A 45,990-nucleotide genomic window follows, 5' to 3' on the forward strand; every position below is an offset into this window, starting at 1 on the left:
AGTCTGACTGTATTCAATTACTAGAAACATCCTATGCCGAGCGTCAAAATATAAAATATAAATTTGAACAATCTGCGCTAAATACCTATACCAAGCAATTAAGTCATCATGAAAAGCCGAATGAGAAGGATATCAAATCATGACTAATCAAGATATTGAAGAAACTATTTTAATTCTTACATCATGGTTTAAAAAAATAAAAAAATGTACCATTGCGACCAGTGGTGGTATAGATAGTATGTTACTTGCTTATATTGCTCACAATACATTGGGACAAAATGCACTTATTGCACATTCAACTTCGCTTTCGGTTCCAACATTAGATGCTAAACGAGTTAGAAATTATGCACAAAAATATCGTTGGCATATCGAATTTATAAAAGCAGGGGAGCTAGATAATGAATCTTACCAAAACAATCCGGTGAATCGGTGTTATTACTGTAAAAGTTGTTTGTTTGATCGTCTTAAAAAGTTACATCATGGAGTGCTAATCACTGGAACCAATCAAGATGATTTAGGCGATTATCGACCGGGTTTAATTGCTGCTAAAGAACAAAATGTAAGACAACCTTATGTTGAACTCAAGATTGATAAAATAATGATACGTAAGATGGTTGAGCATCTACAACTCAATGATTTAAAAGATATTCCAGCATCCCCTTGCCTATCAAGCCGAATTGAGACAGGGATTAAAATCTACCCGGATTATCTACAAGCGGTCGATCACGTTGAAAACTTTGTTCGTTCAGAACTAAAAACGGATCTTGTTCGTTTTAGAATACGTAATGATAAAGTTGAACTTGAGCTAGAACCCCTCCTTTTTAATCAGTTATCCGATCATCAAAAAGATTCACTGGTTAACAAAATAAAACTGATTATAGAACCTCTAGCTATCTCTCATAATGTTCAAATTTCAACCTATAAAAAAGGTAGTGCTTTTATCGGGGTAAAAAATATCTAATAATTATTAAAGGAAGCAATAAAAAATGAAAACACCGGATATTATCATGGACTTTGAGCGTCCTCAACGATGTGGCATCTCAGAAGCTGTATTTTGCCAGTATAAAACAGTTGAACAACTCGAAACGATATTATCACTTGCTAAGCAAAATCAACAATCATTACTGTTTACTCGTTTAACGAGTCAAAAATATCAGCGTTTAAAACCCAATTGGCAAGCAAAAATCAATTATCATGAAAATTGTCAATGTGCTGTATTTGGTTCACCAAAACCATTAATTGAAGAGGAATCAACCCATATTGCCATTGTTTCTGCCGGCTCATCTGATGCCCCAATTTGTGAAGAAACAAAACTGACGTTAAATTATCACGGAATAAAAGTCGATCTATTTCAAGATATTGGTGTTGCGGGATTATGGCGCCTGCAACAACAATTACCCCAATTACAAACCTACAATATAATTATTGCTATTGCAGGTATGGAGGCAGCTTTACCTACTGTTTTAGCTGGTTTAATTGATACCCCTATTATTGCCGTTCCTACCTCTATTGGTTATGGTGTTGCCGCAGGAGGTCATGTTGCTCTTAACGCTTGTTTATCAAGTTGTACCGGAGGAATTATGACAATGAATATCGATAATGGATATGGTGCTGCTTGTGCAGCAATCAAAATTTACAAAAAAATAATTAAAAACAATATATAGAAGCGAGAAAAGCGAGTGTTACAACCATATAACAATAGCGATGAGGACATTGTAAAAGATCTTATCATTTATTGGACCAATCGAGCCCTAGGATATAGTCAAACTAATCAAGAAGAACTGGCAACACAAAAAAGAACTATTTGGCAAAATTTAATTTTAACTCATGCCCCTAAAAAAGAAAAATTACGCATTTTAGATGTAGGAACCGGTCCTGGTTTTTTGGCTATCATACTAGCGTTAGCCGATCATAATGTAACGGCAGTTGATGTGACTGAAGCTATGTTAGTTCAAGCACAAAACAACGCCACACAATATGGCGTGGAGGTTAATTTTGTGTTATCTGATGTACAATGCTTGCCATTCGAGGATAATAGTTTTGATTTAATTGTATTACGGAATGTCACATGGAACTTAAATAACCCTACATTAGCTTATCAAGAGTGGTATCGGGTATTAAATTCAGGAGGTCGATTACTTAATTTTGATGCGAACTGGTATCTATTTTTGTTTGATAAATACCGCTATTTTCAATATAAACGAGACAGACGTAATACGGCTAATCAAGATATAGACGATCATTATGTACAAACAGATACCGAAGAGATGGAACGCATTGCAAGATTACTACCATTAAGCCAAGAGATTAGACCGCAATGGGATGTTAATACCTTATTGTCAATTGGTTATAAAAAAGTCTTTATTGATACTGATATATCAAAAAATGTTTGGGATAAAATTGAGCAGATCAATTATCATTCTACCCCAATGTTTATGATCAGAGCAGAAAAAGAGTAATAGGCATAATAACTATGAAAATTTTTATTAATTCATACTATATAAAATGCTTCATACTCTTTATAGCGAAAAAAACGGACAAAGACTACAAATTACACTTAATTTTATTATTAAAAATGCGATTAATAAAACCTTGTCTCAAGCAATACAAACTGATTTAAAAGCCATTGGTGCTGAGCTTATATTACAAGGTGAAGAAAAACAGATTTACTTAGATTTGCAACGCGCCAGTGGTTTTGATATTTAATATATTGTATCTTGAAGTAAACCTTGTGACCCTCAATCTTATGTTTCACCATTTTGAGTACCTACTCATGCTGATTATCATGTCCAACTTGGATTACCCCAAAAAAGTTGGATAAATGGATTTCAACTTTATTCATTACGCCAGATGATAATTTACACTAACAATCATATAAACAGGTATTAACCAGGCTAGCAAACGAAGTAGTTTATATACAATAATTAACGTATTATTTAATAAACAATTAAATGGTGTAGAATTTAACAGCTATCCATCATTAATTGTTCTTTATGAACCTATCCGCTCCCTTGATGTTGTTCATCAACTCAAGAGCTTAGATCTACTGAAATCACTACTACAAGAGTTTTGACTGAGTTATTTCTCTCGCATGATCTACACGCTGTAACTTATCTTAGTCAATCTATTGCTTTTTATATCAAGACGAGCTGATTAAACAAATCCCTACAACGCAACTATCACAAGTACCAGTGATTATACTAAAAGCCTACTCAATGAATTTTAACACACTATTTTAGTAGGCTTGTAACGGTTAACATAATTTCAATATAAAAGATAAATTTGGTACTCAAACTCAATTTGGAGATTTACTAAGTCAATTATCCCATCATTTAATCATCAATTGTCAAATTGCGAGTTGTTAAATCAAATGGTGTTAATTGATAAACATAATAATTGAGCCAGTTACTAAATAATAAATAAGCATGGCTTCGCCATGTGGCTTTTGGCGTTAATTTTGGGTTATTTTCAGGAAAATAGTTGTAAGGAATTTCCGGATTTATTCCAGCTTTCAAATCTCGATTATATTCATTAGCTAAGGTGAAGGAGTCATATTCTGGATGCCCTGTTACAAAAGCCATACGTTTATCCGCAGTTGCCATCAAATATGGACCGGTTAAATCTGATTCAGCTAAAATCGTCAAATCAGTATAACTTTTAATTTTATCTATTGGAAAATCAGCATTACGTGAATGTGGCGCTAAAAAAGTATCGTCAAAACCTCGAGTTAAAAGCGCATTAGGTTGTATGATTTGATGTTGATAGACGCCTGACAATTTTTGTGAGCGAGTAAATTTTGGCATATCATAGAGTACATTTAATGCAGCTTGTACAGCCCAGCAAACAAACATTGTTGAAGTAACATGATCTTTTGCCCAAGTAATTATTTCAGCTAATTTTGGCCAATACACTACATCTGAAAATGCGACTTTACCTAATGGTGCGCCAGTTATGATAAGACCATCAAAATTCTGCTCACGAATATCTTCAAAATCACAATAAAAGCTATTTAAATGCTCTACAGGGGTATTTTTGGATTCACGTTGATCAATACGCAAGAGTTGAATATTGACTTGTAAAGATGAATTGGAAAGCAAACGTAAAAACTGATTTTCAGTTTCGATCTTTTTAGGCATTAAATTTAAGAAGAGAAGCTTTAGTGGACGAATTTCTTGAGTATTAGCACGAGTTGAAGTCATCACAAATACATTTTCATTACGTAACACATCTACTGCCGGTAATGAATCTGGAATACATATAGGCATATTAAAAGCTCCTATTAATTACTTTTTATAACATTTCAAATAGACGTCTAGAAATCCATATAGCTAAATATAGTGTTTTTTAGAAAGATTGTCGAGCGTTTTGTTAGAAAAAATAGATATAATATTTTAAACAAAATCAGAACAATAGCAGATTATATGAATTAACAAATAAGTGTGATGATAGTTATATAAATAGTAAAAATAGAATTTAAATGATTCGAGTATCGGTCCGCCAAGTATCTGCGGTTAAAGCCTCACCAAAATAGCTATTAATCAGTTTTTGTGTGATTTCGCTTAATGGCGAAGCTAAGACTTCAGCAGTATTACCATATTCAACTAAATCACCATTATGCATAACTAAAATTTGGTCACTGATATGTTTCATCATACCAATATCTTGTGTTACATAGACATAAGAAATATTCTGTTCTTCTTGTAAAGACAACATCAAATTAACAATCTGTGAACGCATTGAAATATCTAACGCAGCTAAAGCTTCATCGAGAATAATAACTTTGGGTTTCAGAATTAAGGCCCTAGCCAATGCGACGCGTTGCTTTTGCCCCGCTGCCATCACTGATGGATAATAAGAAGCATGTTCAGGCAGTAAGCCTACTTGTTTTAAAACATCACTAATCAATTTTTCACGTTCAAGAGCGCTATAATTGCTATTGCGTTTAAGTGGAATTTCAAGTAATTGACCAATACGAAGTCTTGGGTCAAAAGAGCTTTCAACATGTTGAAATATCATTCTAATAAGTTGTGACCGATGGACAAAATCACCATATTCAACTTTATTACCGTCAATCCAAATATCCCCACTATCTGGTTTTATCATACCCACCAGCATTTTGGCTAGTGTCGATTTTCCTGAACCATTTTGTCCTATAATGGCGAGTGTTTTACCTTCGTTGAGCGAGAACGACAATGGTTTAACGGCATCAATTTGTAAATGACCAAAGAGTCCTTTAGGAATTTTAAATCGTTTTGATAAATTTCGGACTTTTAATATTGGGTTCATTAACTATTCCTGTATTTACTCATCAGTATTTAATGGGAAATGGCAAGCCACAGAATGATCTTTTATAAGAATAAGTTCAGGTGCTTGAATACATTTTTTTTGAGCATAAGGACATCGTGGCCCTAATCGACAACCAATAGGTAAATGCTCCAATGAAGGGATAACCCCTGGTAACGTGTTCAATGGGCTTTTATGTGGCATGGCTTTACCAAAATCAGGTATAGCATAAATCAATGCCTGAGTATAAGGATGATAAGGCGATTTTATTAAATCTTCACTATCCGCAACCTCAACGGTTTGTCCACAATAAAGGACATTGATACGATCTGTCCAGCGAGTAACCATTTGTAAATCATGACTAATAAGTAAAATAGTCGTCCCCATATTCTGATTCATACTCGCTAATAACCTGAAGATTTGCGCTTCAGTTGTTGCTTCCATAGCATTAGTTGGTTCATCTGCAATAAGTAACTTAGGTTGGTTTGCTAATGCAATTGCAATCATCACTTTTTGACATTCACCTTCCGTTAATTCAAAAGGATATGATTTAAGGATTTCTTTATGATCTTTAATTCCAACGCGATGTAATAATTCAACAGCTCGATGTTTACGCCAAAATAGACGCTGCCACCAATGTCCTTTAAAGGTTCTTCGTGGGATAGCCTCGATTAACTGTTGCCCTATTTTCATTGAGGGATCCAAGCAAGACTGCGGTTCTTGGAAAATCATCGAAATATGGTCACTGATGACTTTTCGACGTTGCTTTGGTGTCAATTTAAGTAAATCGATATCATTAAAATGAAAACGATCAGCAGATATTTTCCAATTATGATTTGTCACACCCAATATAGCTTTAGCAATAAGGCTTTTACCAGAACCAGACTCGCCAACTAGACCTCGAATTTCGCCTTCAGACAGCTTCAAATTCACGCGATCAATTGCGCGTAAAAGGCCATCTGGAGTAATAAACTCAATAGTTAAATTACGAATGTCTAATAATGCCATAATTAATGTCCTACTCGCTGGCCAAATAATCCAAAATTGAATAAATAAACCAAAGTAATTGTAGTAGACACAGCAATACCCGGAGCTAAAAAAGCAAGCAAATTAACATCCATCATATCTTTCATCTTAAACATCATCATGCCTAAATCTGGCCGAGAAAAATCATTAGCAAAACCCAAAAAGGTAATTGTTGTTATCGCTAAAATAACTGAACCAAATAATGAAACAATTTCAGCCAAATAAACGGGTAAAATATTAGGGATAATATAATGATTTAAGATAGAAAATGAGGATAATCCATCGAGTCGATACGCAGTAATATAGGTTTTATTCCATTCCTTAATAACACGTTGATGGATATTATAAATGAAGCGCGGTGAATAGGATAAACCAATCACAATTAAAATATTGGTAATATCATCTTCCAATAACAAGCTAATAACAATTACACCAAGTAATGGCGGAACGACCATAAAAAATCTAAAAATAAATAAAATAAAAGGCCTAATAAATGAAACAAAAAACATTAAATAGTTAATCACTCCACCGATTATGATGACATAAAAAACCGCTTTTAAAGTCATTGAAATGGTTGACCGATAACCAATTAATAAGTAATCAAAAATATCTTGCCCTTGATCAGTTGTTCCTAATATATGATTAATATCTCCATTAGGCCACCAAGCAGGAGGCAATGAAGTTGCATAGATAGGGTTCAAGTGAGCATGAAAAAGCCATTTGGTTGATAATGCAATAAAAGCAATTGCTAAAACCCCATAAAAACTTATGATCAGGTATAAATTGCTATGAAGTCTTTGGAAACATGAATTTATTCGCTTACCTAACAAAATTATCCTAGACATAATGTTCCTTATGACGTAATGGATAAATAGCGATAGCTGTTATCTCACCTAATAAAGTCAATAAACTAATTACTGTTCCACACGCAAGAATTGCTATCGCAATAATAAAATAATTATGGTTACGATAAGCCATCATCACCCATTGGCCTAAACCAACTCGATTGAATAAAATTTCAATAACCATAGTTAAAAATAATAAAGTCGTGGTGTTATATGTCAATTGTGGAATTGTTGCCGGAATTGAATTTGGTAATAAATGTCGACGTAACACTTTAAACGGTGAACGTTCACGGATAATTGCCATTTTAATATAATTTTGTCTTGAAGTATTTTTGACATTTTCACTGACTAGTTGAATGGTCATAATACTTGGTTGAATAGCTAAAATAATTGTTGGCAAAAATAAATAGTGAAGCTGATCTAACAATGCAGTGAATTTATCTGGCCTTGATGAAATTAAAATATCTAGCAAAGAACTACCGGTTACTGATGGTGCGATATCAAAGTTCATTGAAATCGGCATTGTCGAGGAAAGATAAAACATTACAATTGTTGCGAGCATAACAATCGGGCAAGAATAAAAGATTAAACAGCCTAAACGAATGGTAGTATTCAACCAATTTATATTACTTAAACCTAGAAAAATACCCAAAGGTAATCCAATAAGTAAAGCTACAAGCAATGCTAAAATACAAAGTTCAAACGTTGTTAATAAGGTATCTAAAAATGGTAAAGTTTCACCTGATACTAACCTAAATTGACCTTGTAGTAATTGTTTAAAAAAAGCATTATAGGCATCAACAAAAGTTAAATCACTAAAAATAGATTGAGGATCAAAATAGACCAGACAAAAGCTGATCTGAGCAAGTACGCAGATAATAAATGAAAACGTCACTATTTTTTTTAAAATATAGATAATCATTGTTTATCTTTATTATGAGTAAAAACAACAGTGATATCCATCACTGTTGTTTTAGTTATCTGCTATTCAGGTATGACCGGTTTACTTGCTGCGGCATAAGCATGATCTTGAGCACTTAATCCACCAGCATTACCTTTACCGTCATAACGATAATCCAACTCTTCTCGTGTTTTTATTCCACTATCAGATTCCACATAGTCCGGAGCTGGAGCCTTAGTCATTATTGATGATGAATAACCCGCTGCAGGATCTGCTGTAGATTCTGTTGTTACCTGAGTTGTAGGTGATTTCTCAATATTTGCTTGAGTTGTGATATTTGATTGAGATTCACTAGCAACTACGTTTTTAGCGATGTCTACATCATCTTTAATTACGATTGGTAATAAAAGTGAAGGGATCACTGGACCAGCATTAAGCGATTCATCATGGCTAACTTGACTATAATCAACCGATACACGGCCTAATGCAAGCTCTAATGACGCAGCAGCAAATTGCAATGGCATTGCAGACTGTTTTAATTCGCTATTTTTACCGCGTCGTTTAGTCCGTGGTGTATTCATACGCAAATGACGAGATGTTCTTCGTTGACGCTTCGGTTGTGAATCGTTAGTTACAGCATTATCGCCTGTTTCAGGAACAATAACCGGCAATAATAAAGTAGGGATACACACTTTTTCAGCTTGAGCAGGTACATCACTATTTTTAACACGAACACTCTTCGTTAATGCACGCTGTTGACGTCTTGGTTTCGCTTCTTTTTGCTTAGGTGGTTGTGCCGCCTCATTAACGACTTTATCAGCTTTTATATTATTCGCAGCATTAGATGAATTATTATTTTGTTTTGTACGACGATTAGAGCGTGTAGTCTCTTTAACTTCATCAGTTGCAACATTATTATTTGCAGCTGAATTGTTACGATTATTACGCTGACGTCTATTATTTGAGCGTTGATTATCTCGTTTTTTATTTGATTGAGGCTTAACTTCTGGTTTAGGTTCTACCTTTTCGGAAACAAATAACTGACGAATTTTCTTAAATAAACCACCAAATAAGCCACTAGATTTTTCAACTTTTTTCGGTTCACTTTTCGCTTTAGATGCTTTACTCGCTTCTACTTTAGGACCTGATAATACAGCTTGCTCTACCACTAATTCAGCGACTTGATCTTCTTCTTCCTCTTCAAGCTCACGGATTAGTTTAGGTAAATTGTAGCTTAATACATCTGTCTCTTCACCACTACGTTTACGAATCACTTTATAAAGTGGTGTTTCCATTTCTTCATCGCCAGCAATGACGATTTTAACATCCGGATGCATTCTTTCGATATTATTAATCGCACGACGCTTTTCGTTAAGCAAATAGCTAGCAATTGGTACTGGCACAATCACATCAATTTGAACCGTATTATCTTTCATCGCCTCTTCTTGAATTAAGCGAAGAATTGAAAGTGATAATGAATTATTATCACGAACTGTACCCGTTCCTTGACAACGAGGACATATATGATGAGTTGCTTCACGTAGAGATGGGCTTAAACGTTGACGGGACATTTCAAGCAAACCAAAACGGGAAATACGAGTGGTTTGGATTCTTGCTCGATCGGTTTTCATCGCTTCTTTTAAGCGATTTTCCACTTCACGTTGATTACGAATTGGCGTCATATCAATAAAGTCGATGACAATCAAGCCACCTAAATCACGTAACCGCAATTGGCGAGCAATCTCTTCTGCCGCTTCAAGATTAGTATTAAATGCAGTCTCTTCAATATCGCTACCACGAATAGATTTAGCTGAGTTAATATCGATCGCAGTTAATGCTTCAGTTGCATCAATAACAATCGAACCACCAGATGGTAAGCGAACTTCCCGTTGGAATGCCGATTCAATCTGACCTTCGATTTGAAAATGATTAAATAATGGTACATCACCTTCATAAAGTTTAAGACGACTAACATACTCAACACGACCTAAATCAGCTAATCGTTTTTTTGCAATTTCCAGTACTTTAGGATTATCAATAAGAATATCACCCACATCATCACGTAAATAATCACGAAATGCTCGAGTAATAATGTCACTTTCTTTATGAATTAAGCTTGGTGCTGGATGATTTTTTGACTCATTTTGAATCGCTGTCCAATAATTAACTAACGCATTTAAATCCTGTTGTAACTCTTCTTGGCTTTTACCCACACCCGCTGTTCTAGCTATTACACCCATGCCCTTTGGTTTTTCTAGCGCATCGATAACTCTTTTTAGATCTGCACGCTCTTCTCCCTCAATACGGCGCGAAACCCCACCTGCTCTTGGGTCATTTGGCATTAATACTAAATAGCTACCGGCTAAACTGATATAAGTCGTTAAAGCAGCACCTTTTTTACCACGAATCTCTTTTTCAATTTGGATAAGAACTTCTTGGCCTTCTTGCAGATGTTTAATACTACGCCGACCAGAAATATTTGAAGGGAAATAGCTTTCTGCGATCTCTTTTAATGGTAAAAAACCATCTCGCTCACCACCATATGAAACAAAAGCGGCTTCTAAACTAGGGTTGATTTTAGTGATTTTGCCTTTATAAATATTGGCTTTTTTTTGTTCGTGACCAAGGCTTTCGATATCTAAATCATACAAGCGTTGGCCATCAACAAGGGCAACTCGCAGCTCTTCTTGCTGGGTTGCATTGATTAGCATTCTTTTCATTATTCTACACTCTTCATTAATCTAAATTAACTGTAGGTAGAATCTTATTATTAATAAATGCTTATTTTAACAATGATAAACAATAGTACTTAACTTAATATTTTGTATACAGTATTTCATTATTTTATTTATGTTATTTTTGTTATTATTTTATGTGAAATCCGTATATACAACATCAATACATTTTTAGAGGTAATATTACATTCAAAACACTTATATACTTTTTGAACACCACTAAACATACAATTATTGATATTATTTCAATGATGAGTTTGCAAATTTCTACAATTTAACAAACCACTAAATCTTTATATGATTGTTTAAAATAAACATATTAATTAATTATAATAATTCTACTTACGCTATTTTATTTTGACAAACTGTAATGTCTAACGCCATTGCTGCATTACAAGGATAAATTATCCTTGTCTATTATTCACGTTTCAGCAGAGGATAGCAAGTAAATTAAAGTGATTATTTTATAAACAATTAAGTATTAATTTTAAACGCTCAATAAAATAGGCTAAAAGTATAATAAAATGCAGCATTAGTCGCTAGTTTTCTAAATTTGATTTTGTCTAAATTTTCTACATCATTACTGATAGTTTTATGACCTATTTTAGTAATTTACAAACCTAACATTAACACAGGTGCATATCCTAATTTTATCCGTATAATATAATTTAGATTTGCTTACAAAATGAACGAATATTTATCTATGGAATTACCTGAAAAAATTGCCTTAACTGATTTTACCCATCGTTGGATTGCTCAATTTGATGGTGCACCCAAAAGTGAAGAGTTACATTCATTACCTTCTCCTTGTATTATAAAAACCGAAAATCTTACTGTTTATTGGCAGCCTTATTTACTTATTCCACCAAGAAATTTAACCATCGTTGAACAAATAATTAATATAAAAATACATCAAAGCGCTCATATTTATTATGGCACACAATATGCGGCTAATATGGCTGCAAAGTTTGCCGATATTGATGTAATTTTACTTCAACCATGGAGTGATGACGACTTCTCTAATTTAGAGCAGAATTTAATTGCGCATTTATCACAGCAAAAAAAATTAAAACGCCATCCGACTCTTTTTATTGGCTCAACTAATAAGGACACTGAAATTATTGCAATAAATAATTTAACTGCTGAAATTGTTAAAGAAGATTTAATAACAGGACAATTAATCACATTGGCACCTGATTTAAAATCATTTCTTGAAAAACTTGAAATTGAAAGTTAACAATTTGTATTTGAAAACACCAATAGTGGTAAAATTATTGCTTCGAAGCCTGATTGTTAACGAAATTGTAACTTGCCAAACAATGTGTATATAATGCATTGAAGCTCAAAAAAAGAAATAGGTATATTATGTTTGAATATTTATTAGCAGCGCCTGCAGATCCCATTTTAGGTTTAGCGGATCTTTATAACAAGGACGAACGCACTAACAAAATCAATTTAAGTGTTGGTGTTTATAAAGACGAGACGACCAAAACACCTATTTTAGAAAGTGTAAAAAAAGCTGAGCATCTGATTTTAAATGATGAAATCACAAAAAGTTATTTACCAATTGATGGTCTTAACTCATTTAATAATGCTACCCAAATTCTACTATTTGGTACTGAAAATCAACTAGCTAGAACAGCTCAAGCACCTGGAGGCACTGGTGCATTACGAATTATGGCTGATTTTTTATCTCGACGTACCAAAGTAAAACGAGTATGGATAAGTAATCCATCTTGGCCCAATCATCGTAGCGTATTTCAAACCGCAGGTTTAGAAGTTCGTGAATATCGTTACTACAATCCATTAACGCGAGACCTAGATTTTGATGGTTTAATGACTGATTTAAGTCAAGTTGTCGCTGGTGATGCGGTACTATTTCATGGCTGCTGCCACAACCCAACTGGTATCGATCCAACGCCTGAACAATGGCAAGCTATTTCGGAATTAGCGTTAAAAAACGGTTGGTTACCACTATTCGACTTAGCTTATCAAGGATTTGGACAAGGAATAGAAGAAGATGTATATGGACTTAGACTATTTGCCAATAACCAACCAGAACTCCTAATTGCTAGTTCTTACTCAAAAAACTTTGGACTTTATAATGAACGTGTTGGGGCGTTTACTTTAATTGCTGCTGATAGCGAAATTGCCGATCGAGCATTTAGTCAAGTAAAAACTATTATTAGAGCCAATTACTCTAATCCACCAGCACATGGCGCCAAAATTGTCTCTTATATTTTAAATAATGATGAGCTAAAAGAAGAGTGGATTGACGAATTAACCAGTATGCGCCAACGCATTCATCGTATGCGACAGTTATTTGTAAAAACACTACAAGATAAAAGTGCTAACCAAGACTTCAGCTTTATTGCTAAACAAAATGGTATGTTCTCATTTAGTGGTTTAAGTGAAGAACAGGTAATAAAATTGCGTGATGAGTATGGCATCTATATGGTCAATTCAGGTCGTATCAATGTTGCGGGAATGACTATTGATAATATGTCTAGACTTTGTGAATCAATAGTTGAAGTGTTATAAAAATATTATTAGCAAAATTTTGGACGATTTAATTTGTAGTTGTAAGGGCTGTATCATGATATATAGGCATTTTTTATTTAAAGCATCAAGGATTGTAAAATGATTAGTAAAGATTTACGCTCAGTTTTAAATGCGGGTTCGATAATTATTGGTTTAATTAACGCAAAATTTTTTTATTTTTTTATCTCTCTAATTATATTATTCGTTAATCTCTTTGTTAGTTCAAATATACTAAGGAATATCGGTTATCTTTTCTTTGTGATTTTTGTCGTGACTTTCATACTTAGTATTTATATAAATCTAAAAAACTCAAATAAAATAAAACTTTTAGCAAAAATTTTAAATATGAGTTGGACGCCTGATCTTACTATAGGAATAATAAATGCAACTTCTGTTATATATTATCCCAATAGTAAGACTTTTTATTTTGTGAATCCAGTTGCAAATATATATGCTAGCGTTCCTCATGATTTTTTCAGAAATGTTGAACTGGAAGTAACGACAAAAACGGTAGCTAAAACAGAGGGTAATAGAAATTCAGCAAAAACGCATTATAAAGAAAAAGAATATTATAGTTTAATACTTTTTACCAATGATTTTAATATGCCAAGAATTTCAATTCCGATAAAAAATGGCAATGATGCCAGAAACTGGAAAGCAAAATTAGAATTGCATATTGCACCATAGAACTAAGTATGACAGCAATATCGTCTATTCTATTGCTGTCAAGAATCATCATCAAAAACAGTGAATCATACTATTTACCGATTCATCAAGCAGTAGCCTGAATATTATCCGTGCTAAATTATTTTAATGCAAAGATAAATAAGTGTAACAAAATGAATTTAAACATACTGAGCTAACACAAATAATTATCGATTATCTTTTAATTATATAAAGTCTAATTCTTATTTTTATTCACTTTTATAAATCCCCACTTAAGTAGTCGTCTGATAGCAAATATATAAATTGATATGGAGTATCAACCCAAAATCCAATCAGTTCATCAATAATTGGCAATAATGGTTCGGTTGAAACCAAAATGAGCTAAAACTCAACGTTTTTATTCCATTTTGTTATATCAATAGACAAACTGATTATTAGACGATGATTGAATTATTATGAATAATTATTAAACAGAGTAGAGAATAATTATTGAGGGTGATTTAGTGGCATCACACGTTATAGATTTTTTGATTTTAGGTAATAATTTTGGCACGAGTGAAATGCGCGCCATTTGGTCAGAACAACATCGTTTAGAAAAACAAATACAAGTTGAGGTTGCCCTAGCGCAAGCACAAGGTGAACTAGGTGTGATTCCACGCGAGGTTGCCGATGCAATTATTGAAAAAGCCGATGCCTCTCAACTATCTATTGAACAAATAGCCGATGAAGCAGCTAAAGCCAAACACTCCTTAATGTCAACCATTAATGCACTGCAAAAACAAGTGGGTGAAGCGGGTCAATTTATTCATTATGGTGCAACGACCCAAGATATTGTTGATACGGCGACAGTCTTACAACTAAAACAATCATTTGCAATAATTGAACGTGATACCAAACTGATCGCAAATGAACTCAAACGGTTAGCAAAAAAATATCAATTTTTACCGATGGTAGGTCGCACCCATGGTATGCAAGCATTACCGACGACATTTGGTTTTAAATTAGCGGTTTGGTTAGACGAGTTTGTTCGTCATTTACAACGTTTATCTGAAATAAAACAAAGAGTTTTAGTCGGCAATATTAGCGGAGCTATTTGCACTTATGCATCAATGGGTGAATTGGGTCCACAAGTGGAAAATCGTGCATTAACTTCACTTGGACTAAATACACCCAATATTGGTTGGCAATCTGCACGAGATCGTTTTTCTGAATACGCATCAGTTATTGCTCTTATTAGCGGTTCGCTTGGCAAAATTGGTAACGAATTTTACAACCTTATGCGAACGGAAATTAATGAAGTGGAAGAACCCTTTTCAGATGGTAAAATTGGCTCAACTACCATGCCACATAAGCGTAATCCAGCCGCCTTAGAAGGTTTAGCTAGTCTTACCGCACCTCTATTAAAAAGTGTAGCACTTATTCATGAATCAATGAAAGTTGAACATGAACGAGATGCCATGAGCTGGCGGGCAGAATGGATTGCCCTGCCAGAAATTAATCTTTATATTTCAGCACAACTTCAAACCGCTTTAGCTGTTTTAAAAGGACTAAAAGTCAATGCTGATCAAATGTTAGCTAATTTAAAAAAACAAAATGGCTTACTGTTATCAGAAAAAATAATGTTCGAAATTGGCAAGCGATTAGGAAAACAAACTGCTCACCATTTAATTTATGAAAATGCTATGCAAGCATTTGAACAAAACCGGCCATTTAAATCACTCCTATTGGATGATCCACGTTTAAGTGAACAATTTACCGAGTCTGAACTTGATAATTGGTTAAATCCAATTAATTATCTGGGGTCTGCACCACAAAAAGTCGACCAAGTAATCAAATATGCGGAGCAAAGCGGAGTATTATTATGAATTTTCGCTTAATCAGCTGTTCCGATATTCCAGCATATCAACAATTATTGCACCGAGCATATCAAGCTACGTCACAGTTAGGCATTCATTTTGCAGCAGCTACTGTCGAACCTGAAGAAATAATTCATCATATTGATTCGAATGCAGTTTATATAATAGAAAAGGACAATAAATTAATATCAACCTTAAGCATACGTTTTCCATGGGGAAATAACCCAGGACCTTATGGATTACCACATTTAGGCTGGTTTGCAACAGATCCAATTTATAAAGGAAAAGGCTATGGTAATGCTTTATGGGATTGGGTTGAAAAAGAAGTTTTAATTAACCAACTTAAGCTTCCCGCCGTAACTTTAGGTACAGCAGCCAATCATCCATGGCTAGCCAATATATATCGCAAAAAAGGATATCAACAAATAGGGCAAGTAAATTTAACCAGTGATCATACTACCCTTTATTTTGAAAAAATATTAAATCACAAAAACTATTCCGAATGGAAAAAGAGGAGTCATCAATAATGAAAAAAATAATAACATGGTTTTCTGCTATTTTATTAATTACCCTGAGTGGTTGTGATAATCAATCAAACAATCAGGCGGCGGAACAAAACATTATAAAAGTAGGCTCAACCGGTCAAAGTTACCCGAATGGTTATAAACAAGATGGAAAGTTAGTTGGATTTGATGTCGAAGTCACAGAAGCAATTGCCAATGAGTTAGGTTTTAAAGTTGAATGGGTAATTGCTGAATTTGGTGGATTAATGGGCCAATTTGACTCAGGTCGTTTAGATACGGTAGCAAATGCAGTGGCAGTTACACCAACTCGTCAAGCTAAATATGATTTTTCTCAGCCGTATAGTTTTTATGGTAGTCAAATTGTTACACACAAAGATAATAACAATATTAATCAGTTAACTGATTTTAATGGTAAAACTATTGCAGGGGTACTTGGTTCAAACCATATTAATAATCTTAAAAAAGCATTTCCTAATAACGAAATTACGATCAAAACCTATGAAACTCGAGATGGAGCAATGCATGATACAGAATTTCAAAGAGTCGATGGTTATGTCAATTCAAAACCAATTTTATTGGCAGAAATTAAACGAAAAAATCTACCATTCAAATTAGTGGGCGAACCAATTACTATTGAACAAGTTGCCTTCCCATTTAGTAAGGATGAAAAAGGTAAAGCTTTACGAGAAAAATTTAACCAAGCCATCGAAAAATTACGTGTTAATGGAACATTGAAAAATCTTTCAATTAAATATTTTGGTGAAGATATTACCTCATGAATTTTAATATAAACTATTTCTTTAGTGTATTCCCGCAGATATTACCTTATCTGCCAGTTACACTTTTTATTGCCATTATATCATTTGTGTTTGCCACTATATTAGGGCTTGCTATTGCTTTGATTAGAAACAATAAAATTATTGTAATTGATTCTTTTTTGGCGCTGTTTATTTCTTTATTTCGTGGAATTCCATCTGTCGTTTTACTGTTTATTATTTACTATGGCCTACCACAAATATTTCCAATTATGAAACAGGTAGGCGCAACCACGGCGGCTATTATCTGTTTTAGTTTAAAATATTCAGCTTATTTAGCCGAGATATTTCGTGCTGGCTTAACTTCGGTTGATCTTGGACAAAAAGAAGCAGGATTAACCTCAGGATTAAGTACAATTCAGGTTTATCGAGGAATTATATTACCTCAAGCGATGATTAATGCTTTACCGAATGCGGGGAATATGTTTATTTCACTACTCAAAGACTCTTCTGTAGCATTTTTTGTCGGGGTACAAGAATTATTAGCAGCAGGAAAAATGTTAACTGCTAATTCTTTTCTCTATTTTGAAACTTACTTAGCCGTCGGTATTGTTTACTGGCTAACTGTTGTCGCCTATTCATGGTTACAAAAGCAGTTAGAACGTAAACTAACTAAACCATATCATCGTTAAGGAGAGTATGATGATTAGTGTATCTCATTTATCAAAACGATTTGGAAATAATGAAGTTTTAAAAGAAATAAATCTTAATATCAAAGAAGGTGAAGTAGTTGCCATTATTGGACCTTCCGGATCGGGAAAATCAACCTTATTGCGTTGTCTTAATTTACTTGAAAAACCTAATACAGGAACGATTCGTATTGATAAAGTAATACTCAATAGTGAACATTACAACCATAAGCAAGAGACCAATTTACGCAAACAATCAGCAATGGTTTTTCAACACTACAATTTATTTAGAAATAAAACAGCTTTAGAAAACATTACTTATCCATTAATTGTTGCACAGAAAATGAAGAAAAGTGAGGCACAACAGTACGGAATATCATTGTTAGAGCGAGTTGGAATGTTAGCTTATGCTGATCAATATCCTGTAACATTATCGGGAGGGCAACAACAACGTGTTGCAATTGCTAGGGCATTAGCTGTAAGACCAAAAGTATTATTATTTGATGAACCAACTTCTGCGTTAGATCCTGAGAGAGTTCATGAAGTTTTACAAGTGATGCTGAAACTAGCCAAAGAAAAGATAACTATGCTAATCGTAACCCATGAAATGGAGTTTGCAAAGTATGTGGCCGACCGCATCATCTTTATGGCTAATGGTATTATTGTTGAGGAAGGGCCAGCAAAATCATTAATTGATAACCCACAACACGAGTTAACTCAACGCTTTTTACGGCAACTCAATGATGATATTGATTTTGAAATTTAAGCTTATATTTATAAAATAATTAACTGTTTATAGTAGATATCAAAGCATTTTCCAATGCGATATGAGTAATTGTTTAATATCCATACCATTGGCTAGAGCATAGATATCAGACAATAATTGTTGTGCTTTAATTTCATTTTGCAATGCTCCAAATAACTTAGCGGCCAATTCTTGTTGGCTATAAGGATTTTTAGGTGATCCTTTAGGAATATCCAGTCGTTGGCTAATTTTTTGTCCATCATTTAATACTATTTCAATAACGACATAGCGCTTATTATATGCATCAGGATGAGGGGTTAATTGTATATCATAACTACGCTGCATTTTTTGGATTAATTGTAGGATATTGTCAGCTATTGGCTTTGAAGCAAATTGTTCAAAATCGATAGGTATACCGAGTAAAATCAATGCCAAAATATATTCTGCTGAAAAACGTCCTTGCTCAGCTAATAATGGCTTTTTATAGATCAGTGCTGCATCACTATTAATTGGAGCAAAGAAAAGAGTAATATAATCAATATTATCTACATTAAACTTAGGATGCTTATAAATTAACTTACCCGCATCAGCAATATATGAAGCGGCAGAACAATATGAATAAGTCTTAAACCATAACCCTGGTTCAACAATCTTCCATGGCTTAGCCCAGACAGTTAAATCTAAATTATCATTGCCTTGTCCATATATTGATAAAAAACCGAGGTTATCATCAAGAAAATCCTTATCTGCTGAAATCCCAGCTCTTAACCATTCAACCGATTGTATAGCATGTTGTGCAGCCAATCCCGCATGCAAAAATTTTATTGGTGTCCCCATCATTAATCGCAGACCTGACGCTTGCGTCGCAGCTAAAGTTAATGCTTGAACAAGAAATGGTTCATCATATAAATAACAAATAGCAGCCGTTGCGGCAATACCACCTAAAGTGATTGTTGTATGCCAACCTTTTTCATAATGTTCAGGATTGACACATCGTCCCAATAAGGCCATAACTTCAATACCTATTACATAGGCAGTTAAAAAACGACGACCATCTAAACGCGTTAATGAATCATCTAAGCGGATACTAGAAAATAAGGCTGATAAGATAACCGCTGATGGATGACCACGTACATCAATATGTACATCATCATAATCTAAACAATGTGCTTGAAAACCATTAAATAATGCTGCTTGCCGACTGGTTGCTAACTTTTTTTGACCAATAAGCCAAGCTCGATTGTTGCCACCTTCATCATTTATCCAAGCCAGTAATTGCTGAACATTAGTTTCATTAGATGCCTGTAAGCTACTCGCAAAATAATCAATAACACCATTAATTGCACATTCAAGGACTGATTGTTGCTCAATAATTGGCGTATTTTTTATTAACAAACTCAATTGTTGACCTAGATGCATTCTAAACTCTCATACAAATCTCAATAAATATTGAGCAAATAGTGGATGCTACATATGCGTTCAAAAGATTATATCGCTATATCTTAATAACTAGAAATAATCATTATTTAGCAATCTAGCTTGATAACACTTTATATGTGCTAAAATATCTCTACGCTTAAACATCACGAAAAAATACATCCAATTATGTCAATATGTTATATTGCCTTAGGCAGTAATCTTAACGATCCACTAGCTCAAGCTAATCAAGCTATTGCAGCCCTAAAACAATTACCCTATACCGTAGTTACTGACATTTCACCATTTTATCGCAGTAAACCGCTCGGTCCACAAGATCAAAATGATTACCTCAATGCAGTTATAAAGTTAACCACCTCACTTAAACCTATAGCTTTATTAGATGGACTACAAGCAATAGAAAAATCACAAGGTCGGGTACGCAAAGATAATCGATGGGGAGCAAGGACATTAGACTTAGATATATTATTATACGATGACTTAATAATAGACAACGATAGACTAACAATTCCTCATTATCATATGAAAAATAGAGAATTTGTACTCTATCCTTTATTTGATATTTCACCAGAACTCATCTTACCTGATAACGATAAGCTGTTTGATTTAATTAAAAAATGTCCTTTGAATAATTTAAAAAAATGGGATGAATAATTAATCTTATTAATAACATATAGTTGTAATATTCTGCACTTTTAGCACAAAAAAAATAGTAAAAAAAATTTGCCAAAGGCTAATTTATTGCTATAGTTTAGCGCTTGAAAATAATGTGTATTTAAGGGGATTGCTGTGAAAAAGGAACAAAAAGTAAATACATCTTCTCTTAGTCTGCTATCAATTGCTGGGCTTGAGCCTTATAAAGAGGCGAAAGGTGAGGAGTATATGAATCCTAAGCAATTGAAACATTTTAAACTAATCTTAGAAGCGTGGCTTTCACAATTACAAGGTGAAATGGGTAAAACTGTCTCTCATATGCAAGATGAGGCTGCTAATTTCCCAGATCCAGCCGACCGCGCAACTCAAGAAGAAGAGTTCAGTTTAGAACTAAGAGCGCGTGATAGAGAACGCAAACTTATCAAAAAAATTGAAAAAACATTAAAGAAAATTGAAACCGATGATTTTGGCTATTGTGAATCATGTGGTGTTGAAATTGGTATCCGTCGTTTAGAAGCAAGACCTACCGCTGATTTATGTATCGATTGTAAAACATTAGCTGAACTTCGTGAAAAACAAATGGGTATGTGATTCTCATTTAATTATTCTTTCTATCCTATACGCCCATGCAATATATTGGTCGTTTTGCTCCGTCACCTTCTGGACCATTACATTTTGGTTCGTTGGTGACAGCTCTCGGTAGCTACTTACAAGCCAAGGCCAGCAATGGTAAATGGCTTGTTCGTATTGAAGATATTGATCCTCCAAGGGAAGTCAAAGGCGCATCATCTTTAATATTAAAAACATTAGAAGCTTTTAATCTCTATTGGGATGATCAAGTTTTATATCAGTCTAACTGTAGTGAACGTTATCGATCAGTGTTAGCATCATTAATTTCTGAGCAAAAAGCTTACTATTGTGATTGTACCAGACAACGGATCCATAGCCTTAAAAACAATATTTATGATGGATTTTGTCGTGAGCGACATTTAACATTAAATAACGTTGCTATTCGTTTAAAGCAGAATCATCCGATTTTCTCTTTTGATGATAAAATTCGAGGTCAACAAAGCATTGATCATATCAATGCACTAGAAGATTTTATTATTCATCGAAAAGATGGATTATTTGCTTATAATCTAGTTGTTGTATTAGATGATAATTATCAAGGAATAACCGAAATTGTTCGTGGTGCAGATCTATTACCTGTGACCGCTAAACAGATTTCACTTTATCAATTATTTAATTTTACAATCCCAAATTACTGCCACTTACCATTAGCTTTAGATAGTCATGGTCATAAACTCTCGAAGCAAAATCATGCCTCTCCAATTGATATAAAAAAAACCAAATTATTAACGGTGCAAGCATTACAATTTTTAGGTCAACAAATACCCGAAAATTGGCAAGATGCCACACAGAAAGCGTTATTAGATTGGGCGATATCACACTGGGACATTAATCATATTCCCAAACAAGACTGTATGTTAACCACCAATATAAGATAAATTAGGTGTGATACCTAAATGGTGGGTATGTAATAAATGTTTTTCAGGTTTTATTAATAGTGAAGATAAAATTCTAGCTTTAAGTTGCGCTTTTTGCTCAGAGCTTTGTAGTAAATCCCGTAAATCAACCGCTGCATCACCAAACAAGCAATAATGTAATTTACCGATCGACGAGACACGTAATCGATTGCAACTTTTACAAAAATCCTTTGAATACGGCATAATCAGACCAATCTTACCTCGATAATCACTATGCGCATAAACTTTAGCAGGTCCAGAGAACGCCTCTTTTGACTGTAATTGCCAACCTTGTTCAATAAGTTGTGATTCCATCACATGACCAGCTAAATGATAACGATTAAATAATTCACGGCTTTCTGTTGTTTCCATCAATTCTATAAAACGTAACTCAACTGAACGATCTTTAATCCAAGTTAAATAATCAGCCAGATGGTCGTTCATATTTTTCATCAAAACGGTATTAATTTTAACTTTCCTAATACCTACTTCTAATGATTTTTCAACGCCTTGAATCAGCTCACGTAATTTATCTTGGCCTGTTATTTGTTTAAAAATGTAAGGAGAAAAACTGTCAATACTAATATTAATAGCATTAAGTCCTGCTTGTTGCCAATAATGCACATTTTTTAATAACCGTGAACCATTGGTTGTGATAGCGAGTTGTTTGATGCTGGGATAAGCAGAAATTATTGACAAAATATCTATAAAGTCTCGACGCAAAGTCGGTTCACCGCCCGTTAGCCGAATTTTATGTACACCAAGTTCAGTAAACGTTGACACAACATTGTCAATTTCATTTAACGATAAAAAACGATGATCTTTATTAGGTCGATAACCATTAGGTAAACAGTATTGGCACTGAAAATTACACTGCTCGGTAATCGACAAGCGTAGATATTGAAATCGACGCTGAAAATTATCCATTAATTGCATATCACAAACACCTTATCCAAATCGGGAAGCATAGCCATTTCTGTGCTATACCGCGGCTAGTCCACCATATGAAACTCACTTAGGTGAAAAAGCTTCAGAGTTTGTTTAAGTCTAGCATAGACACTATTTATTGACTACGGACAATTATCACTATTCGATGATTGATTAGATGATTCAATTTCATCATTATTCCTTTCAGTATGAATAACGGTGATGTAATTAGGTATCGTCGGCGCACAGCGATAAAGATAGACCCACTGCATACCATTTTGTTCAATTTTTATGTAATGCTTAATTAATTTGTCACTTTCAGTATCGCTAGACGATTGTTGATTTTTATATTGATCAAGAAATTCTTTTATTATTTCCTCACCATCGGTTAATGGACCTTTATAATTTGCTATATAATTTGCACTTAACTGCTCTAATTTCTTTAAGAATAATGCTTGCTCTTTTTCAATATTAAACTGCTTAGGATTATGATAGCCTAAAGTGGTATAAATCCTGTCTGCGATCGGTGAACCTGTGTAGACTTGTTTTTTTTTGCGAGAAAATATATTTAAAGGGGGCAACAATATTATCCCAAAAATAAAGAGATACAATGTCGGCACCAATGAGATTTGCAAATAGAGCTGTATCAAGCCCCAAATACAACTTGAAATGCCGATCATCTCCAAGGCCTTTACAATCAGTGATTTGCGAGTTTTAGGATTTTCAACGCTCGCTTCTGTACCCTCTATAACATAAGGATGCATCCATATTATATGATCAGCAGGTCGACGTAGCGCATAGGCAAAATAGCTGCCGCCGTCAATTGGGTCAACCACAACCTCAACATAATCACCATCAGCAAAAGCGACACGACTACAAACCCCTTCAATTAGATTATCACCTAATTTAAATCGGTAATATTGTTCAATATTTGGCGTATCGCCCTTGCCGGATGAATCCTGTGCAGCAATCATTTGATTGATTTTATACACCACAGCGAGATTACCGATTGAGTTTAAATTAATATCAGCGCACCCAGCTAATTGACGGGCTTGAATAAAAGTCTCTCGTGATGGATAGACTGCTAAATCGGTGATATAACCAATGATAATTTGATAATGTTCAATGGAGGTTGTCGGGCAAGATTTCATAAAATTCCTTCTCTATTGCTCGTTGATGCTATCTAATCAATAGTTGGTAGTCAGTTAGGCAATGTTGGCTTTTTACAATAATACGCCTTTATATTGTGTTAACGGTTTAAATTCGGCGTCTGCGGATCATAAAATATGTCACTCGTACCTGCAAGATATAATTTTTAATAAGTAAATAAAAATCCTTTCTCATTGATAACTCACTAACCATAAAATTCGGGCTATTTAACATTTTAATTTTTTAATATTTTTTATTATAGAGTAATTATTATTCTGTCTCTAGAGATAATTTTTTATTCACCTAATTGGTTTATATTTAAGCTTATTTTCAGCTTTGCTTAGTATTCATTTTATTTCGGTATATAATGATTTCCTTGTCGATAAAACCGTCAAATGGAGGTTGTGATGATTACCCATATAAGCCCGTTAGGATCAATGGATTTACTTGCGCAGGCTGAAGTTGATATTTTAAAAAAATCAGCAAATAGCGAACTTTATCAATTATTTAGAAATTGCTCATTAGCTACCCTTAATGCTGGTAGTAAAACGGATAACACTAAAGAATTACTAGATAGATTTAAATCGTTCGAAATTAACGTTATCAGTAAAGAGCGTGGAGTTAAATTAGAGCTTATTGATGCACCTGAAAGTGCTTTTGTCGACAAATGCATTATTCGCTCCATACAAGCCAATCTGTTTGCGGTTTTACGTGATATTCTTTTTTTAAATGGCCAAATTACGGCAATTAAACACTTGGTACCTAACGAGAAGCTTGAAAAAGAGCACTCCTATTACATCACCAATCTTGTTTTTTCTATTCTGCGTAATGCCAATGCCCTACACGTTGGCGAAGAGCCTAATCTAATTGTTTGTTGGGGTGGACATTCAATTAACGAAAGTGAATATTATTATGCTCGTCAAGTTGGTATGCAACTTGGATTACGAGAACTTAATATCTGTACAGGCTGCGGTCCTGGAATAATGGAAGCACCAATGAAAGGCGCCGCTGTTGGTCATGCACAACAACGTATAAAAGATAGTCGCTTTATTGGTATGACTGAGCCATCGATAATTGCAGCCGAACCACCAAATGCATTAGTTAATGAACTTATCATTATGCCAGATATCGAAAAACGACTTGAAGCGTTTGTTCGAATGGCGCATGGTATAGTTATCTTTCCTGGCGGACCTGGTACTGCTGAAGAATTGCTTTATATTTTGGGGATAATGCTCAATCCTGCTAATAAAAATCAGACTTTACCAATTATTTTAACAGGTCCAAAAGAGTGTGAAGATTATTTTGACGCGATTGATCAATTTATTCGTAATACTTTAGGCGAAGAAGCGACTAAATTGTATGAAATTATCATTGATTCACCTGAACAAGTTGCTCGCATAATGAAACATGGGGTAAAACAGGTTAAATCATCACGGTTAGCAACTGGTGATGCTTATGGTTTTAACTGGTTACTCAAAATTGATGAAGCATTACAGCACCCATTTGAACCAACTCATGAAAACATGGCATCACTTAATCTACATAAAGATCAGCCAGTTGAATTATTAGCTGCTGATTTACGCCGTGCTTTTTCTGGAATTGTTGCTGGTAATGTTAAAGAGTTTGGTATGAAGCAAATTGCTGAACATGGTCGCTATAAATTGCAAGGTGATCCTGAAATCATGAAGCAATTAGATAATTTACTGCTTAGCTATGTAAAACAAGATCGCATGAAGCTTCCTGGCGGTAGTGCCTATCAACCTTGTTATGAAATTTGTTATTAATTAACTTTAATATTAGCCAGTTATACTTCGCCGATACAAAAATCGGCGGAGTATTTAGCAATATTTGAACACTCTAAAGATCACTTAAAATATCTAACGCTTCCGACACTTTCTTAACAGCAAAGATCTGCATATTTTCTGGCTTTTTCTTTGGCATATTGGCTATAGGCACTATTGCCTTTTTGAAACCATGTTTAGCGGCTTCAGAAATACGCTCTTGACCACTTGGTACTGGTCGTATTTCTCCTCCTAGACCTATTTCTCCAAAAATAACCACATCTTGTGGTAAAGGGCGATTTCGAAAACTGGATACCAATGCCGCAATCAATGCTAAATCGACACTAGTTTCAGTCACTTTTACCCCGCCAACAACGTTAACAAAAATATCCTGATCAGCCATTTGTAAACCACCATGGCGATGCAAAACCGCAAGTAAAAGTGCCAGCCGATTTTGATCAAGCCCGACAGTTACTCGCCTTGGATTGCCATATACAGAATGATCAACTAACGCTTGAATTTCAACCAGCAATGGGCGAGTACCTTCCCATAACACCATTACCGAACTGCCCGATAGCATCTCTTCACCACGACTTAAAAAGATTGCAGATGGATTACTGACTTCTTTCAATCCTTGTTCAGTCATAGCAAACACACCTAACTCATTGACTGCGCCAAAACGATTTTTATGGCTACGTAAAGTTCGAAATCGAGAGTCAGCATCACCATCAAGTAAAATTGAGCAATCAATACAGTGTTCAAGTACTTTAGGGCCAGCTAGTGAGCCATCTTTAGTCACATGGCCAACCATAATAATGGCTATGCCTTTGGTTTTCGCAAAACGCGTTAAATAAGCTGCAGTTTCACGAACTTGAGCCACACTACCTGGCGAAGATTGAATATCAGCAAGATGCATAACTTGAATTGAGTCAATAACCATTAACTTTGGCTGTGACTGCTCAGCAAGTAAACAGATCTGCTCAATACTGGTTTCAGACAACATATTAATATTATCCGTCGGTAAACCTAAACGATGTGCACGCATCGCTACTTGTTGTAATGATTCCTCACCAGTAACATAAAGCGTATTCATTTGTGCTGACAGTTTACTCATGGTTTGCAGTAGCAAAGTACTTTTTCCGGCACCGGGGTTACCACCAATTAAGATAGCACTACCTGGTACGACACCACCACCAAGCACACGGTCAAATTCAGAAAATCCAGTTGAAAATCTGGGTAAGGCTTCCAGACTAATTTCAGATAATTTTTGGATTTTAGTTTGTCCTGCACCACCCGCATAGCCGGTTAATCGGTCATTGCGTGATGAACTACTAGCTAACCTAACTTCAGTAATAGTATTCCATGCATGACAAGCGCTACATTGACCTTGCCAACGAGGATAGTCAGCACCACAATCATTACAGACATAAGCGCGCTTTACTGTTTTTGCCAAATTCTTCTCCTAGCCTTCACTTAATAAACTGGTAGATAAGATGCACCATAAACCGGTTAAATCAGCATAATTGATGCTGATTCTTGCTTTTTCAACGACTTTAGGCTTTCCATGATAAGCAACACCAAGCCCTGCAATTCTAATCATCATTAAATCATTTGCCCCATCACCAATCGCAACAGTTTGCTCAATAGGAATATCTAAAGAGGTGGCTAATTGTTGTAACATCCGCGCTTTATATTTAGCATCAACAATTTGCCCATTAACTTTACCTGTCAGCTTACCGTTTTTAATTTCTAATTCATTAGCGTGAGCATCAATTAGTTTTAACTTCTGTTTTAAATGATTTGCAAAATAAGTAAATCCACCCGAAACAATGGCAACATGCCAATTTTTTTTATGTAACTCTTTAACTAAATAAGTTAATCCTGGTGTTAATGGTAGACTCTCTTTTACTTGTTCTAAAATATCTTGCTGTGCGCCTTTTAATGTAGCAACTCGTTTACGTAAGCTGGTAGCAAAATCAAGTTCACCACGCATAGCAAGCTCAGTCACTGCAGCAACTTGTTCACCGACACCGTGTAATTTTGCTAGTTCATCAATACACTCAATACCAATTGCGGTCGAGTCCATATCCATGACTAATAAACCTGGGGAATGCAATGTGGGTAAATTATCAATTGGTGAAACATCAATACCTAATGTTAGCGAAATCGATTTGGCTTTTTTCGGCATTACGCCAGCAATACGTACTATTTGATAGGTTTTAATTTTCCAAGACGAAACCACAACCATTGGCATTGCAAGTTGTCTTTGAAATTTTGAAAGCAGTGTTTTATTTAACTTTTTCCCATAAATAATCCAACCCGTTTTACCCGCATTGTAATCCAATGGAACAACTTCACAACCATTTAAAGACAAAGGTAAACCTTGCCAATATTGAATATTTTCTGGGAGATCATTATAGGTTAATGTATAAGCCATATATCGAAAGTCTTAAAAATGTAAAACAGATTCGGAATTTACCATATCTACTAAAGATTGTCCAAGTAAGGATTATAAGAAGTTATTTCTTAAATTTTACGGCTCAAAAACCCCGTTCCTCAACTTTTTTTGCAAGAAATTTCATTGTTAATCAATAGTAATTAGCTTCAGTTTAGAAATGAAGAAAGAAGACTAAACAGATAGTCCCCACATACAAAGCTGTTCAAGTGCTGGGCCAATTTTTTCACCCAAAGGGGTTAATTTGTATAACACTTTAAGTGGTGGTTTTTCACCATATACACTACGAGTGATAAGTTCATCTTCCTCCAACTTTTTAAGCTGGATGCTCAGCGTCATATCAGTGATTTCAGGGATCACCACTTTTAACTCACTAAATCGTTTTTCACCAGAAAGCAAATAATAAAGGATAACACCTTTCCATTTTCCACCGATTAAATCCATAGCTAAACTTATTGGGCAATAATAGATTTTATTCTTATATCGTATTGATGATCGATGTTCACTGCTTTGCATACACATTCCTACTATCAAATTAGATAGATATTGCTGAAAAAATATTAATCACTAAACTAAAGAGAGTAACTAAATTTTTTATAGTATAAAAACAAAGGAACAATTATGCCATTAATTATTTTAGGTCACCCTAATATTGAACAATCAATTGCCAATAAAACGATTATTGAAACATTACAAGATAAAGTTAAGGATATTGAAATTCGTAATATTCACCAACTTTATCCAGATTACAAAATCAATGTACAAGAAGAACAAGCTGCTTTACTTAGACATGATCTTATCGTTCTACAATACCCTATGTATTGGTTCAACATGCCAGCAATACTAAAAATATGGTTTGATGAGGTATTAACCTATCAATTTGCTTATGGCTCGAAAGGCGATAAATTAAAAGATAAAAAGTTATTGCAAAGTTTAACTGTAGGACAAACAGAGCAAAATTTTCAAAAATATTCCCCTGAATTAATGAATCATTTACTTCAATCCGTTAAAACTTCAGCACTCTACACGCAAATGAAATACCTTTCCCCTGCCATTTTATATGGCGTGTCGCCTGTTATTGAGGGAGAAAAAACGACAATAAAAGCAAAAGCATTAAAGCATAGTCAGCAATTAGTTCAATTGATTGAAAATTACAGTAAGTAGCGCAATGTTAATACATTAATCATTTTTAAACAGAGCTGGCATTGTAAAAATGTATTAACTACTTTTTTTTAAAACAGCATAGAAAAAGCCATCGCCGCCGTGTATAGTTGGTAAAAATTGTTTCGTATCACCCACAAGTTGGGCATTGCTGTTTTCTTTAAAAAAACGCTCAATTTGCAATCTGTTTTCATCAGGTAGGATTGAACAGGTAGCATAGACTAAAGTGCCACCTGTTTTTAAATAAGACCAAATATTGGTTAAGATCCCACGTTGCAATTCAGTGAGTTGCGCAATATCACTATCTCGCCGTAACCACTTGATATCAGGATGGCGACGAATTACGCCTGTTGCCGAGCATGGTGCGTCAAGCAAAATTCGATCAAATTGTTTACCCAAGCACCATTTTTCAGGTGTAAGACCATCACCCACTTTAACTTCTGCTACTTGTTTTAGGCGAGCCAGATTTTCTTCAATACGTTTAGCACGACCTGCATCAACATCTACCGCTAATAAATTTACTTTAGGTGCAATTTCTAAGATATGGGTTGTTTTTCCACCTGGAGCGGCACACATATCCAAAATTTGCTCACCATTTTGGGGTTCTAACAAATATGCAGCATATTGAGCAGATAAGTCCTGTACGGTAACGGCTCCTTCAGCAAAATAAGGTAATTTAGTTACATTTACAGGCGATAATAACCTGATAGCACAAGGCAAATCAGCAAAAGCTTCTGATTCAATTTGCCGTTCAATTAACAATTGTTGATACTCACTAACAGAATAGTGATTAAGATTAACGCGTAACCACATTGGTGGTTTTTGGTTATTGGCAGAAATGATTGCTTGCCATTTCTCGGGGTAAGCTTGCTTAAGACGATTAACTAACCAACTTGGATGCAAAGTTTGAGGTGTTTTATCATCCTGTACAAATTTTCGTTGTAATGATTCTTGTTGGCGTAAAAATTCACGCAATACGCCATTTACTAATCCTTTGAGCGCTGATTTTTTTAAACCATTTACTGCATTAACTGTTTCACCTACAGCTGCATGTTCAGGTATTCTGGTATATAAAATTTGGTAAATACCCACTAACAATAAATAGTGTAGAACTCGATTTTTCCCGGTAAGAACTTTATTCATCAAAGTATGAATATAAAAATTAAGTTCAGGTAAAACACGCATCACACCAAAACAGATTTCTTGCATTAGCGCGCGATCTTTTTCTGCTACTTTATGGCTAAATAACGTTAAGGCCGTACTAAGCGATTGCCCCTCTTCAAGTACATTAAAAATCGCTTGAGCACAAATAGCTCGAATATTTGAGTGTGACTTTTTATTCATAACCAATAATGACCTTAACTCATCAATCTAAATATTTATAAAATTAATGATCCCACCCAACCAGCTATAAACAATGGAATATTAAAATGGGTAAAGGTTGGAATAACACTATCTCTTATATGATCATGCTGACCATCACTGTTTAAACCAGCAGACGTTGCTAAAATAGTATCTGAAGGAGGTGAACCTGCATCGCCAATCGCTCCTGACGCACCAATTAAACAAACGGTTGCTATTGGTGAAAAGCCCAACTGAACACATAAAGGAACATAGATAGCTGCAATAATTGGTACAGTAGAGAAAGATGAACCAATACCAAGTGTAATGATCAAGCCAACTAACATCATCATAAAAGATGCAACTACTTTATTCCCCGCAAATAATGAGGCACTATTAACAACTAATGGTTCTATTTCATGAGTCTGTTTTAATACTTCAGCAAAGCCTTGAGCTGATATCATCACAAAGCCGATCATCGCCATCATTTTGATACCATCGGTAAAGATTCCGTCTGCCTCACCCCATTTAATTGAGCCTGAAGCAATAAAGCAGATAAAGCCAATTAAAGCACCTAAAATCATCGATCCAGTATAAAGTTGGACAGTAAAAGAGAGAATAATTGCTAATAATGAGACGACAAGTGAACGAGTACTTACATTACTAAACTCTTCGGCATGGCTTTCTTCATGAATCAGTTTATATTGTCTCGGTTTACGATAACTAACGAAAATAGCCCAAAGTAGACCAACAAACATACCAAAAGCCGGAATAGCCATAGCATGCATAACATTAACATGGCTAACATCCATCCCCGATGAAATAATATTTTTTAATAAGATTTGATTTAAGAAAATATTACCGAATCCGACAGGTAAAAACATATATGGTGTAATCAAACCAAATGTCATGATACAAGCAATCATTCGTCTATCTAGTTGCAATCTCGACATCACATATAAAAGTGGCGGAATTAACAACGGTATAAAGGCGATATGAATTGGGATGATATTTTGTGAGGAAATACTAACTAACCCGATTATGATAATTAACAACCATTTAATTCGAGTCTTAGCATCATTAGTCGTTAACTGCTTAATGGCTTTGTCAGCTAACAATTCTGGTAATCCTGATTTTGAAATTGCTACTGCAAACGCACCAAGCATAGCATAAGAAAGCGCAATATTAGCCCCGTTGCTAATCCCAGTATTAAAAGCGTCAATTGTTTCTTTTAATGTTAAATGGCTACATAAACCACCGACAAAAGCACCAATGATTAAGCTAATCACCACATGAACACGGCAAAGCGAAAGGACTAACATTAAAATAACTGCAACAACCACTGCATTTACCGAGGAAAACAGCTCAAGAATAGTATTCATAAATAGATTCTTCGTAGCAAAATAAAGATAGTTATTCTAGGCGATAGATATATAAAGTGCAATTGTTAGTATACGCTTACTAGCGTAAATTATTTTTTAGGTAAGACTAAAGAAAACTTATAATAAATTTAATGCTAACATTGCAAATAAAGAATAACCGATTTGTATCCTTAATGAAAATTGTGTGAATAACTTGCTTTAATTAACGGTAATATTCAATTCATGCTGATATGGTGCTGATAGAAATAAACCTTTATAATACGTTGTCATTATCATAATGTAATCACTACAAGATTATGCAAATTTGCTATACTGTAACGCATATATACTTGGATTAATGTTTTTTATATTAGAGTATCATATCAATTTACAGCTTAAACATTCATTATTAGGTTGGTAAATAAATAACTTAAAATGATTTAAGTATATAGTTAGCAACAAAGTATGAGGTTTATTTTTATGTTTTCTTGGTGGACAAAAATTTATTTTTCACTAATTCAAATTCCTGTTAAGCTTTTTGTTAAAAGTAAACCAATTCCTACCGATCCCATTACTGAACTGGACCTCGATATCCATCGTCCAATTTTGTATGTGCTTCCTTATAACTCTCAAATTGATTTAATGGTAGTTAGATCGCTTTGTCTAAAATATCATTTACCAGATCCTTTATTAGGAATTGATATTAATGATAAAACTGTACCTGCTTATATTTATATCGATAAAGGGCCAGGAATTTTTGCTTCAAGTAAACAAAAAAATAAATCTATCGAAATTTTAAGGGAATACATTTCAGCGCATCAACAAAATGATGAACTTGATGTTCAAATGTTGCCTGTATCTGTCATGTTTGGTCGTAAACCAGATAAAGAAGGCAAAAAAATGCCTTCACTGCAAGTGTTAGGTGCTACCTATAAACTTTATAAAATCTTAATTTCTGGTCGTGACTGCTATACTCGATTTTCTCGAACCGTATCTTTTAAAGATATTAAAGTGGATGATAAACAAGATATTTCTGTTTTAGCTCATAAACTTGCACGTGTAGCACGTATTCACTTTGCTAAACAAAGAGCGGCTTCTGTTGGTCCTAAATTGCCTGTTAGACAGGAAATGCTTAATAAATTATTAACTAACCCAGCTCTTGCTGAGGCAATACAAGAAGAAGCTAAAAGTAAACATATTGGGCTGGATAAAGCCAAGAAAAATGCTTTATCACTTCTAAATGAAATCGCGGCTAATTTTTCTTACCGCATGCTAAGAGTGACTGACTTTGTTCTTACTTGGGCTTGGAACAGACTTTATCAAGGTTTAAAAGTAACAAACGCTGATCCAGTTCGAGAGCTTGCTGAAAATGGACACGAAATCGTTTATGCACCATGTCATCGAAGTCATATGGACTATTTGTTATTGTCTTATGTACTTTATCGGCAAGGATTAGTTCCACCACATATTGCAGCTGGTATCAATTTAAATTTCTGGCCAGCAGGCCCTATCTTTAGGCGCTTAGGGGCATTTTTTATCCGCCGTTCATTTAAAGGTAACAAACTCTATACCGCCGTATTTAGAGAGTATTTAGCAGAGTTATTTATCCGCGGTTATGCCGTCGAATATTTCATTGAAGGTGGGCGCTCACGCACAGGAAGACTACTCGACCCTAAAACCGGAATGTTGTTGATGACAATCCAAACTTTATTACGGGGTGATACACGCCCAATCACAATTGTCCCGGTCTATATTGGTTATGAACATGTTTTAGAAGTTGCCACTTATGCTAACGAGCTGCGTGGCGCTAAAAAAGAAAAAGAAAGCTTGTGGAGCACAATTAAAGCCTTCTTAAAATTAAAAAAACTAGGCTTTGGCTACGTTAACTTTGGTAGCCCAATACCTTTAAATCAATTTTTAAATCAGCATATACCTGAATGGCGAGATGCTATTGATCCTACAGGAACACAGCGCCCTAATTGGTTAACACCAACAACTAATTTGCTTGCGAAACAAATTATGGAGCACATCAATTCTTCGGCTGCGATTAATGCTATGAATTTATGTTGTTCAATATTATTAGCCGCTGACCAATGCACATTAACAAAAGTAAAATTATTAGAGCATTTAGATTATCTTTTAAAATTATTGAAAAACATTCCTTACTCTGATTTGATTACCATTCCCGATCAAACTGCCGAAGAGATGTTTGAACATGCCAAAGAAATGGGTAAATTTGTCATTACTACTGATGAAGTTGGTGAAATGGTGGGGTTAACTACCGAACAAGCAGTATTGATGACCTATTATCGCAATAATATTCAGCATTTACTGATTATACCGGCAATTGTGGCTAGAATTTTACTTAAACATAATCGCATTTCAATTGATGAAGTACTTATGCAGGTTAAATTGCTCTTCCCTTTAATAAAATCAGAGCTATTTTTATATCATAATGAAGATCAATTAACTGAATACGTTAATAAAATTATTGCAACTTATGCTGATTTGAATCTAATAAGTTATTCACCTGATAAATTAACATTGAACTACTTAAAAATGTCAGGATTACAGTTGTTAGCGTCATCATCAAGAGATACATTACAACGCTATGTCATTGTATTTTCATTGTTGCAAAAAGATCCGACAATTAGTCGTGCAACCTTAGAAAAAGAAGGACGTTTAATTGCAGAACGGCTTTCAATATTACATGGTATAAATGCCCCTGAATTTTTTGATAAAGGTGTTTTTTCAACACTAGTTGCTTCGCTTCGGGAACAAGGTTATTTAGATGATAAAGGTGATGCAAATTTACCGAAAATCGAAACCATGAATAATATACTTAAACCATTAATTACTAACCGTGTAATGCAAACAATTGATGAAATCAATCCTTAAAAATTAAATTATCTTGGGCTTACTTGATTATTTTGGGTAAGCCGAATAAACTTCAATCATTAAATAAAGTATCTTTTTTTATGCTTTATCACTGTTTTCTAAATAATTTTATTCTTTATAATCTTCATTAACAAATTTAATAAATAGCACCATTGTTTTTTTGACATATGTCAAACTTTTGTGAAAGTATACCTTTATTTCCATTCAATTAAATATTATCATTACAATTAGTAAGGATGTTTATAACATCGAAAAAATTAGATAATAAAATGTAATGTCAGCTTTTTAAGGAGTTCATATGCTATTTAACCGTAGACAGTTCTTTAAGATCTGTGCTGGTGGCATGGCAGGAACAACTGTCGCTACTTTAGGATTAATGCCGAATGTAGCGCTTGCACAAACTCGCCAATATAAATTGTTAAAATCAAAAGAAACGCGAAATAATTGTACTTACTGTTCTGTTGGATGTGGAATGCTCCTTTATAGCCGAGGAGATGGCGCTAAGAATGCCGAATCGTCTATTTTTCATATCGAAGGCGATCCTGACCATCCTGTTAGTCGTGGTTCACTTTGTCCGAAAGGTGCTGGCGTACTCGACTATATTAAAAGCGAACAACGAGTTAAATACCCTGAGTATCGTGCGCCAGGTTCTGACAAATGGCAACGAATCAGCTGGGATGAAGCAATTGACCGCATAGCTCGCTTAATGAAAGCTGACCGTGATAAAAATTTTCAAGAAAAAAATGAGCAAGGAACGACGGTTAACCGCTGGACAACTACTGGCTGGCTAGTGACTTCAGCTGCGAGTAATGAAACGGGTTGGTTAGCATTTAAAGTTGCCCGTTCTTTAGGAATGCTAAGCCTTGAAACTCAAGCTAGAGTTTGCCATGGGCCCTCAGTATCTAGTTTAGGTGCGACCTTTGGTCGAGGCGCCATGACCAATAACTGGAACGATATTAAAAATGCTAATGTGGTTATTGTTATGGGCGGTAACGCAGCTGAAGCCCATCCAGTTGGTTTTAAATGGGCAATTGAAGCCAAAATTACTAACGGTGCAGAACTCATAGCGATTGATCCACGCTTTCATCGAACCGCTTCGGTAGCTGACCATTATGTACCTATTCGTGCAGGTTCAGATATCGCTTTTCTACTTGGTATCATTAATTACCTTATCACTAATAAAGAAGTCAACTTTGAATATCTTATAACACACTCTAATGCTAGCTTAATTGTGCGTGACGATTTCAACTTTGATAATAATAGTGGATTGTTTAGTGGTTACGATGCAGAAAACCGTCAATACGATCAAACCAGTTGGGCATATAAAAAAGATGAAAATGGTTTTGCATTAAGAGATAAAACATTAAGTCATCCGCGCTGTGTTTGGAATTTACTAAAACAACATGTTAGTCGCTATACGCCAGAAATTGTAAATAAAATAACGGGTAGTCCTGTAGATGGCTTTTTACATGTTTGTCGTTCACTCGCCAGTACTAAAACCAATGATCGTGCGGCAACTTTCCTATATGCATTAGGTTGGACTCAACATACTTATGGTACACAAATCATCCGCACTGCAGCAATGATTCAACTGATTCTTGGTAATATTGGTGTCATGGGTGGTGGTATAAATGCTTTGCGTGGTCACTCAAATATTCAAGGATTAACTGATGTAGGTTTACTGTCTAATCGATTACCTGCTTATCTTGATCTACCAAAAGATTCTCAAACATCGCTTGAACAATACTTAGCAGAAAAAACACCAAAACCTCTTGGTCCAAATGAGGTTAATTTTTGGGGTAATTACCCTAAATTCTTTATTAGTTTTATGAAAGCAATGTATGGTGATAAGGCAACTGGGGATAATAATTGGGGATTTGATTGGTTACCAAAATGGGATAAAACCTATGATATTTTACGTTTTAGTAAAATGATGCGTGACGGGCAAGCTAATGGTTTTATTTGCCAAGGGTTTAACCCACTGGCAGCCTTACCTGATAAAAATAGTATTCGTGAGGGATTATCCAAACTCAAATTCTTGGTAAATATCGATCCATTGCCAACTGAAACAGCCGAGTTTTGGAAAAATCATGGTGAATCAAATGATGTCGATCCAAGCAAAATACAAACAGAAGTCTTTAGACTTCCAGCCAACTGTTTTGCTGAGGAAAATGGGACAATTGTTAACTCATCACGTTTATTACAATGGCATTGGGCAGCTGCTAGACCACCTTATGAATCACTTTACGATCCAGAGATTATTGCGCGAATCTATTTAAGAATTAAAGAGCTTTATGAAGAAGAAGGCGGCGCTTATCACGAACCAATTAATAATTTAACTTGGGATTATCAAGATCCTGAAGGTCCGGCAGCCGAAGAGTTAGCAAAAGAGTGTAATGGTCGAGCATTGGCTGACATAACGGACACTAATGGCAACATCATCCTTAAAAAAGGCCAACTATTAAGTGGTTTTTCTCAATTAAAAGCCGACGGAACGACCTCATCTGGAATTTGGATATTTTGTGGTTCTTGGACTGAACAAGGTAACCAAATGGCTCGCCGAGATCCTAGTGATCCATCAGGTAAGGGTATTCATGCTGGCTGGGCTTGGGCTTGGCCGATGAATCGACGTGTACTCTATAATCGTGCTTCTACTGATGAAAATGGAAAACCATGGGATCCAAATCGGATGTTAATCAAATGGAACGGAACAAGTTGGGTCGGCAATGACGTACCAGATTTTACTGCCACATTATCACCAGATTCTGGAGCGGGAGCCTTCATCATGAACAATGATGGATTAGGTGGGCTGTTCTGTTTGAATCGTTTAGTTGATGGACCATTTCCTGAACATTATGAACCATTTGAAACACCAATTTCAAATAACCCAATGCACCCTAAACAAATAAATAGTCCAGTAGCTCGAGCATTTAAAGAAGATTTAGCTCGCTTAGGTAAAGCAGATAAATTTCCTTATGTTGGTACAACATACAGTATTACTGAGCACTTCCACTTTTGGACGCAGCATGCAAGATTAGCTTCAATAACACAACCAGAACAATTTATTGAGCTCAGTGAAAATCTTGCGAATAAAAAAGGCATAAAATTGGGCGATACAGTAAAAGTAACTTCATATCGAGGTTATATCAAAGCCAAAGCAGTTGTGACAAAACGTTTACCTACTTTGACAGTTGATGGTAAAGAGATCGAAACCATAGGAATTCCAATTGTTTGGGGATTCACAGGTCAAACTAAAAAAGGCTTTTTGGTTAATGAATTAACACCGCATTTAGGTGATGCTAATTCACAAACCCCAGAATACAAGTCCTTCTTAGTCAACATCGAAAAAGTTACCACAGCGGCATAAGAAGGAGGATAGATTATGTCATTACAAACTCAAGATATTATTCGCCGCTCAGCAACTAATGCCCTAACACCTGCACCTAGGGCAAGAGATTATCAGCAGGAAGTAGCTAAATTAATTGACGTGACCACCTGTATCGGTTGTAAAGCTTGTCAGGTAGCTTGTAGCGAATGGAATGATCTGCGAGCAGAAGTAGGAAATACCGTCGGCGTTTATGATAATCCAGCTGACTTAGAACCAAAAGCATGGACCGTAATGCGTTATTCAGAAGTTGAAATCAATGGCAAATTCGAATGGCTTATACGTAAAGATGGTTGTATGCATTGTGCAGATCCTGGTTGCTTAAAAGCGTGCCCATCTGAAGGAGCAATCATTCAATATGCTAATGGGATTGTCGATTTCCAATCAGAACACTGTATTGGATGTGGTTATTGCGTCGCAGGATGTCCATTTAATATTCCACGTGTTAGCAAAGAAGATAACCACTCTTATAAATGCACATTATGTGTTGATCGAGTTGCTGTTGGTCAAGAACCTGCTTGCGTAAAAACCTGCCCTACTGGAGCAATTCATTTTGGCACCAAACAAGATATGATTCGCCATGCCGAACACCGAATTGTTGATTTAAAAAAACGTGGATTTGAAAACGCAGGACTCTACAATCCAGAAGGTGTCGGCGGTACTCATGTTATGTATGTACTACATCATGCTGATCAACCTGAACTTTACCATGGATTACCTAAAGATCCTCAAATTAGCGAAATCGTTAAATTCTGGAAAGGCGCATGGAAACCACTATCAGCTGCTGCTTTTGTTGCAACTTTTGGCGGATTACTCTTCCACTACATGGGGGTAGGTGCAGTTGAAGTCGATGAAGAAGATATTGAACACGAAAAAGAAGCGGACAAACAAGCAAGAAAACGTTTAGGACTACCTATTTTAGGTCGAAAAAATAGTCCTAATTCAACACAATCGGAGGCTCGTCATGAATAAGAAAGGAATGATATTAAGAACACCACTTATTGTACGCTTCTGTCATTGGTGTATGGTCTGTTTGTTTATATTAACCGCGTTATCAGGTTTATCTTTATTTTTTCCATCAATCAAGTTATTTGGATTATTTCTTGGCACACCACAATTGGTGAGAGCTTTACACCCTATAATTGGTTGTGTGGTATTCATTTTATTAATGTTCATGTTTATCAAATTAGCTCATCACAATATTCCAAATAAAAATGACCTTTTATGGATTAAAAACTTTAAAAACGTGATTATGGGAAAAGAAGAAGGTATCCCAATTGGTAAATATAATGTTGGCCAAAAGTTTTTATTCTGGTGCATTATGAGCTTAATCTTTGTGCTATTCGTTACGGGCTTGATAATGTGGCGCCGATATGTATCTGATTATTTTCCTATTCAAATAGTCCGAATCGCAATATTTTTCCACTCTTTTGCTGCTATTTGTCTTATTTTACTGGCTATTGGTCATGCTTATATGGCAATTTGGGTTAAAGGGTCTATAAAAGGAATGATAACTGGATATGTATCACGAGCGTGGGCATTTAAAAACCACTCCTCATGGTACGAAGAAGAAATGAAAAAAGTCTATCAGCAAGAACTTAAAGATAATCAAAAGAACGATATTGAGCCATCATCTCAAACAGAACAAAAACCTGCTTTATAAGAATAATTAATCTCCGCTGATATAAATCAGCGGAATTCTTAGCCTATTAGATTAATGATGGAAAAAATAACAAAATTGGTAATCAAGAATGAGTATAAAAATCATCCCACGAGAGCAGCTTGAACAACAAAACACCGTAATTAGACAGATTCCCTTACTCTTTTATCCATCACCGAAAACACTTTATATTCATCGCGCTGAGCGTTTAAAAACGCTAGCACGAAACAATTCTTTAAGCGATTATTTAAATTTCTGCGCTAAGATTGTCGAGCAACAGGCTATTTTAATCAAAAAACCTATTGATATCTCTCCATCACTTAATAATGATTTTCCGCCATTAAGTTTGGAAAACTTACCATTAAATGATATTTGGCAAGATTATTTATTAACATTATTAAATTCATTTTCAAATACAACCTATCAAATTCAATCTGTTATTGAACAATTAAAACAAAACGATTCTAATCAACTTCAAGAGAAAGCACTCAACTTACTCAATGGTAAATTTAATTTGGTTGACGGTAATGAATCCATATTTATTTGGTCAGCTTTATCAGTCTATTATTGCCAACTAGCTAGTCAAATTAAAGGCAAAGCCGTCGCTGAAAATACCAATGAAAGCTGGCTATGCCCAGTGTGTAATAGTATGCCAGCTGCGAGTATTATTCAGCTTGGTGCAAATAATGGATTAAGATACCTTCATTGTAGCTTATGTGAAAGCGAATGGTATGTACCACGAGTGAAATGTACTTGTTGTGATAATATGCAAGATATTCAATACTTCTCTTTGGATAAAGAATTAGCTGCAATAAAAACCGAGTGTTGTGATGCTTGCCATAGCTATTTGAAAATCTTAGACCAAGATAAAGATCCTCATATCGAAATCATTGCTGATGATGTTGCCTCATTAATATTAGATATCAAGACTGAAGAAGAAGGATTTGCAAAAAGTGGGTTAAATCCTTTTGTCTTTGCGCAATAAGAAATTACAAAAGTTAAAAATATTACTTAACATTTTGTAATATTAAGATTAGAATCATATCACTGTACTAGTTTACGAGTTCTTTATGATGAAACGCGCTATAATTTTAATATTGATGTTAGTAATTACGCCATTTTTCTGTTTGGCTAATGCGATAAAAAATGTTGCGATAACAGCAATTGTTGAACACCCTTCATTAGACCAAATCCGTGATGGAGTAAAAGATGAGTTAACAGCAAATGGATTTAAGTTAAACGATAATTTAAATGTCCAATATCGAAGTGCCCAAGGTAGTAGTGCAACAGCCGCACAAATTGCCAGACAGTTCGTTGCAGCTAAACCAGACGTCATCGTTGCAATTGCAACACCAAGTGCTCAAGCAACAGTTGCCGCAACTAAACAAATACCCGTTGTTTTTGCAGGAATTACTGATCCAATTGCAGCAAAATTAATTAAAGATTGGAATCCCTCTCATAACAATGTCACTGGCGTTTCAGACTATCAAGAAATAGGCCCTCAAATTGAATTTATGAAAAAAGTTGTGCCTAATGTAAAATCTGTTGGTTATATTTATAGTCCTAGCGAAATTAATTCCACTGTAGTGTTAAAAAATCTTCAAAATGAACTTAGCCAACAAAATATTTCATTGGTGGCGGTGCCTGCCCAACGTACAGCGGATATTTCAACAGCAGCCAATACATTGAAAGGAAAAGTTGATCTGATCTACACCACAACAGATAACAACGTTGTTTCAGCTTATGAATCATTAGTTAAATTTGCCAATGAAAATAAAATCCCACTGTTAGCATCGTTTCCTGATGCCATTGAGCGAGGAGCTGTTGCTGCTTATGGAATGAGCTATTACGATGTAGGTCGTCAATCAGGTAAGCTGGTGGTAAGAGTTTTAAATGGAGAAGATCCTGGCAATATTAAACCCGAAATCGGACAAACATTACGCCTTGTCGTCAATACTGATGCAGCCAAAAAACAAGGAATCTCTTTACCTCCCGACATTATCGAGTCTGCCTATAAAGTTATTGGTCAAAAATAAAATCATATATCTAAATAAAATCAATTCTTTGTCCATTTTAATGGGCAAAGAATGTTCAAAAACCCCGTTCCTCACCTCAAAATTTTTTAAAGTATTATTGATAAGTCTATTCTATTCATAATTCCTTGCAATAAGGTGTATTAAAATATTTACACATATACTTTTTATTACATCTAGAAAATTATCTGTTTTTGCTTTATAGTAAACGTATAATTAGGTTGGTTGTAAAATAAATATTACAGGAGCACCACATGCGAAATTTAATCATCAAGCTTTTTATGTTACTTAGTTTGTCTGTAGTAACATTTTTTTCATTAGCAGATAATCAATCTGAGCAAAAATATGTCGCGATAACAGCAATTGTAGAACATCCTGCATTAGATAATGTTCGCAAAGGTGTTGAAGATGAATTAAAAGATAATGGCTATATTGTTGGTCAAAATTTAAAATTACAGTTTGCTAGTGCTCAAGGTAGTAGCGCTAATGCTGCCCAAATAGCAAAACAATTTGTTGCTAATAAGCCCAATGTTATCGTTGGTATTGCAACACCTAGCACCCAAGCTCTAGTGGCGACAACCAAAACGATTCCTATCGTATTCACTGCTGTCACTGATCCCGTTGCTGCTAAATTAACACCTAGTTGGGAAGCTTCTAAAACCAATGTAACTGGTGTATCAGATGCATTATCTTTAGAATCACAAATCGATATGATGTTAAAAATTAAACCTGATGCAAAAAATATTGGTTATGTTTATAGCCCAAGTGAAGTAAATTCCACAATTGTGCTTAAAGAATTACAAGTTGCACTTGGAAAACGCGGCATGAAAATTATTGCTGCACCAGCACAACGAACATCTGATATTTCAACCGCCGCAATAAGTTTAAAAGGAAAAGTTGATCTGATCTACACAACAACCGATAATAACGTCGTTTCAGCTTATGAAGCATTAGCGAAGGTTGCCAATGAAAACAAAATTCCTCTTCTTGCATCAGATCCTGATTCAGCTGAACGAGGTGCAATTGCTGCTTTGGGAATGAGTTATTATGACCTTGGTCGCCAAGCAGGTAAAATTGTTATTCGAATTCTTAATGGTGAAAAACCAGGTGATATTCCACCACAAGTTGGTAACATCACACAATTAACTATTAATAAAAAGGCTGCTGAACGCCAAGGTGTCACTCTATCTGAAGAGGTTTTAAAATCAGCAGCAAAAATTGTTGAAAAATAATTTATTAAACCGTTTTAATAACTAAACCGCCTACTTTGGCGGTTACTTTTTTAGTGGATATTTTCATGTCATTTGAATTTTTATTAGGCTCAGTTGGAATAGGACTTATTTACGCATTAGTTAGCTTAGGCGTGTTTATATCGTTTCGACTACTTGACTTCCCCGATCTAACCGCTGATGCGAGTTTTCCTCTTGGCGGGGCAGTATGTGGTTTGTGTATGTATGTCGGTATTGATCCATGGATTGCAACTTTTCTAGGTATGTTTGCAGGTTGTATTGCCGGTGCAATGACTGGACTGTTATATGTTAAACTTAACATATTACAATTACTATCAAGTATTATCGTGATGATAGGCCTTTATTCAATTAATCTAAGAATTTTAGGATTAGGACCTTATCTCATGGATGAAACACCAAGAATGGCTGGTTCGCCTAATCTATCTTTACTCGATGCAAAAACTATTTTCTCTCCATTTATCAATGAAGATTATAGTAATCAATATTTAGTGCAACCACTTATGGTTTTAGCTTTTGTTGTTGTATTTTGGTTGCTACTTAACCTATTTTTAAATACCCAAATCGGATTGGCTTTAAGAGCGACTGGTACTAACCAACGAATGGCTAAATCCCAAGGAATTCCAACAGGTGGTATCACTATTTTAGGTATGGCAATTTCAAACGGATTAATCGCACTTGGTGGTTCATTATTTGTTCAAACTCAAGGCGGTGCTGACATTACTATTGGGGTGGGGACTATTGTTATCGGCCTTGCATCAATCATTATAGGTGAAAGTATTTTCCCAACAAAACGCATTTGGGCGGTTATGATTGCTGTTATTTTCGGCGCTATCTTATACCGTTTATTTATTGCCTTTGCACTTAGCAATGAATTTTTACAAGAGATCGGTGTCGGTACAGAAGATTTAAATCTTATCACGGCAATATTGGTTGTTTTAGCTTTAGTCTTACCAAAACAACTGAAAAAATACTCAAAAAGAAGAGGGAAGTAAGCATGATCAATGTTGGGCAATTGCAATTGACGTTTAATCAAGGAACACCAATTGAAAATCATGTATTACGAGGTTTAAATCTCAATATCAGTGAAGGTGAGTTTGTTACTATAATCGGTAGTAATGGCGCAGGAAAGAGTTCTTTACTTAATGTGATTAGTGGTGATTTGATTGCTGATTCGGGACATGTGATTATTAATAATAAAGATGTGACTCGTTGGCCTGCTTGGAAAAGAGCCGGTATGGTTGCACGAGTATTCCAAGATCCTATGGTAGGGACATGTGAAAATCTTACTATCGAAGAAAACTTAGCGATTGCTTATAACCGAGGTAATAGTTTCACTTTACTACCAGCATTAAATCGCAAGCTGAGGGCCTTATTTAAAGAAAAACTAGCAACACTCAATTTAGGCCTTGAGAATCGCTTATCAGATATGATGGGATTATTATCAGGAGGACAAAGACAAGCAGTAAGTCTATTAATGTCGACATTACAACCATCTAAGATTTTATTACTTGATGAACACACTGCTGCACTTGATCCCAAAACAGCACAATTCGTTTTGGATCTCACTAATGAAATTGTTTTAAAAAATAAGTTAACCACAATGATGGTTACCCATTCAATGAAACAAGCTTTAGAATACGGCACAAGAACAGTCATGCTTCATCAAGGGCAAGTGGTGCTTGATGTTTCAGGGGAAAAGCGAGATAAATTAACCGTCAATGATTTATTAGAGATGTTCGAAAAAACTCGCGGTGAAAAAGTAACAGATGATGCCCTACTTTTAGGCTAATAATAAAAATTTAAAGCAATATTTATTTAATGAATATTGCTTTTTTCAATCTATTGTTCATTTATTCAATCTCCATTAACACAAAATCTAACACGCTTTTATCACTCACTATTAATGGTTATTGATTTTGTGAGCATTCTCATCTCAAAATCCATATTTTATCTACTAAATTAACTTTCGTTTCATTTAAGCGTTATTCATCCAATCATGAATTCATTAAACCCTTTAATTTTTAATTTAATAATTTTGTTAATTTAGATGTATTTAGTATTTTAGAAAAGATTACCTTTTCCCCAAATTATCTTGTTACTAAAGATAATATGAAAGAAATTATGATGTTTTTAAGTTATAGGTAAGTAGCATTTAACGCATTAATTATTTAAAGGAAGTGTTTTGTTCTATTCTTTGATTTTCGTTGATTATTAAGCTGCTAAAAATATCAGAGAGATATAGGAATTTATTTGCTCAATAGTATTAAAAATACTGATCCCTAAATGCAAAAAAGCCCAGCATTGCTGCTGGGCTTTCGCTCTAAATTAAAAGTCTGGCGGCACCCTACTCTCACATGGGTAATACCCACACTACCATCGGCACTACGGCGTTTCACTTCTGAGTTC

The 45,990-nt window shown here is 34.9% G+C and carries 41 protein-coding genes and 1 riboswitch (1 of these 42 cut by a window edge); of the genes, 27 read left to right on the top strand and 14 right to left on the bottom strand.

What is annotated here, in order from left to right; genetic code table 11:
- The 5 genes in view from J3U23_RS10100 to J3U23_RS10120 are tightly spaced (at most 46 nt apart) and all read left to right on the top strand, a layout consistent with a single transcriptional unit that may run on beyond the window.
- Positions 1–143 carry the 3' end of a LarC family nickel insertion protein gene (locus J3U23_RS10100; protein ID WP_065735235.1) on the top strand. The gene continues 1,177 nt to the left of window position 1, outside the view, so 143 of the gene's 1,320 nt are visible here — the last part of the coding sequence; the start codon falls outside the window, past its left edge; its stop codon occupies positions 141–143.
- On the top strand, positions 140–961 hold the full coding sequence (locus tag J3U23_RS10105; RefSeq protein ID WP_081303431.1) for a hypothetical protein: 822 nt from the start codon (positions 140–142) through the stop codon (positions 959–961). Before J3U23_RS10100 ends, J3U23_RS10105 begins: the two co-directional genes overlap by 4 nt.
- A 25-nt stretch (positions 962–986) precedes the next feature.
- Positions 987–1,664 (top strand): nickel pincer cofactor biosynthesis protein LarB, encoded by a 678-nt coding sequence (larB, locus tag J3U23_RS10110; RefSeq protein ID WP_065735236.1) that lies wholly within the window; start codon positions 987–989, stop codon positions 1,662–1,664.
- Positions 1,665–1,679: 15 nt separating this feature from the next.
- Positions 1,680–2,459, top strand: a complete 780-nt coding sequence (locus tag J3U23_RS10115) for a class I SAM-dependent methyltransferase (protein WP_065735237.1) — start codon at positions 1,680–1,682, stop codon at positions 2,457–2,459.
- A 46-nt stretch (positions 2,460–2,505) separates the two neighbouring features.
- A complete protein-coding gene (locus J3U23_RS10120) occupies positions 2,506–2,706 on the top strand; it encodes a hypothetical protein (RefSeq protein ID WP_065735238.1) in 201 nt (66 codons plus the stop codon).
- Positions 2,707–3,332: 626 nt separating this feature from the next.
- Here the strand turns inward: J3U23_RS10120 and metA are convergent.
- The 6 genes from metA to rne all read right to left on the bottom strand — a co-directional run bounded on the left by metA (position 3,333) and on the right by rne (position 10,775).
- A complete protein-coding gene (gene metA, locus J3U23_RS10125) occupies positions 3,333–4,265 on the bottom strand; it encodes a homoserine O-acetyltransferase MetA (protein ID WP_267339176.1) in 933 nt (310 codons plus the stop codon).
- A 208-nt stretch (positions 4,266–4,473) separates the two neighbouring features.
- Positions 4,474–5,286 carry an ATP-binding cassette domain-containing protein gene (locus tag J3U23_RS10130; RefSeq protein ID WP_065561782.1) on the bottom strand — a complete coding sequence of 271 codons (813 nt, stop codon included), beginning with the start codon at positions 5,284–5,286 and terminating at the stop codon, positions 4,474–4,476.
- A 15-nt stretch (positions 5,287–5,301) separates the two neighbouring features.
- Entirely contained in the window at positions 5,302–6,291 is a 990-nt protein-coding gene (gene sapD / locus J3U23_RS10135) for a putrescine export ABC transporter ATP-binding protein SapD (RefSeq protein WP_065561781.1), read from the bottom strand.
- 2 nt (positions 6,292–6,293) lie between these two features.
- Positions 6,294–7,154 (bottom strand): ABC transporter permease subunit, encoded by an 861-nt coding sequence (locus J3U23_RS10140; protein ID WP_065735240.1) that lies wholly within the window; start codon positions 7,152–7,154, stop codon positions 6,294–6,296.
- Positions 7,147–8,076 (bottom strand): ABC transporter permease subunit, encoded by a 930-nt coding sequence (locus J3U23_RS10145; protein ID WP_267339177.1) that lies wholly within the window; start codon positions 8,074–8,076, stop codon positions 7,147–7,149. The genes J3U23_RS10140 and J3U23_RS10145 overlap by 8 nt, the downstream gene beginning before the upstream one ends.
- Positions 8,077–8,138: 62 nt before the next feature.
- Positions 8,139–10,775 carry a ribonuclease E gene (gene rne / locus J3U23_RS10150; protein ID WP_267339178.1) on the bottom strand — a complete coding sequence of 879 codons (2,637 nt, stop codon included), beginning with the start codon at positions 10,773–10,775 and terminating at the stop codon, positions 8,139–8,141.
- Positions 10,776–11,475: 700 nt separating this feature from the next.
- Here rne and syd point away from each other — a divergent pair.
- The 8 genes from syd (at position 11,476) to J3U23_RS10190 (ending at position 18,587) form a co-directional block, all read left to right on the top strand.
- Positions 11,476–12,027, top strand: coding sequence for a SecY-interacting protein (gene syd / locus J3U23_RS10155; protein ID WP_267339179.1), 552 nt, complete (start codon positions 11,476–11,478; stop codon positions 12,025–12,027).
- Positions 12,028–12,155: 128 nt separating this feature from the next.
- Complete coding sequence (locus tag J3U23_RS10160; protein ID WP_267339180.1) at positions 12,156–13,331, top strand: amino acid aminotransferase; 1,176 nt, start codon at positions 12,156–12,158, stop codon at positions 13,329–13,331.
- 99 nt (positions 13,332–13,430) lie between these two features.
- Positions 13,431–14,018, top strand: a complete 588-nt coding sequence (locus J3U23_RS10165; RefSeq protein ID WP_267339181.1) for a hypothetical protein — start codon at positions 13,431–13,433, stop codon at positions 14,016–14,018.
- Positions 14,019–14,500: 482 nt separating this feature from the next.
- Positions 14,501–15,862 carry an adenylosuccinate lyase gene (gene purB / locus J3U23_RS10170; protein ID WP_267332393.1) on the top strand — a complete coding sequence of 454 codons (1,362 nt, stop codon included), beginning with the start codon at positions 14,501–14,503 and terminating at the stop codon, positions 15,860–15,862.
- Complete coding sequence (locus J3U23_RS10175; RefSeq protein ID WP_267330993.1) at positions 15,859–16,380, top strand: GNAT family N-acetyltransferase; 522 nt, start codon at positions 15,859–15,861, stop codon at positions 16,378–16,380. The genes purB and J3U23_RS10175 overlap by 4 nt, the downstream gene beginning before the upstream one ends.
- Positions 16,380–17,156 (top strand): amino acid ABC transporter substrate-binding protein, encoded by a 777-nt coding sequence (locus J3U23_RS10180; RefSeq protein WP_141673889.1) that lies wholly within the window; start codon positions 16,380–16,382, stop codon positions 17,154–17,156. Before J3U23_RS10175 ends, J3U23_RS10180 begins: the two co-directional genes overlap by 1 nt.
- Positions 17,153–17,824 (top strand): amino acid ABC transporter permease, encoded by a 672-nt coding sequence (locus tag J3U23_RS10185; protein WP_065735246.1) that lies wholly within the window; start codon positions 17,153–17,155, stop codon positions 17,822–17,824. Before J3U23_RS10180 ends, J3U23_RS10185 begins: the two co-directional genes overlap by 4 nt.
- A gap of 10 nt (positions 17,825–17,834) precedes the next feature.
- Entirely contained in the window at positions 17,835–18,587 is a 753-nt protein-coding gene (locus J3U23_RS10190; protein ID WP_065735247.1) for an amino acid ABC transporter ATP-binding protein, read from the top strand.
- Positions 18,588–18,626: 39 nt separating this feature from the next.
- Here J3U23_RS10190 and J3U23_RS10195 read toward each other — a convergent pair whose 3' ends face one another.
- Positions 18,627–19,985, bottom strand: a complete 1,359-nt coding sequence (locus J3U23_RS10195) for an MmgE/PrpD family protein (RefSeq protein ID WP_267339182.1) — start codon at positions 19,983–19,985, stop codon at positions 18,627–18,629.
- Positions 19,986–20,171: 186 nt separating this feature from the next.
- On the opposite strand from J3U23_RS10195, the gene folK reads away from it, so the two are divergent.
- The 3 genes from folK to gluQRS all read left to right on the top strand — a co-directional run bounded on the left by folK (position 20,172) and on the right by gluQRS (position 22,165).
- The gene (gene folK, locus J3U23_RS10200; protein ID WP_267339183.1) at positions 20,172–20,657 is read left to right on the top strand and encodes a 2-amino-4-hydroxy-6-hydroxymethyldihydropteridine diphosphokinase; all 486 of its coding nucleotides are present in this window, start codon (positions 20,172–20,174) and stop codon (positions 20,655–20,657) included.
- 135 nt (positions 20,658–20,792) lie between these two features.
- The gene (dksA, locus tag J3U23_RS10205) at positions 20,793–21,248 is read left to right on the top strand and encodes an RNA polymerase-binding protein DksA (RefSeq protein ID WP_065561769.1); all 456 of its coding nucleotides are present in this window, start codon (positions 20,793–20,795) and stop codon (positions 21,246–21,248) included.
- Positions 21,249–21,283: 35 nt separating this feature from the next.
- Positions 21,284–22,165: a tRNA glutamyl-Q(34) synthetase GluQRS gene (gene gluQRS / locus J3U23_RS10210; RefSeq protein ID WP_065735249.1), complete on the top strand. Its 882-nt coding sequence runs from the start codon at positions 21,284–21,286 to the stop codon at positions 22,163–22,165.
- Here the strand turns inward: gluQRS and moaA are convergent.
- Complete coding sequence (gene moaA / locus J3U23_RS10215) at positions 22,145–23,119, bottom strand: GTP 3',8-cyclase MoaA (protein ID WP_220225508.1); 975 nt, start codon at positions 23,117–23,119, stop codon at positions 22,145–22,147. The two genes, gluQRS and moaA, sit on opposite strands and share 21 nt — an antisense overlap.
- A riboswitch (molybdenum cofactor riboswitch) is annotated at positions 23,112–23,231 on the bottom strand. It overlaps the preceding gene by 8 nt.
- A gap of 22 nt (positions 23,232–23,253) precedes the next feature.
- The gene (locus J3U23_RS10220) at positions 23,254–24,261 is read right to left on the bottom strand and encodes a hypothetical protein (RefSeq protein WP_267339184.1); all 1,008 of its coding nucleotides are present in this window, start codon (positions 24,259–24,261) and stop codon (positions 23,254–23,256) included.
- A 405-nt stretch (positions 24,262–24,666) separates the two neighbouring features.
- Between J3U23_RS10220 and ppnN the strand changes: the two genes are divergently transcribed.
- On the top strand, positions 24,667–26,043 hold the full coding sequence (gene ppnN, locus J3U23_RS10225; protein ID WP_267339185.1) for a nucleotide 5'-monophosphate nucleosidase PpnN: 1,377 nt from the start codon (positions 24,667–24,669) through the stop codon (positions 26,041–26,043).
- Positions 26,044–26,116: 73 nt separating this feature from the next.
- Here ppnN and radA read toward each other — a convergent pair whose 3' ends face one another.
- From radA to J3U23_RS10240, 3 genes are all read right to left on the bottom strand, one after another.
- Positions 26,117–27,493 carry a DNA repair protein RadA gene (radA, locus tag J3U23_RS10230; protein WP_065735252.1) on the bottom strand — a complete coding sequence of 459 codons (1,377 nt, stop codon included), beginning with the start codon at positions 27,491–27,493 and terminating at the stop codon, positions 26,117–26,119.
- Between the two features lie 9 nt (positions 27,494–27,502).
- Positions 27,503–28,477 carry a phosphoserine phosphatase gene (serB, locus tag J3U23_RS10235; RefSeq protein ID WP_065561764.1) on the bottom strand — a complete coding sequence of 325 codons (975 nt, stop codon included), beginning with the start codon at positions 28,475–28,477 and terminating at the stop codon, positions 27,503–27,505.
- A gap of 192 nt (positions 28,478–28,669) precedes the next feature.
- On the bottom strand, positions 28,670–29,011 hold the full coding sequence (locus J3U23_RS10240) for a winged helix-turn-helix transcriptional regulator (RefSeq protein ID WP_065735253.1): 342 nt from the start codon (positions 29,009–29,011) through the stop codon (positions 28,670–28,672).
- A 105-nt stretch (positions 29,012–29,116) separates the two neighbouring features.
- Here J3U23_RS10240 and J3U23_RS10245 point away from each other — a divergent pair, with 105 nt between their 5' ends.
- A complete protein-coding gene (locus J3U23_RS10245) occupies positions 29,117–29,659 on the top strand; it encodes an NAD(P)H-dependent oxidoreductase (RefSeq protein ID WP_065735254.1) in 543 nt (180 codons plus the stop codon).
- Positions 29,660–29,713: 54 nt separating this feature from the next.
- On the opposite strand, the gene rsmB is transcribed toward J3U23_RS10245, so the two are convergent.
- Both rsmB and J3U23_RS10255 read right to left on the bottom strand, forming a co-directional pair.
- Positions 29,714–31,000, bottom strand: coding sequence for a 16S rRNA (cytosine(967)-C(5))-methyltransferase RsmB (gene rsmB, locus J3U23_RS10250; protein ID WP_267339186.1), 1,287 nt, complete (start codon positions 30,998–31,000; stop codon positions 29,714–29,716).
- A 35-nt stretch (positions 31,001–31,035) separates the two neighbouring features.
- A complete protein-coding gene (locus tag J3U23_RS10255; RefSeq protein ID WP_065561762.1) occupies positions 31,036–32,379 on the bottom strand; it encodes a Na+/H+ antiporter family protein in 1,344 nt (447 codons plus the stop codon).
- A 444-nt stretch (positions 32,380–32,823) separates the two neighbouring features.
- Between J3U23_RS10255 and plsB the strand changes: the two genes are divergently transcribed.
- The 9 genes from plsB (at position 32,824) to J3U23_RS10300 (ending at position 45,373) form a co-directional block, all read left to right on the top strand.
- Complete coding sequence (plsB, locus tag J3U23_RS10260) at positions 32,824–35,256, top strand: glycerol-3-phosphate 1-O-acyltransferase PlsB (RefSeq protein ID WP_267339187.1); 2,433 nt, start codon at positions 32,824–32,826, stop codon at positions 35,254–35,256.
- A gap of 298 nt (positions 35,257–35,554) precedes the next feature.
- Positions 35,555–38,623, top strand: coding sequence for a formate dehydrogenase-N subunit alpha (gene fdnG, locus J3U23_RS10265; RefSeq protein WP_267339188.1), 3,069 nt, complete (start codon positions 35,555–35,557; stop codon positions 38,621–38,623).
- A 15-nt stretch (positions 38,624–38,638) separates the two neighbouring features.
- Complete coding sequence (gene fdxH / locus J3U23_RS10270) at positions 38,639–39,613, top strand: formate dehydrogenase subunit beta (RefSeq protein WP_081299423.1); 975 nt, start codon at positions 38,639–38,641, stop codon at positions 39,611–39,613.
- Positions 39,606–40,304, top strand: a complete 699-nt coding sequence (locus tag J3U23_RS10275; RefSeq protein WP_065561760.1) for a formate dehydrogenase subunit gamma — start codon at positions 39,606–39,608, stop codon at positions 40,302–40,304. Before fdxH ends, J3U23_RS10275 begins: the two co-directional genes overlap by 8 nt.
- Before the next feature lie 88 nt (positions 40,305–40,392).
- On the top strand, positions 40,393–41,286 hold the full coding sequence (fdhE, locus tag J3U23_RS10280; RefSeq protein ID WP_267339189.1) for a formate dehydrogenase accessory protein FdhE: 894 nt from the start codon (positions 40,393–40,395) through the stop codon (positions 41,284–41,286).
- 85 nt (positions 41,287–41,371) lie between these two features.
- On the top strand, positions 41,372–42,337 hold the full coding sequence (locus tag J3U23_RS10285; RefSeq protein ID WP_267339190.1) for an ABC transporter substrate-binding protein: 966 nt from the start codon (positions 41,372–41,374) through the stop codon (positions 42,335–42,337).
- A gap of 251 nt (positions 42,338–42,588) precedes the next feature.
- A complete protein-coding gene (locus J3U23_RS10290; protein ID WP_267339191.1) occupies positions 42,589–43,566 on the top strand; it encodes an ABC transporter substrate-binding protein in 978 nt (325 codons plus the stop codon).
- Between the two features lie 65 nt (positions 43,567–43,631).
- Positions 43,632–44,576: an ABC transporter permease gene (locus J3U23_RS10295; protein WP_065561756.1), complete on the top strand. Its 945-nt coding sequence runs from the start codon at positions 43,632–43,634 to the stop codon at positions 44,574–44,576.
- A gap of 2 nt (positions 44,577–44,578) precedes the next feature.
- Entirely contained in the window at positions 44,579–45,373 is a 795-nt protein-coding gene (locus J3U23_RS10300; protein ID WP_065561755.1) for an ABC transporter ATP-binding protein, read from the top strand.
- Positions 45,374–45,990: the final 617 nt, after the last annotated feature.

The organism is Gilliamella sp. B3367, assembly GCF_026536825.1.
Lineage (GTDB): Bacteria > Pseudomonadota > Gammaproteobacteria > Enterobacterales > Orbaceae > Gilliamella > Gilliamella apicola_E.

Coding starts and splice junctions, on each gene's coding strand:
- J3U23_RS10105 (WP_081303431.1), top strand. CDS start 140: ATGACTAATCAAGATATTGAAGAAACTATTTTAATTCTTACATCATGG.
- larB (WP_065735236.1), top strand. CDS start 987: ATGAAAACACCGGATATTATCATGGACTTTGAGCGTCCTCAACGATGT.
- J3U23_RS10120 (WP_065735238.1), top strand. CDS start 2,506: ATGCTTCATACTCTTTATAGCGAAAAAAACGGACAAAGACTACAAATT.
- metA (WP_267339176.1), bottom strand. CDS start 4,265: ATGCCTATATGTATTCCAGATTCATTACCGGCAGTAGATGTGTTACGT.
- J3U23_RS10130 (WP_065561782.1), bottom strand. CDS start 5,286: ATGAACCCAATATTAAAAGTCCGAAATTTATCAAAACGATTTAAAATT.
- sapD (WP_065561781.1), bottom strand. CDS start 6,291: ATGGCATTATTAGACATTCGTAATTTAACTATTGAGTTTATTACTCCA.
- J3U23_RS10140 (WP_065735240.1), bottom strand. CDS start 7,154: ATGTCTAGGATAATTTTGTTAGGTAAGCGAATAAATTCATGTTTCCAA.
- J3U23_RS10145 (WP_267339177.1), bottom strand. CDS start 8,076: ATGATTATCTATATTTTAAAAAAAATAGTGACGTTTTCATTTATTATC.
- rne (WP_267339178.1), bottom strand. CDS start 10,775: ATGAAAAGAATGCTAATCAATGCAACCCAGCAAGAAGAGCTGCGAGTT.
- syd (WP_267339179.1), top strand. CDS start 11,476: ATGAACGAATATTTATCTATGGAATTACCTGAAAAAATTGCCTTAACT.
- J3U23_RS10160 (WP_267339180.1), top strand. CDS start 12,156: ATGTTTGAATATTTATTAGCAGCGCCTGCAGATCCCATTTTAGGTTTA.
- J3U23_RS10165 (WP_267339181.1), top strand. CDS start 13,431: ATGATTAGTAAAGATTTACGCTCAGTTTTAAATGCGGGTTCGATAATT.
- J3U23_RS10175 (WP_267330993.1), top strand. CDS start 15,859: ATGAATTTTCGCTTAATCAGCTGTTCCGATATTCCAGCATATCAACAA.
- J3U23_RS10180 (WP_141673889.1), top strand. CDS start 16,380: ATGAAAAAAATAATAACATGGTTTTCTGCTATTTTATTAATTACCCTG.
- J3U23_RS10185 (WP_065735246.1), top strand. CDS start 17,153: ATGAATTTTAATATAAACTATTTCTTTAGTGTATTCCCGCAGATATTA.
- J3U23_RS10190 (WP_065735247.1), top strand. CDS start 17,835: ATGATTAGTGTATCTCATTTATCAAAACGATTTGGAAATAATGAAGTT.
- J3U23_RS10195 (WP_267339182.1), bottom strand. CDS start 19,985: ATGCATCTAGGTCAACAATTGAGTTTGTTAATAAAAAATACGCCAATT.
- folK (WP_267339183.1), top strand. CDS start 20,172: ATGTCAATATGTTATATTGCCTTAGGCAGTAATCTTAACGATCCACTA.
- gluQRS (WP_065735249.1), top strand. CDS start 21,284: ATGCAATATATTGGTCGTTTTGCTCCGTCACCTTCTGGACCATTACAT.
- moaA (WP_220225508.1), bottom strand. CDS start 23,119: ATGCAATTAATGGATAATTTTCAGCGTCGATTTCAATATCTACGCTTG.
- J3U23_RS10220 (WP_267339184.1), bottom strand. CDS start 24,261: ATGAAATCTTGCCCGACAACCTCCATTGAACATTATCAAATTATCATT.
- ppnN (WP_267339185.1), top strand. CDS start 24,667: ATGATTACCCATATAAGCCCGTTAGGATCAATGGATTTACTTGCGCAG.
- serB (WP_065561764.1), bottom strand. CDS start 28,477: ATGGCTTATACATTAACCTATAATGATCTCCCAGAAAATATTCAATAT.
- J3U23_RS10240 (WP_065735253.1), bottom strand. CDS start 29,011: ATGCAAAGCAGTGAACATCGATCATCAATACGATATAAGAATAAAATC.
- J3U23_RS10245 (WP_065735254.1), top strand. CDS start 29,117: ATGCCATTAATTATTTTAGGTCACCCTAATATTGAACAATCAATTGCC.
- rsmB (WP_267339186.1), bottom strand. CDS start 31,000: ATGAATAAAAAGTCACACTCAAATATTCGAGCTATTTGTGCTCAAGCG.
- J3U23_RS10255 (WP_065561762.1), bottom strand. CDS start 32,379: ATGAATACTATTCTTGAGCTGTTTTCCTCGGTAAATGCAGTGGTTGTT.
- plsB (WP_267339187.1), top strand. CDS start 32,824: ATGAGGTTTATTTTTATGTTTTCTTGGTGGACAAAAATTTATTTTTCA.
- fdnG (WP_267339188.1), top strand. CDS start 35,555: ATGCTATTTAACCGTAGACAGTTCTTTAAGATCTGTGCTGGTGGCATG.
- fdxH (WP_081299423.1), top strand. CDS start 38,639: ATGTCATTACAAACTCAAGATATTATTCGCCGCTCAGCAACTAATGCC.
- J3U23_RS10275 (WP_065561760.1), top strand. CDS start 39,606: ATGAATAAGAAAGGAATGATATTAAGAACACCACTTATTGTACGCTTC.
- fdhE (WP_267339189.1), top strand. CDS start 40,393: ATGAGTATAAAAATCATCCCACGAGAGCAGCTTGAACAACAAAACACC.
- J3U23_RS10285 (WP_267339190.1), top strand. CDS start 41,372: ATGATGAAACGCGCTATAATTTTAATATTGATGTTAGTAATTACGCCA.
- J3U23_RS10290 (WP_267339191.1), top strand. CDS start 42,589: ATGCGAAATTTAATCATCAAGCTTTTTATGTTACTTAGTTTGTCTGTA.
- J3U23_RS10295 (WP_065561756.1), top strand. CDS start 43,632: ATGTCATTTGAATTTTTATTAGGCTCAGTTGGAATAGGACTTATTTAC.
- J3U23_RS10300 (WP_065561755.1), top strand. CDS start 44,579: ATGATCAATGTTGGGCAATTGCAATTGACGTTTAATCAAGGAACACCA.